The 45,877-nt window shown below is 70.5% G+C and carries 46 protein-coding genes; 25 read left to right on the forward strand and 21 right to left on the reverse strand.

Annotated elements, in window-relative coordinates; genetic code table 11:
* Positions 1-55 precede the first annotated feature (55 nt).
* The 7 genes from SSP08S_RS03875 to SSP08S_RS03905 all read left to right on the forward strand — a co-directional run bounded on the left by SSP08S_RS03875 (position 56) and on the right by SSP08S_RS03905 (position 9,370).
* On the forward strand, positions 56-904 hold the full coding sequence (locus SSP08S_RS03875) for a TrmH family RNA methyltransferase (RefSeq protein ID WP_026178156.1): 849 nt from the start codon (positions 56-58) through the stop codon (positions 902-904).
* 56 nt (positions 905-960) lie between these two features.
* Positions 961-2,097: a sensor histidine kinase gene (locus SSP08S_RS03880; RefSeq protein WP_026178157.1), complete on the forward strand. Its 1,137-nt coding sequence runs from the start codon at positions 961-963 to the stop codon at positions 2,095-2,097.
* Positions 2,098-2,252: 155 nt separating this feature from the next.
* The gene (gene pheS, locus SSP08S_RS03885) at positions 2,253-3,380 is read left to right on the forward strand and encodes a phenylalanine--tRNA ligase subunit alpha (protein ID WP_019066264.1); all 1,128 of its coding nucleotides are present in this window, start codon (positions 2,253-2,255) and stop codon (positions 3,378-3,380) included.
* Positions 3,380-5,884 carry a phenylalanine--tRNA ligase subunit beta gene (pheT, locus tag SSP08S_RS03890; RefSeq protein WP_019066265.1) on the forward strand — a complete coding sequence of 835 codons (2,505 nt, stop codon included), beginning with the start codon at positions 3,380-3,382 and terminating at the stop codon, positions 5,882-5,884. The genes pheS and pheT overlap by 1 nt, the downstream gene beginning before the upstream one ends.
* A 192-nt stretch (positions 5,885-6,076) precedes the next feature.
* Entirely contained in the window at positions 6,077-7,192 is a 1,116-nt protein-coding gene (locus tag SSP08S_RS03895; protein WP_078532331.1) for a PP2C family protein-serine/threonine phosphatase, read from the forward strand.
* A gap of 198 nt (positions 7,193-7,390) precedes the next feature.
* Positions 7,391-8,731, forward strand: a complete 1,341-nt coding sequence (locus SSP08S_RS03900; RefSeq protein WP_019066267.1) for an NsdA family TPR-like regulatory protein — start codon at positions 7,391-7,393, stop codon at positions 8,729-8,731.
* 69 nt (positions 8,732-8,800) lie between these two features.
* Positions 8,801-9,370 carry an NUDIX hydrolase gene (locus SSP08S_RS03905; RefSeq protein WP_026178159.1) on the forward strand — a complete coding sequence of 190 codons (570 nt, stop codon included), beginning with the start codon at positions 8,801-8,803 and terminating at the stop codon, positions 9,368-9,370.
* Here SSP08S_RS03905 and SSP08S_RS03910 read toward each other — a convergent pair.
* Both SSP08S_RS03910 and SSP08S_RS03915 read right to left on the reverse strand, forming a co-directional pair.
* Positions 9,367-9,624 carry a hypothetical protein gene (locus SSP08S_RS03910; RefSeq protein ID WP_019066269.1) on the reverse strand — a complete coding sequence of 86 codons (258 nt, stop codon included), beginning with the start codon at positions 9,622-9,624 and terminating at the stop codon, positions 9,367-9,369. The genes SSP08S_RS03905 and SSP08S_RS03910 overlap by 4 nt on opposite strands.
* Before the next feature lie 206 nt (positions 9,625-9,830).
* A complete protein-coding gene (locus tag SSP08S_RS03915; protein WP_019066270.1) occupies positions 9,831-10,691 on the reverse strand; it encodes a 3-hydroxybutyryl-CoA dehydrogenase in 861 nt (286 codons plus the stop codon).
* Between the two features lie 169 nt (positions 10,692-10,860).
* Here SSP08S_RS03915 and SSP08S_RS03920 point away from each other — a divergent pair, with 169 nt between their 5' ends.
* Positions 10,861-12,105: a glycoside hydrolase family 10-like protein gene (locus SSP08S_RS03920; protein WP_026178160.1), complete on the forward strand. Its 1,245-nt coding sequence runs from the start codon at positions 10,861-10,863 to the stop codon at positions 12,103-12,105.
* 1 nt (position 12,106) lies between these two features.
* On the opposite strand, the gene SSP08S_RS03925 is transcribed toward SSP08S_RS03920, so the two are convergent.
* Both SSP08S_RS03925 and SSP08S_RS03930 read right to left on the reverse strand, forming a co-directional pair.
* Positions 12,107-12,301: a DUF1918 domain-containing protein gene (locus tag SSP08S_RS03925; RefSeq protein ID WP_026178161.1), complete on the reverse strand. Its 195-nt coding sequence runs from the start codon at positions 12,299-12,301 to the stop codon at positions 12,107-12,109.
* 92 nt (positions 12,302-12,393) lie between these two features.
* Positions 12,394-13,335: a DMT family transporter gene (locus SSP08S_RS03930; protein WP_078532332.1), complete on the reverse strand. Its 942-nt coding sequence runs from the start codon at positions 13,333-13,335 to the stop codon at positions 12,394-12,396.
* On the opposite strand from SSP08S_RS03930, the gene SSP08S_RS03935 reads away from it, so the two are divergent.
* From SSP08S_RS03935 to SSP08S_RS03945, 3 genes are all read left to right on the forward strand, one after another.
* On the forward strand, positions 13,334-14,764 hold the full coding sequence (locus tag SSP08S_RS03935; RefSeq protein ID WP_026178162.1) for an aminotransferase-like domain-containing protein: 1,431 nt from the start codon (positions 13,334-13,336) through the stop codon (positions 14,762-14,764). The genes SSP08S_RS03930 and SSP08S_RS03935 overlap by 2 nt on opposite strands.
* Before the next feature lie 125 nt (positions 14,765-14,889).
* The gene (locus tag SSP08S_RS03940) at positions 14,890-15,327 is read left to right on the forward strand and encodes a GNAT family N-acetyltransferase (RefSeq protein WP_019066275.1); all 438 of its coding nucleotides are present in this window, start codon (positions 14,890-14,892) and stop codon (positions 15,325-15,327) included.
* A gap of 105 nt (positions 15,328-15,432) precedes the next feature.
* Positions 15,433-16,026: a histidine phosphatase family protein gene (locus SSP08S_RS03945; protein WP_019066276.1), complete on the forward strand. Its 594-nt coding sequence runs from the start codon at positions 15,433-15,435 to the stop codon at positions 16,024-16,026.
* Between the two features lie 21 nt (positions 16,027-16,047).
* On the opposite strand, the gene SSP08S_RS03950 is transcribed toward SSP08S_RS03945, so the two are convergent.
* Both SSP08S_RS03950 and SSP08S_RS03955 read right to left on the reverse strand, forming a co-directional pair.
* Positions 16,048-16,491, reverse strand: a complete 444-nt coding sequence (locus tag SSP08S_RS03950) for a DUF6314 family protein (protein WP_019066277.1) — start codon at positions 16,489-16,491, stop codon at positions 16,048-16,050.
* Between the two features lie 2 nt (positions 16,492-16,493).
* The gene (locus SSP08S_RS03955; protein ID WP_019066278.1) at positions 16,494-16,745 is read right to left on the reverse strand and encodes a hypothetical protein; all 252 of its coding nucleotides are present in this window, start codon (positions 16,743-16,745) and stop codon (positions 16,494-16,496) included.
* Positions 16,746-16,896: 151 nt separating this feature from the next.
* On the opposite strand from SSP08S_RS03955, the gene SSP08S_RS03960 reads away from it, so the two are divergent.
* Positions 16,897-19,383 carry an alpha-L-arabinofuranosidase family protein gene (locus tag SSP08S_RS03960; protein ID WP_019066279.1) on the forward strand — a complete coding sequence of 829 codons (2,487 nt, stop codon included), beginning with the start codon at positions 16,897-16,899 and terminating at the stop codon, positions 19,381-19,383.
* Here the strand turns inward: SSP08S_RS03960 and SSP08S_RS03965 are convergent.
* Genes SSP08S_RS03965 through SSP08S_RS03975 form a run of 3 tightly spaced genes read right to left on the reverse strand, consistent with a single transcriptional unit; the run spans position 19,370 to position 21,543 of the window.
* Positions 19,370-19,810 carry a carboxymuconolactone decarboxylase family protein gene (locus SSP08S_RS03965; protein ID WP_019066280.1) on the reverse strand — a complete coding sequence of 147 codons (441 nt, stop codon included), beginning with the start codon at positions 19,808-19,810 and terminating at the stop codon, positions 19,370-19,372. The two genes, SSP08S_RS03960 and SSP08S_RS03965, sit on opposite strands and share 14 nt — an antisense overlap.
* A complete protein-coding gene (locus SSP08S_RS03970; protein ID WP_019066281.1) occupies positions 19,807-20,259 on the reverse strand; it encodes a MerR family transcriptional regulator in 453 nt (150 codons plus the stop codon). Before SSP08S_RS03970 ends, SSP08S_RS03965 begins: the two co-directional genes overlap by 4 nt.
* Before the next feature lie 51 nt (positions 20,260-20,310).
* Positions 20,311-21,543, reverse strand: coding sequence for a cysteine desulfurase (locus tag SSP08S_RS03975; protein ID WP_019066282.1), 1,233 nt, complete (start codon positions 21,541-21,543; stop codon positions 20,311-20,313).
* An 89-nt stretch (positions 21,544-21,632) separates the two neighbouring features.
* Here SSP08S_RS03975 and SSP08S_RS03980 point away from each other — a divergent pair, with 89 nt between their 5' ends.
* Positions 21,633-22,244: a CGNR zinc finger domain-containing protein gene (locus SSP08S_RS03980; protein WP_019066283.1), complete on the forward strand. Its 612-nt coding sequence runs from the start codon at positions 21,633-21,635 to the stop codon at positions 22,242-22,244.
* 217 nt (positions 22,245-22,461) lie between these two features.
* On the opposite strand, the gene SSP08S_RS03985 is transcribed toward SSP08S_RS03980, so the two are convergent.
* From SSP08S_RS03985 to SSP08S_RS04000, 4 genes are all read right to left on the reverse strand, one after another.
* Positions 22,462-23,100 carry a TMEM175 family protein gene (locus SSP08S_RS03985; protein ID WP_019066284.1) on the reverse strand — a complete coding sequence of 213 codons (639 nt, stop codon included), beginning with the start codon at positions 23,098-23,100 and terminating at the stop codon, positions 22,462-22,464.
* Between the two features lie 115 nt (positions 23,101-23,215).
* Positions 23,216-23,959: a VOC family protein gene (locus tag SSP08S_RS03990; protein WP_019066285.1), complete on the reverse strand. Its 744-nt coding sequence runs from the start codon at positions 23,957-23,959 to the stop codon at positions 23,216-23,218.
* Between the two features lie 85 nt (positions 23,960-24,044).
* Entirely contained in the window at positions 24,045-24,446 is a 402-nt protein-coding gene (locus tag SSP08S_RS03995) for a PPOX class F420-dependent oxidoreductase (RefSeq protein ID WP_019066286.1), read from the reverse strand.
* A gap of 14 nt (positions 24,447-24,460) precedes the next feature.
* Complete coding sequence (locus tag SSP08S_RS04000; RefSeq protein ID WP_019066287.1) at positions 24,461-25,063, reverse strand: TetR/AcrR family transcriptional regulator; 603 nt, start codon at positions 25,061-25,063, stop codon at positions 24,461-24,463.
* Between the two features lie 99 nt (positions 25,064-25,162).
* Between SSP08S_RS04000 and SSP08S_RS04005 the strand changes: the two genes are divergently transcribed.
* The gene (locus SSP08S_RS04005) at positions 25,163-26,101 is read left to right on the forward strand and encodes an oxidoreductase (protein WP_019066288.1); all 939 of its coding nucleotides are present in this window, start codon (positions 25,163-25,165) and stop codon (positions 26,099-26,101) included.
* A 7-nt stretch (positions 26,102-26,108) separates the two neighbouring features.
* Here SSP08S_RS04005 and SSP08S_RS04010 read toward each other — a convergent pair whose 3' ends face one another.
* On the reverse strand, positions 26,109-26,789 hold the full coding sequence (locus SSP08S_RS04010) for an SMI1/KNR4 family protein (RefSeq protein WP_026178164.1): 681 nt from the start codon (positions 26,787-26,789) through the stop codon (positions 26,109-26,111).
* A 108-nt stretch (positions 26,790-26,897) separates the two neighbouring features.
* Between SSP08S_RS04010 and argC the strand changes: the two genes are divergently transcribed.
* From argC to SSP08S_RS04035, 5 genes are read left to right on the forward strand one after another with little or no spacing between them, the layout of a single operon-like run.
* Complete coding sequence (gene argC, locus SSP08S_RS04015) at positions 26,898-27,926, forward strand: N-acetyl-gamma-glutamyl-phosphate reductase (RefSeq protein WP_019066290.1); 1,029 nt, start codon at positions 26,898-26,900, stop codon at positions 27,924-27,926.
* The gene (gene argJ / locus SSP08S_RS04020) at positions 27,923-29,074 is read left to right on the forward strand and encodes a bifunctional glutamate N-acetyltransferase/amino-acid acetyltransferase ArgJ (protein ID WP_019066291.1); all 1,152 of its coding nucleotides are present in this window, start codon (positions 27,923-27,925) and stop codon (positions 29,072-29,074) included. The genes argC and argJ overlap by 4 nt, the downstream gene beginning before the upstream one ends.
* Positions 29,071-29,991, forward strand: a complete 921-nt coding sequence (gene argB, locus SSP08S_RS04025) for an acetylglutamate kinase (RefSeq protein ID WP_019066292.1) — start codon at positions 29,071-29,073, stop codon at positions 29,989-29,991. The genes argJ and argB overlap by 4 nt, the downstream gene beginning before the upstream one ends.
* The gene (locus tag SSP08S_RS04030) at positions 29,988-31,187 is read left to right on the forward strand and encodes an acetylornithine transaminase (RefSeq protein WP_019066293.1); all 1,200 of its coding nucleotides are present in this window, start codon (positions 29,988-29,990) and stop codon (positions 31,185-31,187) included. The genes argB and SSP08S_RS04030 overlap by 4 nt, the downstream gene beginning before the upstream one ends.
* A 19-nt stretch (positions 31,188-31,206) precedes the next feature.
* A complete protein-coding gene (locus SSP08S_RS04035) occupies positions 31,207-31,746 on the forward strand; it encodes an arginine repressor (protein WP_019066294.1) in 540 nt (179 codons plus the stop codon).
* 72 nt (positions 31,747-31,818) lie between these two features.
* Here SSP08S_RS04035 and SSP08S_RS04040 read toward each other — a convergent pair whose 3' ends face one another.
* From SSP08S_RS04040 to SSP08S_RS04060, 5 genes are all read right to left on the reverse strand, one after another.
* On the reverse strand, positions 31,819-32,559 hold the full coding sequence (locus SSP08S_RS04040; RefSeq protein WP_245607826.1) for an FAD:protein FMN transferase: 741 nt from the start codon (positions 32,557-32,559) through the stop codon (positions 31,819-31,821).
* Positions 32,560-32,614: 55 nt separating this feature from the next.
* Positions 32,615-33,391 (reverse strand): FMN-binding protein, encoded by a 777-nt coding sequence (locus tag SSP08S_RS04045; RefSeq protein ID WP_019066296.1) that lies wholly within the window; start codon positions 33,389-33,391, stop codon positions 32,615-32,617.
* A 19-nt stretch (positions 33,392-33,410) separates the two neighbouring features.
* Entirely contained in the window at positions 33,411-34,793 is a 1,383-nt protein-coding gene (locus tag SSP08S_RS04050) for a ferredoxin reductase family protein (protein WP_019066297.1), read from the reverse strand.
* A 77-nt stretch (positions 34,794-34,870) separates the two neighbouring features.
* On the reverse strand, positions 34,871-35,329 hold the full coding sequence (locus SSP08S_RS04055) for an FMN-binding protein (protein WP_019066298.1): 459 nt from the start codon (positions 35,327-35,329) through the stop codon (positions 34,871-34,873).
* Between the two features lie 7 nt (positions 35,330-35,336).
* Complete coding sequence (locus SSP08S_RS04060) at positions 35,337-36,689, reverse strand: ferredoxin reductase family protein (protein ID WP_019066299.1); 1,353 nt, start codon at positions 36,687-36,689, stop codon at positions 35,337-35,339.
* Between the two features lie 151 nt (positions 36,690-36,840).
* On the opposite strand from SSP08S_RS04060, the gene SSP08S_RS04065 reads away from it, so the two are divergent.
* Both SSP08S_RS04065 and SSP08S_RS04070 read left to right on the forward strand, forming a co-directional pair.
* The gene (locus SSP08S_RS04065) at positions 36,841-37,578 is read left to right on the forward strand and encodes a response regulator transcription factor (protein WP_019066300.1); all 738 of its coding nucleotides are present in this window, start codon (positions 36,841-36,843) and stop codon (positions 37,576-37,578) included.
* A complete protein-coding gene (locus SSP08S_RS04070; RefSeq protein ID WP_019066301.1) occupies positions 37,578-39,086 on the forward strand; it encodes a sensor histidine kinase in 1,509 nt (502 codons plus the stop codon). Before SSP08S_RS04065 ends, SSP08S_RS04070 begins: the two co-directional genes overlap by 1 nt.
* A gap of 104 nt (positions 39,087-39,190) precedes the next feature.
* On the opposite strand, the gene SSP08S_RS63205 is transcribed toward SSP08S_RS04070, so the two are convergent.
* Positions 39,191-39,889: a L,D-transpeptidase family protein gene (locus SSP08S_RS63205; RefSeq protein ID WP_019066302.1), complete on the reverse strand. Its 699-nt coding sequence runs from the start codon at positions 39,887-39,889 to the stop codon at positions 39,191-39,193.
* Positions 39,890-40,018: 129 nt separating this feature from the next.
* On the reverse strand, positions 40,019-40,885 hold the full coding sequence (locus SSP08S_RS04080; protein WP_019066303.1) for a hypothetical protein: 867 nt from the start codon (positions 40,883-40,885) through the stop codon (positions 40,019-40,021).
* A gap of 258 nt (positions 40,886-41,143) precedes the next feature.
* Here SSP08S_RS04080 and argH point away from each other — a divergent pair, with 258 nt between their 5' ends.
* From argH to SSP08S_RS04100, 4 genes are all read left to right on the forward strand, one after another.
* The gene (gene argH / locus SSP08S_RS04085) at positions 41,144-42,577 is read left to right on the forward strand and encodes an argininosuccinate lyase (RefSeq protein ID WP_019066304.1); all 1,434 of its coding nucleotides are present in this window, start codon (positions 41,144-41,146) and stop codon (positions 42,575-42,577) included.
* Positions 42,578-42,755: 178 nt separating this feature from the next.
* The gene (locus tag SSP08S_RS04090; protein ID WP_019066305.1) at positions 42,756-43,727 is read left to right on the forward strand and encodes an aldo/keto reductase; all 972 of its coding nucleotides are present in this window, start codon (positions 42,756-42,758) and stop codon (positions 43,725-43,727) included.
* Positions 43,728-43,809: 82 nt separating this feature from the next.
* Entirely contained in the window at positions 43,810-44,376 is a 567-nt protein-coding gene (locus tag SSP08S_RS04095; protein WP_019066306.1) for a TetR/AcrR family transcriptional regulator, read from the forward strand.
* Positions 44,373-45,877, forward strand: a 1,505-nt coding sequence (locus SSP08S_RS04100; RefSeq protein ID WP_019066307.1) for an MFS transporter, incomplete at its 3' end; no start/stop codon positions are given. The genes SSP08S_RS04095 and SSP08S_RS04100, both read left to right, overlap by 4 nt.

The following is a 45,877-nucleotide window of genomic DNA, read 5'->3' on the forward strand; positions in this document are numbered from 1 at the left end:
AGCCCCGCGCCCCTAGGGGAATCCCCGCGTCCTGAGATTGAAGTTGGAGCAGAGAATGTCCCCGAACGGTCCCGAGCTCATTTCTCCCCGTTCCTCTCGTGTCGCCGCCGCTCGGCGGCTCGCTCGGCGGAATTTTCGGAGCAAGGAGCGGCTGTTCCTGGCCGAGGGGCCGCAGGCTGTGCGCGAGGCGGCCGGGTTCAAGGACACGCTCGTCGAGTTGTTCGCGACCGTCGAAGCCGCGGAGCGGTATGCCGACATCGTCGGCGAGGCCCGTGACGCCGGGGCTCGGGTGCATCTCGCTGACGAGCAGGTCATCGCCGACATCTCCACGACAGTGACCCCGCAGGGGCTCGTCGGGATCTGTCGATTCCTCGACACCCCCTTCGAGGAGATCCTGAAGGGGCGGCCCAAGCTCGTTGCCGTTCTCGCCAACGTGCGCGACCCCGGGAACGCCGGCACCGTCCTGCGGTGCGCCGATGCCGCTGGTGCCGAGGCCGTCGTACTGACTGACGCTTCCGTCGATCTCTACAACCCGAAGGCCGTACGGGCCTCCGTGGGTTCCCTCTTTCATCTCCCCGTCGCCGTGGGCGTGCCCGTCGAGCAGGCCGTGGCCGGGCTCAAGGAGATCGGGGTGCGGATCCTCGCCGCCGACGGGGCCGGGACCGACGACCTCGACGACGAGCTGGACCAGGGGACCATGGGCGGGCCCACCGCCTGGGTGTTCGGGAACGAGGCGTGGGGGCTTCCGGAGGAGACCCGCGCACTCGCGGACGCCGTTGTGCGGGTTCCGATCCACGGGAAGGCCGAGAGCCTGAACCTGGCCACCGCCGCCGCCGTATGTCTGTATGCGTCTGCCCGTGCACAGCGCGGCTCCGGAGGGTGCCGCTCCGTCACCGACAGCTAGTAGGGTGACCAGCTCGGGGGCCACCTGCGCCGTATGAGAAGAGGTGGGGTACGGGGATGACTGTCGGCACGAGCAGCGCGCCGGGAGCACGGGGCGTGCCCCGGCCGTCCGCGGCCCGGCACGACGACCTCACCGGCCTCGGCATCGACCCCGACGAACTGGCCGACGGCCTGGTCGTCGCCGACGAGCACGGCCGGGTTATCTGCTTCAACGCCGCCGCGGAGCGCATCACCTCTGTCCGCGCCGCCGACGCCCTCGGCCAGCGGCTGGAGAAGGCCCTCCCCTTAGAGGACCTGGAGGGCCGCCGCTGGTGGCAACTGACCGATCCCTATGGGGGGTTGGCCATCCGGGTGCGGCAGCCGGAGCGGAATCTGCTGCTGCCGGGCGGGCACGAGGTTCTCGTCACCGCGCGCTATGTCCGTGCGGAGCCCCTCGGTCCGGTCCGTCGCGTCGTCGTCTCGCTGCGGGACACCGAGGCACGGCGCCGCACCGAGCGCAGTCACGCCGAGCTGATCGCCACCGTCGCCCACGAACTGCGGTCCCCGCTGACCTCCGTCAAGGGCTTCACCGCGACCCTGCTGGCCAAGTGGGAACGGTTCACCGACGACCAGAAGCGGCTGATGCTGGAGACCGTCGACGCCGACGCCAACCGCGTCACCCGGCTCATCGCCGAGCTGCTCGACATCTCCCGCATCGACTCCGGGCGGCTCGAACTGCGCCGCCAGCCCGTCGACATCGGTGCGGCCGTCGGCCGCCACATCCAGGCGTACGTCGCTGCAGGGCAGCCCGCCGACCGGTTCATGCTCCGCGTCGAACAGCCGCTGCCCGACCTGTGGGCCGACCCCGACAAGGTCGACCAGGTGCTGAGCAACCTGCTGGAAAATGCGGTGCGCCACGGCGAGGGAACCGTCACCATCGACGTCACGGCCTCGGCCTCTCCGCGCGAAGGGGAGGAGACCGGCACCTCGGTGACGGTCAGCGACGAGGGCCCAGGCATCCCGGAGGAGTCCATGAACCGCGTCTTCACCCGCTTCTGGCGGGGCAGCAAGCGCGGTGGCACGGGCCTCGGGCTGTACATCGTCAAGGGCATCGTCGAAGCCCACGGCGGCACCATCACGGTCGGCCGGGCTCCCGGCGGCGGCGCCGAGTTCCGATTTATGTTGCCCGTGGGCACCCCGGCGTATCTCCAGTAGCCGCCGACGAGGCCCCACGGGCGCGGTCACCTGCCTCACCCCCGTTAGACTCGGCCTTTGGCACCTTTGCGTCCCCGTTTCAGGGACGACGACGCGTCCCCCGAGTCGAGTCGGGACGGGGACCATCCGCCAGCCAACCGGAAGCACGGGAAGAGATGTCGGCACCGAATAAGTCGTACGACCCTGTAGAGGTCGAGGCCTTGAAACCGGAAGAGATCGAGCGCATGCGGGACGAGGCGCTCGCCGCCTTCGCCGCCGCCGGTGACCTCGACGCGCTCCAGGAGGCCAAGGTCGCCCACACCGGCGGCACCTCCCCGCTCGCCCTCGCCAACCGCGAGATCGGCGCGCTGCCCCCGCAGGCCAAGGCCGCCGCGGGCAAGCTCGTCGGGCAGGCCCGGGGCGCGGTCAACAAGGCCCTCGCCGCCCGCCAGGCCGAGCTGGAGGCCGACCGCGACGCCCGCGTCCTGGTCGAGGAGGCGGTGGACGTCACGCTGCCGTACGACCGCGTACCGGCCGGCGCCCGGCACCCGCTGACCACGTTCATGGAGCGGGTCGCGGACGTCTTCGTGTCCATGGGATACGAGATCGCCGAGGGCCCCGAGGTCGAGGCGGAGTGGTTCAACTTCGACGCCCTGAACTTCACCCCGGACCACCCGGCCCGGCAGATGCAGGACACCTTCTTCGTCCAGGGCCCCAAGGGCACCGAGGGCGACGAGTCCGGTGTCGTCCTGCGCACGCACACCTCGCCCGTGCAGGCCCGCGCCATGCTGGACCGCGAGCCGCCGGTCTACATCGTGTGCCCCGGCCGCGTGTACCGCACGGACGAGCTGGACGCCACGCACACCCCGGTCTTCCACCAGATCGAGCTCCTCGCCATCGACGAGGGCCTCACCATGGCCGACCTCAAGGGCACCCTCGACCACATGGTCCAGTCGCTCTTCGGCGCGGAGATGAAGACCCGGCTGCGGCCGAACTACTTCCCCTTCACCGAGCCGTCCGCCGAGATGGACATGCTCTGCTACGTCTGCAAGGGCGAGTCGGTCGGCAACCCCGACCGCCCCTGCCGCACCTGCTCCTCCGAGGGCTGGATCGAGCTGGGCGGCTGCGGCATGGTCAACCCCCGTGTCCTGGTGGCCTGCGGGGTGGACCCGGAGAAGTACAGCGGATTCGCCTTCGGGTTCGGCATCGAGCGGATGCTGATGTTCCGCCACAACGTCGAAGACATGCGAGACATGGTCGAGGGTGACGTCCGGTTCACCCGGCCGTTCGGGATGGAGATCTGATGCGGGTCCCGCTTTCTTGGCTGCGGGAGTACGTCGACCTGCCGGCGACGGAGACCGGCCGCGACGTCCAGGCCAAGCTCATTTCCGTCGGCCTCGAGGTGGAGACTGTCGAGCAGCTCGGCGACGGCCTCAAGGGCCCCCTCGTCGTCGGCAAGGTCCTCACCATCGAGGAGCTGACGGAGTTCAAGAAGCCCATCCGCTTCTGCACCGTCGACGTCGGCCAGGCCAACGGCACCGGCGAGCCCCAGGAGATCGTCTGCGGCGCCCGCAACTTCGCCGTCGGCGACAAGGTCGTCGTGGTCCTCCCCGGCGCGGTCCTGCCCGGCGGCTTCGCGATCGCCGCGCGCAAGACGTACGGCAAGACCTCGCACGGCATGATCTGCTCCAGCGACGAGCTGGGCATGGGCGACGACGGCACCAAGGGCATCATCGTCCTGCCGCCCGAGCACGAGGTCGGCACCGACGCCATCGAGCTGCTCCAGCTCGTCGACGAGGTCCTCGACATCGCCGTCACGCCCGACCGCGGCTACGCCCTGTCGATCCGCGGCGTCGCCCGCGAGACCGCCACCGCCTACGGCCTCCCGCTCAGCGACCCGGCCCTGCTCGACGTACCCGGCCCGAACGCGTTCGGCTACCCGGTGCAGGTCTCCGAGCCGCTCGGCTGCGACCGCTTCACCGCCCGCACGGTGACCGGCCTCGACCCCGAGGCCCGCTCCCCGCTCTGGCTGACCCGCCGTCTCCAGAAGGCGGGCATGCGCCCGATCTCGCTCGCCGTCGACATCACCAACTACGTGATGCTGGAGCTGGGCCAGCCCCTGCACGCCTACGACCGCACCCGCGTCCAGGGTCCGATCGGTGTGCGCCGGGCCACGCAGGGCGAGAAGCTCACCACCCTCGACGGCGTCACGCGCACGCTGGACGCCGAGGACCTGGTGATCACCGACGACCGCGGCCCCATCGGCCTCGCGGGTGTCATGGGCGGCGCCAACACCGAGATCGACGACACGGAGGGCACCACCACCGAGGTCGTCGTCGAGGCCGCCCACTTCGACGCGCTCTCCATCTCGCGCACGGCCCGCCGCCACAAGCTGGCCTCCGAGGCGTCCAAGCGCTTTGAGCGCGGCGTCGACCCGCAGGCCGCGTCGGCCGCCGCCCAGCGCACGGTCGACCTCCTGGTCCTCCTCGCGGGCGGCACCGCAGACGCCGGCGTCACCGAGGTCATCGCGCCTTCGGCCCCGCACACCATCACCATTCCGGCCAACCACCCGGACAAGGTGGCGGGCGTCGACTACGGCCGCGAGACCGTCGTACGGCGTCTCCAGGAAGTCGGCTGCGACGTGTACGGGCAGGACGAGCTGATCGTCACCGTCCCGTCCTGGCGCCCCGACCTCACCGACCCGAACGACCTGGCCGAAGAGGTCATCCGCCTGGAGGGCTACGAGAACCTGCCCTCCACGCTCCCCAAGCCCCCCGCGGGCCGGGGCCTCACCGACCGCCAGCGCCTGCACCGCCGCGTCGGCCGCGCACTCGCGGGCGCCGGTTACGTGGAGGCGCCGAACTACCCCTTCGTCGGCGAGCACGTCTTCGACCAGTTCGGCCTGGCCGCCGACGACCCGAACCGCAAGGTCGTCAAGCTGGTCAACCCGCTCTCGGACGAGGAGCCCGCACTCCGTACGACGCTGCTGCCGGGCCTGCTCGGTGCCCTGCGGCGCAACGACGGCCGCGGCTCGCACGACCTGGCACTCTTCGAGACGGGTCTGGTCTTCCACCCCCGCGAGGAACTGAAGATCGCCGTCCGACTCCCCGTCGACCGGCGTCCGACCGACGAGGAGATCGCCTCCCTCACCGAGGCGCTCCCGCTCCAGCCCCGGCATGCGGCCGTCGTCCTCACGGGCGCCCGCGAGCAGGCCGGCTGGTGGGGCAAGGGCCGCCCGTCCGACTGGGCCGACGCGGTCGAGTCGGCGCGGGTGCTGGCGCGTGAGGCCGGCACTGAACTCCTCGTGCGCAAGGGCCAGTACGGTCCCTGGCACCCCGGCCGCTGCGCCGAACTCGCGGTCGTCGTCGAGGGTGTTGAGCAAGTCATCGGGTACGCCGGGGAGTTGCACCCCGGTGTGCTGAAGACCCTGGGTCTGCCCGCGCGCACCAGTGCGATGGAACTGGACCTGGACGTCCTGGAGTCGGCGTCGTCGGGTGTTCCCAAGGGCCCGAAGATCTCCACGTTCCCGGTCGCCACTCAGGATGTCGCGCTGGTCGTGGATGTCTCGGTCCCGCACGCGTCCGTCGAGGCGGCGCTGCGTGAGGGTGCCGGTGAACTGCTGGAGTCCATCCGGCTGTTCGACGTCTACGACAACGCCGCGCAGCTGGGCGAGGGCAAGAAGTCGCTGGCGTATGCGCTGCGGTTCCGTGCGGCCGACCGGACGCTGACCGTCGATGAGGCGTCGGCGGCTCGGGACGCGGCGGTGGCGTTGGCGGCGGAGCGCACAGGAGCCGTACTGAGGGGCTGATCGCTGGAGGGGCCGATTCCGCAGCGGAACGGCCCCCACCTGCATAAATGCACCTGTCTCATGTCACCTCACTCGTTCGGGTGAGAAGTTCGGGCGATCTGGCCCGATCGGGGCATGCGGTCGACAGAATCGGACCGGCCTTTCGGGGCCGGTCCGATTGCGCTGTCGGGGCCTATTTGGGGGGCCACAGGCATGATCCGCATCAAGGCTGGGCCCCGCAGGCCGCGTCCGAGGCCGCGCGCCCGCCGTCCACTGCGCCGGGCGCTCGCTCTGGGACTGCCCACGATGTGGGGCGCCATAGCGATCACCTACAAACTCACCTGCCCGCTCGCCCAGCAGACCGGCCTGGGCGCCCGCATCGTCACCAGCGCGGTGTTCTTCGCGGTCGGCACCGGTCTCATCGTCCAGGTCCGCCGCTCCCTGCTGCGCGAACTCCGCCAGATCCGCCAGATCGCGGGCGCCGCCCAGAACGCGCTGCTCCGCCCGCTGCCACCCCGCCTCGACGGCCTGAACATCGCCGCCGCCCAACTCTCCGCCGAGCGCGGCGCGGTGGTGGGCGGCGACCTCTACGAGGTGATCGCCACCGAGCACGGTGTCCGGGTCGTGATGGGGGACGTACGCGGCCACGGCATCGCCGCGATCGGCACGGTCGCCGCGGTCCTCGGCAGCTTCCGCGAGGCCGCCCACGACGAGCCCGACCTGGAGGGCGTCCTACGCCGCCTCGACCGCGCCCTCGCCCGCCACCTCCGCGAACGCGCCCGCGCGGAACACCCCGCGTCCGGAGCGCCGGACCCCGACAGCCCCGTGGCCGAGGAGTTCGTCACGGTACTGCTCCTGGAGATCGGCGCGGACGGCGAACTCCGGGCTCTCAACTGCGGGCATCCGTGGCCGTATCTGCTGAGCGGGGGAGGTGTGCGGTCCGTGTCCCGTGCGGACCCGCTTCCGCCGCTGGGCCCGTTCCCGCTGCCGACGGAACTGCCGTTCGTCCGCTGCGGCCAACTGCTCCCGGGCGAGGCGCTGTTCCTCTACACGGACGGCGCGGAGGACGCGCGTGACGGGCGGGGCGGTTTCTTCCCGCTGGCCGATGTACTGGCGGAGGTGACGGCCCAACACCCGCCCCCCGTACCGCAGTCGATCCTTGGCGCTGTCTTCACGGCGTTACTGCGTCACACGGGCGGCACACCCACGGACGACGTCGCCATGCTCGTCCTGCGCAATGACCGCAGGCCCGCACCAACTCCTTCAGGGGCGCGACCAGCCACAACGCACCCGCAGCCGACGAACTACCCACAACACAACGGCGTTTGATGGTCACCGCAAAGCCAGGCCGCCGCACTTACGAGGGGGAGCCGGCGGCCCGGCCGGCCTCTTGCGAGGCAATCCAGTCAACCGGTTGGAAACTCTCCGCAACAGCGCGCACACACCCCGGATCCACGCACTCCGTTCACACCCCGTGTGAACCAACCCGCACTACTCTGTCCGCACCGAGTCACCGGGGGGCCATCCATGCAGCCCAACACACTTCTCGACGCCATCCTGGACGAGGCGGGCATCTCGCACGCGGGACTCGCCGCACATGTGAACCAGGCCGGCCGGGCCCGAGGCCTCGCACTCCGGTACGAACACACCGCCGTGGCACGGTGGTTGAAGGGCCAGCGACCGCGAGGTCAGGTCCCCGACCTGATCTGCGAGGTGCTCGCGACCCGCCTGCACCGGCCCGTCACGCTCGACGACATCGGCCTGGGCGTACCCGGCGAACCCTCCACCCCGCACGGCACCTCCCTCTCCGGCTTCGTCGAGCGGGCCACCGCCCTGTGGCGCTCCGACGAACAGCAGCGCCCGCACATCCTCGGCGCGCCCGCGGTCACCGGAACCCCCGCCGTGATGCCGGTGTGGGAGTGGGAGAACCCACCGGACGACGTGGACGTCTCGCGCGGCGGCCGGCACCGGGTGAGCATGGCGGACATCGAGATGCTGCGCGCGGCCCGCGCCCACTACGAGCAGATGTACCGCAAGGCAGGCGGCGTGGCGACCCGGTCCCGCATCGTCGGCTTCCTCAACTCCGAGACGGCGCCCCTGCTGCGCGGCAGCTACACCGACGCCACCGGACGCCAACTGCACCGGGCGACCGGCGGGTTGGTGGCGATCGCGGGCATCTGCGCCTACGACTCCGACGCGCACGGACTCGCCCAGCGCTACTTCCACCAGGCGCTCAGGCTCGCGAAGGCCAGCAACGACAGGGGACTTGGCGCGTACGTCATCGCGCTGCTCGTCAACCAGTCGCTGTTCATGCGGGAGTTCCGCCAGGCCGTCGCCTTCGCGGAGGCCGCGCTGCGGGCGGCGGGGCGGCAGATCACCCCGGCGCTCGCCTCCGACCTGTACGCGATGCAGGCGAAGGCGTACGCGCACCTCGGCGACGGCACGAGCGCGCTGTCCTGCATCCGTCGTGCCGAGCAGGCCGCCGAACGCATCCGGCGCGGATACGAACCCGACGAGACCGGCTATGTCCAGCCGGGCCTGGTCAATGTCCAGGTGGCGGAGGCGCTGCTCAGCCTCGGCGATCTGACGGCGGCGGGGGAGCACGCCACCGCGGCCGTGGACACTCCGGCGCACGACCGGGGCCGGGTGCACCGGCTCGCCATGCTCAGCCAGATCGAACTCCGCCAGGGAAACGCCGACAAAGCGGTGGCCACGGCGGTGCAGATGGCCGAGCAGGCCAGAGGGATGGAGTCCCAGCGGCTGCGCGACAGACTCCGCGCGGTGCGCGAGTACCTGGTGCGCAGCGACTGCGCGGGTACGGCCGAGGCGGCCGAACTCATCGACGGGGCACTGCGCGTACCGCTGTAAAGGAGCCGTGGACCACAACACAGTCCCTGCTGCGATATTGCCACTTACTCGACGGAAGGTGGCAGAACCGTGCAGTGGACGAAACAGAACGAACAAACTGTGTACTCAAACCGCTGGTTCAGCGTCAATCTCGCGGATGTCGAACTACCCGACGGCCAGCACCTCGACCACTTCCTCATACGGCTGAGGCCGGTGGCGGTGGCGACGGTCGTGAACGAGGCGAACGAAGTTCTCCTCCTGTGGCGCCACCGCTTCATCACCGACAGCTGGGGGTGGGAGCTCGCGGCGGGCGTCGTCGAGGACGGCGAGGACATCGCGCGGGCCGCCGCCAGGGAACTGGAGGAAGAGACCGGCTGGCGGCCGGGGCCCCTGCACCACCTGATGAGCGTGGAACCGTCCAACGGGCTCACGGACGCCCGGCACCACATCTACTGGGCCGACGAGGGCGAGTACACCGGACACCCCGTGGACGACTTCGAATCGGACCGCCGGGAATGGGTACCGCTCAAACTCGTACCCGACATGGTCGCCCGCGGGGAGGTCCCGGCCGCCAACATGGCGGCCGCGTTACTGCTGTTGCACCATTTGAGGCTGGGTCAGGACGCCCCTCGAAGTCCCGCCAGGCGTCCCGGCGTCTAGCGTCCCAGGGCCTGCCAGACCGTAACGGCAAGTGCACCCACGGCGGTCAACGCGGCAATGGCCGGCAGCGGCCACCGCGTGTGCTCAAGGGCGACGATTCGTGCGCTCAAGTCATCCACTTCCTTGTCCGTCTCCTCGGTGCGATGGCTGAGCAGCGCCAGCCCTCCCTCGACCCGCGCGTAGGCGACGTCGAGGCGGCGGCGTAACTCTGCGAGTTCTCCATGTACCACGGGATGCTCGGGGTCGGCGGTCACGTGTCCGCTCCTTTCCGTAGTCGGAACATCCCTTGCATGCGCATGAAGAGTCAACTCGCCAGGTGGACACCGGGGGAGAGTGTGCGAGCGGCATATGCGGGCCCGGCGCGCACACGGTGTGTGAATGCCGCGGGCCCGGTGCTCCGAAGAGCGCCGGGCCCGTAACGGCCGCGATGTCACCGTGAGTTGCCGAGAACGGCGAGCGCTCAGCCGTAGGTGTAGAACCCCGAGCCGGACTTACGGCCGAGCCTTCCCGCGTCGACCATGCGCTGGAGCAGCGGGGGAGCGGCGTAGAGCGGCTCCTTGTACTCCTCGTACATCGAGTACGCGACCGACGCGACCGTGTCCAGGCCGATCAGGTCGGACAGCTTCAGCGGGCCCATCGGGTGGGCGCAGCCCAGCTCCATGCCGTTGTCGATGTCCTCGCGGCTGGCGATGCCCGACTCGAACATCCGGATCGCGGACAGGAGATAGGGGATCAGCAGCGCGTTGACCACGAAGCCGGAGCGGTCCTGGGCGCGGATCGCGTGCTTGCCGAGGACCTTCTCGGTGAACAGCTGGGCGCGGCTGAGTGTGCCCTCGGAGGTGGTCAACGCCGGGATCAGCTCGACGAGTTGCTGCACCGGAGCCGGGTTGAAGAAGTGGATGCCGATGACCTGGTCGGGGCGCGAGGTGGTGACCGCGAGCCGCACCAGCGGGATCGAGGAGGTGTTGGAGGCGAGGATCGCGTCGGGGCGGGTCACGACCTGGTCGAGCACCTGGAAGATCTCGGTCTTCACCTGCTCGTTCTCGACGACGGCCTCGATGACGAGGTCGCGGTCGGCGAACTCGCCGAGGTCGGTGGTGAAGCTGAGCCGCGCCTGGGTCTCGGCCAGCTCCTCGGCGGAGATCTTGCCGCGTTCGGCCGCCTTGGTCAGGGAGTTGAACAGCCGGGTCCGGCCGATCTCCAGGGCCTCGCCGGTGGTCTCGGCGACCTTCACGTCCAGGCCCGCGCGGGCGCACACCTCGGCGATACCGGCGCCCATCTGGCCGCAGCCGACCACTCCGACGCGCTCGATGTCGGTCACATCGTCCCCTTCGCTGCTGATGCGGGCTCTGGTAGAACCCCGTTGTCCGGAGTCTGCTCCGATCGTGCACGTTACCCGCAAGTATCGATGATCGATCGCCGGGGTCGGGCATCCTGGGCGCGGAGACGATCCGTGACCGCGCGGATCCACAGCGTATGGGGGTGTACGGATGGGGCGATTGTCTCGTCGGACGTTCGCGATGGCGGCGCTGTCCACGCTGGCCACGACGGGCAGTGCGGCGGCGGACACCGGGCGCGCTCAGGCACCGGCCGGGCGTCCGCGCGCGGTCACCGAGATGCGGGGCGTGTGGCTGGCGACCGTGGCCAACCGCGACTGGCCCTCCCGCCCGGGCCTGACCGCCGCGCAGCAGCGCACCGAACTGATCGCCCACCTCGACACGGCGGTCCGCGACCGCCTCAACACGGTGATCTTCCAAGTCCGGCCCACCGCCGACGCGTTGTGGCCCTCGCCGTACGAACCCTGGTCCCAGTACCTGACCGGCACCCAGGGCGTCGCCCCCGGCTGGGACCCGCTGAAGACCGCCGTAGAAGAGGCGCATGTGCGCGGGCTGCAGCTGCACGCCTGGTTCAACCCGTACCGCATCGCCAACACCACCGACCTGACGAAGCTCGTCGCCTCGCACCCCGCGCGCAAGCACCCCGACTGGGTCGTGACGTACGGAGGGAAGCTCTACTACAACCCCGGGCTGCCGCAGGTCCGGCTCTTCGTCGAGAACGCGATCCTCGACGCGGTGCGCAAGTACCCCGTGGACGCGGTCCACTTCGACGACTACTTCTATCCGTACCCGGTCGCCGGCCAGACCTTCGACGACGACGCGGCCTACGACAAGTACGGCGGCGCCTTCAGCGACCGGGCCGCCTGGCGCCGCGACAACATCGACAAGCTGATCCGCGAGACCGCCGCCCGCATCAAGCGGACCCGCCCGGGCACGCGCTTCGGCATCAGCCCCTTCGGAGTGTGGCGCAACGCCGCGACCGACCCGCGCGGCTCCGACACCACGGCGGGCGTGCAGACGTACGACGATCTCTGCGCGGACACCCGGAAGTGGGTGCGCGAGGGCTGGATCGACTACATCGTCCCGCAGCTGTACTGGAACATCGGCTTCGCCCCCGCCGACTACGCGAAGCTGCTGCCCTGGTGGGCGGCGGTCGCACGCGGCTCGAAGACGCGGCTGTACGCGGGGGAGGCGCTGTACAAGGCGGGTGACCCGGCGCAGCCCGCAGCCTGGCAGGACCCGGCCGAACTCTCCCGCCACCTCACCCTCGCCGACCGCTACCCGGAGGTCGGCGGGCATGTCTTCTTCGCCGCCCGGGACGTCGCGGTGGACCCGGTCGGAGCCATGGCGCGGGTGGTCGCCGACCACTACGGGCAGCCGGCGAGACCCCCGCGCTGATCTACCGTTCCGTGTCCTGGTGCCTGACCTCGCAGTCGGGGCCGGGTGACATCACGGCCTCGTGCCCGTCGGGGAAGCGGACGCGGTAGGGCGGGTTGCCCTCCGTGCCCATCACCTCGACGACCTCCGAGACCTGGTCGTGCAGGCCGACCACCCTGCCGTGCTGGACGAGCCTGTCGCCAACGGTCGCACGCATCTGCAGCGCCTCCTCACCGAGTCCGGGAGCAGCGGTCCATCCCTTCGAGTCTACGGCGGCCCGCCCGGCCGGGACCGGGTCGCGCACGTCCCTCAACTCCGGGCGCGCTGGGTGACGGCGATGCACACCAGCACGGCCGCCGCGGTCAGCGGAGCGGCCAAGGGCAGGTGCTCACCCAGCAGGAACATCGACCACACCAGCGTGAGCAGCGGCTGCGCCAACTGCAACTGGCTGGCCTTCGGGACCCCGATGATCGCCATGCCCCGGTACCAGACGACCAGCCCCAGAAACTGCGAACCGGCGGCGACCCACAGCAGTCCGGTCACACTGTGCGCGGTGAGCTGCGGGGTGTCGTAGGACAGCGCGACCGCGGCGGCGGGCACGCTCAGCGGGAGGCAGAGGATCAGCGCCCAGGCGATGACCTGCCAGCCGGGCATCACCCGCGCCAGCCGGCCCCCCTCGGTGTAGCCGGCCGCGCAGACCAGCAGGGCGGCGAGGAGATACAGGTCGGCGCTGGTCAGCGCGCCGCCGCTCTGCTGGATCGTGAAGGCGAGCACCGCGCCGGCGCCCGCGAGGGCGGCCGTCCAGAAGGTGCGCGAGGGGCGGACGCCGGTGCGCAGCGCGGACAGGGCGGCGGTGGTCAGCGGCAGTAGGCCTACGACGACCGCGGCGTGCGCGGTGGTGGACGTCTCCAGCGCGAGCGTGGTCAGCATCGGGAATCCGACCACCACTCCGGCCGCGACGACGGCCAGCCCGGCCCAGTGCCGGCGGGCGGGCATCGGCACGCGCAGCGCCAGCAGACAGCCGCCCGCCATCAATGCGGCCAGGACGCAGCGCACGGCCACCAACGACCAGGGACCGAAGCCTTCCAGCCCCCAGGCGGTGGCGGGAAAGGTGAGGGAGAAGGCGATCACACCGAGCGCGGCGAGGACCGTACCGGGGGAGGTCTTCGCCGCCCTGTCCGTCCCGGTGGTTGCGGGGGCGGTGCTGACCGCTATCGGGCTCGGCGCAGTAGCGCTATCATGTGCTCTCATGCAAGAGCGTAGCAGTGTGGGCGAACTGGCGAATCACCTGCGGAGTGAACTCGACCGCTACTCTCCAGGTGGAAAGCTGCCGTCGAGCCGGGCGCTGGTCGAGCGGTTCCGGGTGAGCCCGGTGACCGTCACGCGCGCCCTCGCGCAGCTGACCGCCGAGGGACTGGTGGTCACCCGCCCCGGCGCGGGCGCGTTCCGGGCCGCGCCACGCGCCACGACCGCCGCCACGGGAGACACCTCCTGGCAGGAAGTCGCACTCAGCGCGGACGGTGCCGCCGACGTCGTACCGCGCACGGTCGACGCGTCCGCGGTCCTGGCCACGCTCGCCGCCCCGCCGCCCGGGGTGATCGAGTTCAACGGCGGCTATCTGCACCCCTCCCTCCAGCCCGAGCGCGCGATGACCGCGGCCCTGTCCCGGGCCGGGCGGCGCCCCGGCGCGTGGAGCCGGCCGCCGATGGAGGGCCTGCCGGAACTGCGCGAGTGGTTCGCGCGCGGCATCGGCGGAGCCGTCACCGCCGCCGACGTCCTCGTCAGCGCGGGCGGCCAGACCGCACTGACGACGGCATTGCGCGCCTTGGCGCCTCCCGGTGCACCGGTCCTCGTCGAATCCCCCACGTATCCAGGCATGTTGGCGATCGCGAGGGCAGCGGGCCTGCGCCCGGTCCCCGTCCCGGTCGACGCGGACGGCGTACGTCCCGCCCTGCTCGCCGACGCCTTCCACGCGACCGGCGCCCGGGTCTTCGTCTGCCAGCCCCTCTTCCAGAACCCGACCGGCGCCGTCCTGGCCCCCGCCCGCCGCCCGGAGGTTCTGCGCATCGCCCGCGACGCCGGCGCGTTCGTCATCGAGGACGACTTCGTACGACGGCTGGTGCACGAGGACGCGGGCCCGCTGCCGCCCCCGCTGGCCGCCGACGACCCCGACGGAGTCGTCGTCCACGTCGGCTCCCTCACCAAGGCCACCTCACCCAGCTTCCGGGTGAGCGCACTCGCCGCGCACGGACCGGTACTGCAACGCCTGCGCGCCATCCAGGTCGTCGACACCTTCTTCGTCCCCCGCCCGCTCCAGGAAGCGGCCCTCGAACTCGTCGGCTCACCGGCCTGGCCCCGCCATCTCCGCGCCGTCTCCGCCGAGTTGAAGACCCGCCGGGACACCATGACGGCGGCCCTGCGCCTGGAACTCCCCGACTTCTCCCTCCCGCACATCCCCTCCGGCGGCTACCACCTCTGGCTCCGCCTCCCCGCCGGCACGGAGGAGCAGTCCCTCACGACCGCCGCCCTCCGCGAGGGCGTCGCCCTCACCCCCGGCCGCCCCTACTTCAGCGCCGAACCCCCGGCCGCCCACATCAGGCTGAGCTTCGCGGCGGTCGCGGGAACGGGGGAGATCGTGGAGGGGGTACGACGGCTACGGGCGGCCTACGGCACCGGGTGAGCGCCTCGCAAGGGGCGCGGGGCGGTGACATTCTGCGGCTCCGCCGCGTGGGCGCGCCCAGCCCCCACCGGCCCGCAGTCGAAAACCACTCGACGCCCACGTTCCTGGCCTGCAAGTCTCCCGCCATGAACGACACCCCGAGCCTCCCCGACGGCTACGAGTTCTCGGCCGACACCGCCCGAGTCGACCGCGACCGCACCTACAACTGGCTGTCCACCGACGCCTATTGGGCAAAGGGCCGCCCCCGCGAACAGCACGAGCGCGCGGTCGAGTCCTCACTGAACTTCGGGGTGTACGACACCGCTTCGGGCGACCAGGTCGCGTACGCACGCGTCGTGACCGACGGCGCGCTGTTCGCCTGGCTGTGTGACGTCTACGTGGACCCGTCCGCCCGCGGCAAGGGCATCGGGACGGCATTCATCGCCGCAGTCCGCGAGGAACTGCGGCCCTTCGGCGTGCGCCGGATCCTGCTCGCCACGCACGACGCCCACGGGGTGTACGAGAAGGTCGGATTCAAGCCACTGGAGCGGCCCGACCAGTGGATGGCCCTGTATTTCGCGTGACTTGTCCGGCCTGGTCCTGACTTCGAAGTAAGGTTTCGCCCACCCTGGGTAACTCTCATCCGGCCCCCCTTGACCTGCGTACTTCGGCGGGATCACGATCGCCGCATGCAACTTCGGGTCACGTTCGTCGCAGCCGCGCGCAGCTCCCCGCTGCTCGCGGAGCGCTTCGAGGACGACCGGCCGCTGGACCAGGCGGGCTGGGACGAGGTGCAGCGCGCCGCTCCGGTACTGCTGCCGCTGGCGGCGGCGGAGCTGCGCTACTGTTCGCCGACCCCGCGCAGCCGCACCACCGGCGACGGCCTCGGCTACACCCCGCTGGTGCAACTCGCTCTGCGGGACTGCGACATGGGCCGCTGGCGCGGGCTGACGCTGGGCGAGGCGATGGCCCGCGAACCGGCCCTGGTGGACGCCTGGCTCGCCGACCCGCGCTCCACCCCGCACGGCGGTGAGTCGCTGCTCTCCTTCATCGCCCGGGTGGGCGGCTGGCTGGACACCCGGCCCATCGAGGACGGCGACCGGATAGTCGCCGTCGCCGAACCCTCCGTCATCCGGGCCGCGTTGGTCTACGCCCTCAAGGCCCCGCCCTCCACCTACTGGAACCTCGACGTGCGCCCTCTGTCGACGACCACGGTCACCGGCAGCGCGGGCCGCTGGAACCTGCGCTTCGACGGAGCGGCGGTTCAGTCGAGGCGGGTCTAGCCGGGGGAGCGGGGCGCGCGTTCAGCCCACGCGCACGTAGTCCGTGCTGAGTACCAGGTCCTTCGCGGGGCCGCCCACCCGCCACACGGTCCGCCACCGGTCCGCGTCCAGGACCGTGAACTCGCCCCGGTACAGGTCCGCCGCGCAGGGATGGTCGGCGACATACCGTCCCGACGTCAGATCCAGCGCGTGGAAGGGCCGCCCGTCGCCGAAGCGCACATCGGCCGTGCCGGGTGCCGTGCCCGGCAGGAACCGCAGCGTCCGCTCGGCGGGACGGGCCACGCCCCGCCAGATGAAGGTCCCCGACTCGGCGTGCAGCAGCCCCCCTTCGGCCAGCGCGCCGAACACGGTCGTACCCGAGAACTCGCCCTCGTCCCCGCTCGCCAGATCCCGCACCGACCGCCGCACCCGCCAACTCCCGGACAGATACGCCAGAACATCGGGAACCGGCCAGAACTCGCCCACTGTCACCCCTTCCTGCGCCACCGGCGCCACCCGTCCGGCGAGTCGGCGGGCGCCTTGCGCTCCGCCTGGGCCCGGATCTCGTAGTGCGACGCGTGACTCGTGGTCCGGAAGGCCTCCTCGTACGCGGCCAGAGCACCGCCGATCCCGCCCCCGGCGGTGCCACGGCGGCGGATCCGCCGGGCGAGCAGGGTGAAGAACCCCAGCGTGACGGCGAGAAAGCCGAGCAGGGCGAGGTACGGCAACAACGCGGACATGCCCTCGACCCTACGTCCCCCTCCGCACCCACCCCATTGACGTGCTCACGACCCTTGCCTATCTTGCCGTTCGAAGTGCTGACCGACGTCCGATATCTCGAACTGGACATTCGAGCATCGCGCACGATCCGATACGAGCCGCGGAGTATCCATGTCACGCACCAGCCGCACCCGCCTGAGACTTGCCCTAGGGGCAAGCGCTTTCCTGCTGGCGACGGCCGTCGTCCCCGCCCCCGCCCACGCCGAGGACGTCACCGACTACGCGATCACCGTCGACCCGGGCACACGGGGCGCAACGATCGACAAGACGATGTACGGCGTCTTCTTCGAGGACATCAACCGCGCGGCCGACGGCGGCCTGTACGCCGAACTCGTCCAGAACCGGTCCTTCGAGTACTCCACCGACGACAACAAGTCGTACACCCCGCTGACCGGTTGGACGGTCGCCGGCACGGCCCAGGTGGTGAACGACGCCGGCCGCCTCAACGAGACCAACCGCAACTACCTTTCCCTGGCTGCCGGTTCGTCCGTCACCGACGCCGGCTACAACACCGGCATCGCGGTCGAGGACGGCAAGAAGTACGACTTCTCGGTGTGGGCCCGCGCCGAGGGCGGCACCACGCTCACGGTGAGCCTCCAGGACACCGGCGGCACCCTGGCGACCGCCTACCAGGTCGCCGTGCGGAAGAGCGGCTGGGCCAAGTACAGGGCCACGTTCACCGCGACCCGCACCAGCGCCACGGGCCGCCTCACCGTCGCATCCTCCGCCGCGACCGCCCTCGACATGGTCTCCCTCTTTCCCCGCGACACCTACAGGCACGAGCCCAACGGCCTGCGCAAGGACCTCGCCGAGAAGATCGCCGCCCTGCACCCGGGCTTCGTGCGCTTCCCCGGCGGCTGCCTGGTCAACACCGGTTCCATGGACGACTACAGCGCGGCCTCCGGCTACCAGCGCAAGCGCTCGTACCAGTGGAAGGACACCGTCGGCCCGGTCGAGCAGCGCGCCACCAATTCCAACTTCTGGGGCTACAACCAGAGTTACGGCCTCGGCTACTACGAGTACTTCCGCCTCGCCGAGGACATCGGCGCGATGCCGCTGCCCGTCGTACCTGCCCTGGTGACCGGCTGCGGCCAGAACAAGGCCGTGGACGACCCCGCGCTGTTGAAGCGGCACATCCAGGACACCCTGGATCTCATCGAGTTCGCCAACGGCCCGGTCACCTCGAAGTGGGGCAAGCTGCGCGCCCAGATGGGCCACCCCAAGCCCTTCCACCTCACCCACATCGAGGTCGGCAACGAGGAGAACCTCCCCACCGAGTTCTTCGCCCGCTTCACGCAGTTCCGTACGGCGATCCAGGCCGCGTACCCGTACATGACCGTGATCTCCAACGCGGGCCCGGACGACAGCGGTTCGACCTTCGACACGGCTTGGCAGCTCAACAAGGACGCCAAGGTCGACATGGTCGACGAGCACTACTACAACAGCCCGCAGTGGTTCCTGCAGAACAACAGCCGCTACGACTCCTACGACCGCACCGGCCCGAAGGTCTTCCTCGGCGAATACGCCTCCGGCGGCAACGCGTTCAAGAACGGCCTCGCCGAAGCGGCCTACATGACCGGCCTGGAACGCAACGCCGATGTCGTCAAACTCGCCTCCTACGCACCGCTGTTCGCCAACGAGGACTACGTCCAGTGGCGCCCGGACCTGGTCTGGTTCAACAACCACGCCTCCTGGGGCTCCGCCAACTACGAGGTCCAGAAGCTGTTCATGAACAACGTCGGCAGCCGGGTCGTGCCCTCAACTGCCACCGGCACTCCGTCACTTGTTGCCCCGATCTCCGGCGCGGTCGGCCTGTCGACCTGGGCGACGAGCGCGGCCTACGACGATGTGAAGGTGACGGCGGCGGACGGTACGGCCCTGCTCTCCGACGATTTCTCCGGTGACGCGACGCAGTGGACCCATACGGGAGGCGGGAGTTGGAGCCTCCAGGACGGGCAGTACGTCCAGACCGACACCGCCGCCGAGAACACCATGGTGTCGGCGGGCGACCCGGCCTGGCACGACTACGACCTGCATGTGAAGGCGACGAAGAAGGCAGGAAAGGAAGGCTTCCTGGTCGCGTTCGGCGTCAAGGACACCGGCAACTACTACTGGTGGAACCTGGGCGGCTGGAACAACACCCAGACCGCCGTCGAACAGGCCGTGGACGGCGGCAAGTCGACGCTGATCGCCAAGCCGGGGACCATCGAGACGGGCCGCTCCTACGACGTCGACATCAAGGTGAGGGGCCGTCAGGTCACCCTGTACCTCGACGGGCAGGAGTGGGGAAGCTTCACCGACGACCAGCCGGCCGAGCCGTTCCGCCAGGTCGTCACCAAGGACGCCAAGACCGGTGACCTGATCGTCAAGGTCGTCAACGCCCAGCCCTCGGCGGCCCGTACGGCGATCGACCTGGGCGGCGCCAAGGTCGCGTCCAGGGCGAAGGTGACCACGCTCGCCGCCGCACCCGACGCGGTGAACAGCGAGACGGCCACGGCGGTCGCCCCGGTCGCATCCACCTTCAACGGCGTTGCCGACAGGTTCAGTTACACCTTCCCGGCCAACTCGATCACCTTCCTGAGGATCAGGCAGAAGTAGCCGCTGCCTCCGGCGTGGGCCGCTGTCCCAGCGGCAGCAGCCCACGCTCGGCGAAGACCTTCTTCGCCGCGAAGGTCGCGTTGAGGGCCTTCGGCATCCCGCAGTACACGGCCGAGTGCGTCAGGGCCTCGACGATCTCCTCCGGGGTGAGGCCCACGTTCAGCGCGGCGTTCACATGTACGTCGAGCTGGGCCTCGCAGCCGCCGAGCGCGGTGAGCATGCCCAGCGTCACCAACTGGCGGTCGCGCGGGGCGAGTCCGGGGCGGTCGTAGATCTCGCCGAAGGCCCAGGCGACGACCTGGTGGCCCAGTTCGGGGTTGATGTCGGCGAGCGAGTCGACGACCCGCTGCCCGGCCTCGCCGTCGACCCGCTTCAGGACCTCAAGGCCGTGGGTGAACCGCTCTTCTCGGGTGGTGCTCGCGCTCATGTCAGTTCTTCCGATCCCGGCTGCTCGTATTCGTATTCGTGTTCGTCGAGGAGCAGCTGTTCGTAGTGGTCGATCTTGTGGTCCAGCACAGTCGCGTTGCGGCGCAACACCCTTATGCGGTCGGCCAGTTCGGCGCGGTGCTCGCGGAGCATCGCCAGCCGGTCGGGGACCGTGGCGTTCCCCGCCGCCCGCAGCGCGGCGAACCGCTGCATGTCGGCGATCGACATGCCCGTCTCGCGCAGCCGCAGCAGAAACTCCAGCCAGGCCAGGTCCGCTGCCTGATATCGCCGTTGGTTGCCGGTGCTCCGGCCGACCCGCTCGATCAGGCCGGCCTTCTCGTAGTAGCGCAGGGTGTCGTGCGAGAGTCCCGTGCGCTCGGCGACCTGGGCGATGGTCAGGGTGGGTTCCCGGTCCCCGGGGAGGGGGTTCAGGGGCTGTCCGCTGCTCATGAACACAACCGTAGAACCTGGAGCGCGCTCCAGGTCAAGCCCTGTCGGGGATCAGCTTCCGAAGTAGGCCTGAGCTGCGCGGACGCCCTCGACCAGGGCATCGACCTCGGCCGGGGTGTTGTAGACGTAGAAGCTCGCCCGGGTCGTCGCCGGGATGCCGTACCGGCGCACGATCGGGCGGGCGCAGTGGTGGCCGACGCGGACGGCCACGCCCCGCTCGTCCAGGATCTGGCCGACGTCGTGCGGGTGGATGCCGTCGACGGTGAAGGAGACGGCCGAGCCGCGGTCGGTGAGGTCGCGGGGGCCGACGATCCGTACGCCGGGCACCTCCTGGAGCAGTCGCAGCGCACGGGCGGTGAGCCGGTCCTCGTGGGCCGCGACCTCGTCCATGCCCAGCTCCTCCAGATACTCCACGGCCGCGGCGAGTCCCACCGCCTGGGAGGTCATCGGGACGCCCGCCTCGAAGCGCTGCGGCGGCGGCAGGAAGGTCGTGCGGTCCATCTCGACGAGCTCGATCATCGAACCGCCGGTGAGGAACGGCGGTAGTCCGGCGAGGAGTTCGCGCCGTCCCCACAGCACACCGATGCCGTTCGGGCCGAGCATCTTGTGCCCGGAGAAGGCGAGGAAGTCCGCGCCCAAGTCCCGTACGTCGACCGGGCGGTGGGGCACCGACTGGGCACCGTCGACCACCACCAGGGTGCCGAACTCGTGTGCGCGGTCGGCGAGTTGCCGTACCGGATTGATGGTGCCGAGGACGTTCGACTGGTGGGCGACGGCGAGGACCTTGGTGCGCTCGTCGAGCAGTTCGTCGATCCGGGTGAGGTCGAGGCGCCCCTCGTCGGTCAGGCCGAACCAGTCCAGGGTCGCGCCGGTGCGCTCCGCGAGCTGCTGCCAGGGCACGAGGTTGGCGTGGTGCTCCATCTCCGTGACCACGATCCGGTCGCCGGGGCCGATCCGGCCGGCGTTGCCCAGCGCGTAGGCGACGAGGTTGATGCCCTCGGTGGTGTTCTTGGTGAAGACGATCTCGTCGTCGTGGGCCCCGACGAACCGGGCGACGGTGTGCCGGGCGCTCTCGTACGCCTCCGTCGCCTCACCGGCCAGCTGGTGCGCGCCGCGGTGCACGGCCGCGTTGTGCGTGAGGTAGAAGTCCCGTTCGGCGTCCAGGACTTGGAGGGGTTTCTGGGTGGTCGCGCCGGAGTCGAGGTAGACGAGCCGGGCGCCGCTGTCCATCGTCCGCTCCAGGATCGGGAAGTCCTTGCGCAGCGCGTCCACGTCGAAGCCCACGGCATCTCACCTCTCACGGTTTTGCTTTCGATTCTCCGTGAGGAAAGCTAGAACTCCTCACGGAGAATCGCAAGCATTACCATGAGGCCGTGGATCACGACGCGCCCGTCTACCTGCACCAGCTCCCGGTCCCCGGCGAGGAGCGCTACCTCTCCCTGGCCCTGGTCAACACGCGCTTCGCGCTCAGCCACGGCACGGTCGACCTGCTCGACGGCGTCGAGGCCGCCCACCTCTGGCTCGTACGCCATCAACTGCTGCCCGACCGCGTGGTGTTGAACGGCCGGCAGTCCGGCCGGCTCCGCGCCCTGCGCGAGGCCCTGCGCGCCCTCTTCGAGGCCTACGGCGACGGTCGCGTCCCGTCCGCCGAGAACCTCGACACCCTCAACTCCGCGCTGGCGGCGGCCCCTTCGACCCCTCGGCTGCTCTGGCCCGCCGACGGCCCGCGCCGCGCCGACGAACCCGACACCGGCAACCCGGCGGCGGCAGCCCTCTCCCTCCTCGCCGAGGACACCACCGACCTCCTCACCGGCCCCGAGGCCGAACAGCTCACCGCATGCGCCGCCCAGGGCTGCACCCGCTGGTTCCTCCGCTCGCACGGGGCCCGGCGCTGGTGCACGACCAGATGCGGGAACCGGGTGCGGGCGGCTCGGGCCTATGCGGCCAAGCGCGAGCCCACCGTGTCGCGTCGCCCCGACGGCTGAGCTGCGAATGGCGAGCGCGCGGTTTGGCGGCGCGTCCCGCCGACCGGCCCGCGGCCGTAGCCGCCCTGTGCGGACTGATCGACGCCCGGGCCCCCGAGCCGGTGTGGGCGCCCTCGCCCGCCACGTCGTACGACGACAGCGCGAGCGCGACGCCGAGGGCGTCGGCCGGTTCGGGAACCCGGGCGGCCGATGATCGCCGACCGAGACCGCGTGGGCCTCACGCTCGCGCGAGGCGCCGTCGGTAGTGGCCGATGACGTAGTGCATGGGGACGACGGTGGCCCAGAAGCACATGGCCGCCGTCGTGTTGACATAGGCCAGCGGGATGGACAGGGCGAAGATCAGTGCGCTGGCGCTGAGTTGTGTGGTGAAGCGGCGGCGGGCCACCGCGGCCGGTGACTCGGGCGAGGGGTGCACCTGGCGTTGCGTGAGCAGCAGCAGGGCCACATGCACCCCGTGGATCGCGGTCATGGCCCCCGCGTAGAGGGCGACGGCCTCCGGATGGGAGGCGTACTCGGCCAGCAGCGCGGTCGGGAAGGGCAGCAGTGCGACCAGCCCGAGCCCGACGAGTATCAGGTGGGTGACCGTGGTCGTCTCGGTGCGCAGTGAGGTGAGGATGCGCCGGTGGTCCCGCCAGAACCCGGAAATCAGCGAGAAGCTCAGGGCGAAGGCCCCGATGCTGGGCAGGGCCTCGCCGAGCGCCTTGTGGAATCCGGCGTCGTCCAGATGCGCGGGGACGGCCACGTCGATCACGAGCAGTGTCATCGCGATGGCATAGATACCGTCGGACAGGGCGATCAGGCGGGTCGGGCCGGGGTCGTTCTCGTGCGGGCGGGTCTCTGCCAGGGGCTCCGTCATGGCGACGAGGGTAGGGCGTCGTGGTACGCCTGCGACGCGTCGGGCGGGGTGGGCGTCCGTCGTGTGACGTCACCAACCGGGCGTGCCCGAGCCGAGCGGTCGCCGGGTATCGGCGTCAGGAGGAGCGGGCCAGGACGCAGAACTCGTGGCCCTCCGGGTCGGACAGGCACCGCCACGGGACATCGCCCTGGCCGACGTCGAGGTCGGTGGCGCCGAGGGCCCGCAGCCGGGCCGCCTCCGCCTCCTGATCGTCACTCGGATACCGCAGCAGGTCGAGATGGACGCGGTCCGGCACGGTCTTCAGGCCGGGGGTGCGGAGGAACTCGAAGTACGGTCCGTCGCCCTTGGGGGAGCGGAACGTCGCGTGGTCGTCGCTCACCTCGTGCAGTGTCCAGTCCGTCGCCGCACCCCAGAACCGGGCCATGGCCCGCGGATCCACGCAGTCGATCACGACGGCGGCGATCGGCCCGGTGTCCCGGTAGACCTCCCTAGGCTCCAGCACGCAGAACTCGTTGCCCTCCGGATCCGCGAGCACCGTCCACGGCACCTCGCCCTGGCCCACGTCGACGGGTGTCGCGCCGAGCGAGCGGAGGCGCGCGATCAGCTCCGACTGGTGGGCGGCGGAGGCGGTGGCGAGATCGAGGTGTACGCGGTTCTTCGTCGCAGTCCTGGGTTCCGGTACGGCGATGACGTCGACGCAGACACCCACCGGGTCGAGCCAGTCGAAGCCGGCGGGTTTGACGGCCGTCGCGCCGGGCTCCGCGCTGGAGACGCTCCAGCCGAGAGCTTCCGCCCAGAACCGTCCGACCGCTGTGTCGTCGACGGCCTTGATGTTCACCAGGACAGGTCGCAGCGTCATGCCGGCGATCCTATGCGCCCGTGTGACGGAGCGCCGTGGAGCCGATGCCCGGAGAGGTACGCCCCGGGCGTGAAGTGCGCGTCCGTCACGGGGTGATCGCGATGGCGACGAGTCGACGCTCGCGGCCGAGGGCCCGGTCGAGGAGGCGCACCACGCGGTACATCAGGAATCGCTGCTTCATCAGCTCCTGGACACGAGCGGTCTCCGCAGCGTCCAGGAGCCGGGCGGTGGCCGGGACGGTGGGGGCCTCGGCGGGAACGGTGCCCCTCATGTCGCACGGGGCGACGGTCACTTGCGGGGTGTGGCGGATCCGCTTGACCTTTCCGGTGTCCGGTGGGGTCAGCGCGTAGAGGGTCCCGTCGTGCACGAGGCCGCCGACCGGGGTGGCGACCGGCCGTCCGTCGCGACGGAAGGTGGTCAGGCGGACGTGCTTGCCCTTGCCGATGCGGTCGAGAGCCTGGTGGAAGTCGCTGCGCGGGGTGGACATGTGCGTCTCCGGAACTAGTGGGCGTGCTGACCGGCGAGGGCGCGGGCCGTGCGCGCGGCCTGCTCCTCGACCGACGAGCGGGTGTTCCAGGTGCCGGGCAGCATGTCCTGCTGCTGGAACAGGGCCAGTCCGTGGGCTGCCGCGGCGACCTGGACGAGCAACTCGAAGGCATCGTCGGGATCGGGGGCGATCTCGCCGGTGACGGGCATCAGGTCGTCGTACAACGCGCTTCCGGCCCGGGCCAGTTCGGGATGTCGGCTCTTGTCGAGTCCTGCCAGAAAGGTGATGTCGAAGAGGGCGCGCTCTTCGGCGGCGAACCGTACGTAGGCGACCGCGAAGGCCGACAACCGCTCGATGGGAGCCGTGTGCGCGGCCAGCGCGGCGCGGTAGCGGCGTCGCTGCTCCTCGTAGCCCTTCAGGGCCAGCGCGGCCAGCAGGGCCTCCCGGTCGGTGAAGTGCTTGTACGGCGCGGACACACTCACTCCGGCCCGGCGGCACGCCTCGGCGAGGGTGAATCCGTGTGGACCCCGCTCGCCGACCAGGGCGAGCGCGGCCTCCTCCAGTGCGTTGCGCAGGTCTCCGTGGTGGGTGCCGGTGGGACGCCGTTTGACTGCCATGCCTCGAAGGTTAACACTATTCACCATAGGTAAATACCATTCACCACAGCCCGGGATCAGACTCGGCCCCGGGTTCGCATACGACACCGGGAGCAACAGATGACCGCGTCGAAATCCGCGCGCTGGACGGTTCGCGACATCCCCGACCAGCACGGCCGCACCGCCGTGATCACCGGCGCCAACACCGGCATCGGCTTCGAGACGGCCAAGGCGCTGGCCCTGCGCGGCGCGTCCGTGGTTCTGGCGGTACGGGACGCGGGCAAGGGCAAGCGTGCAGCGGAGGACATCACCCTCGCCGATCCGGCGGCGTGCGTGCGTGTCCAGCGGCTCGACCTCGGTTCGCTGGCGTCGATCCGGGCCGCGGCGGGAGAACTGCGCGACTCCTGCGCCCGGATCGACCTGCTGATCAACAACGCGGGCGTGATGTACACCCCGTACCGCACGACCGCGGACGGCCGCGAGCTCCAGTTCGGCACCAATCACCTGGGGCACTTCGCCCTGACCGGGCTGCTCCTGGACCTGCTGCCCGCTTCCCCCGCGGCCCGTGTGGTGACTGTCGGCAGCGCGGGGCACCGCATGGGCGGCCCGATCGATCTCGACGATCTCGACTGGCGCAGGCGTCCCTACGACCGGACCGCCGCCTACGGGCACTCCAAACTGGCCAACCTGATGTTCACCTACGAACTCCAGCGCAGACTGCCCGCGAGCGGCCCGCTCGCCGTCGCAGCCCACCCCGGCGGCGCCGACACCGGCGGCTCCCGGAGCGCGATGTCCCACGCCTCCCCGCTCACCCGGGCGGCCTTCGCGGCGATCCGGCCGCTGCTCCTGCAGTCGCCCGAAAGGGGGGCCCTGCCCGTGCTGCGCGCCGCGACCGACCCGGACGTCCATGGAGGCGAGTACTACGGTCCGCGCGGTTTCCAGCAGAGCAAGGGCCTTCCGAAGGTGGTCCGCTCCAGCCCCCAGTCCTACGACGCATCCCTCCAGCGCCGCTTGTGGTCCCTCTCCGAGGAACTGACCGGCATCACGTTCCGGTTGTAGGGCCGGCCTACGGTGCCGACAGGGCTGTGTGCTCGGCCTTCTCCAGCCAGTCGGTGTACCAGCGGGCGAACCGCACGGGCGTACCGTCCTCGTGGAGGAGCGGGGCGAGGTCGACGTCGTCCACCCGGCAGTCGGACCAGATCGTGCCGCGGTGGCTGCCGCTGATGATCAGCCACTCCCTCTGGGCGCAACCCAGGTGGGAGATCACGATCGCGCCTGCGGTGCGCTCCGGGGCGAACATGGCCGCCCCCCACCGCTCGTCCCACGCCTCCATGGCGTCGTCGAAGTCTTCGATGTCATCGAAGTCCTCTTCCTCGGGGCACTGGGCAAGGAGTTCCTCGAGCAGCGTCGGGTCCGGACCCTGGTCGGGAAACGGCTCGGCAAGCCTCGACAGGTCGACCATCTCCGCGCCGTCGCCTTCCCAACTCCAGCGGCCCTGCGCGCGTCGAACGGGGAACAGGCCGTATGCGGGGCCGGCGCCACCTGCGCCGACGTGAAGCAGGAAGGCTCGGTACTCCTCCGGCAGCCGCACGCCTGTCTGAGCCTCGAGTTCGGCGAGCTCGCCCTGGGTGAGGGGGTCCTCCATGACCCACTTGTGCCCCAACGCCCCGAACACCTTGCTGCCCGCAGGCCCTGCGGCCGCCGCCTCGACCCGTTGACGTACTCCCACCCACTGCTGATCAGTCATGAGCCCAGACCGTACGTGCCGGTGCTGACATCGAGGTTGCCGGACCTTCCGTGGATTGCATAAACCTGCAGCGAAACGTATAGTCATGCCATCGATGAGGAGGGTTCCATGGCGGTACGTGCGGCAGTGGCCGGAGCGAGTGGGTACGCGGGCGGCGAGCTCCTGCGTCTGCTCCTGGCCCACCCCGGGGTGGAGATCGGCGCCCTGACCGGCAACTCCAACGCCGGTCAGAAGCTCGGCGCGCTCCAACCGCATCTGCTGCCGCTGGCCGACCGGGTCCTGGAGGAAACCACCCCCGAAGTCCTCGCCGGACACGACGTCGTCTTCCTCGCCCTGCCGCACGGCCAGTCCGCCGCCGTCGCCGAGCAGCTCGGCCCCGACGTCCTCGTCGTCGACATGGGCGCCGACTTCCGGCTGAAGGACGCGGCCGACTGGGAGAAGTTCTACGGCTCCGCACACGCCGGCACCTGGCCCTACGGCCTTCCCGAACTGCCGGGCGCCCGCGCCGCGTTGGAGGGGTCCAAGCGCATCGCGGTGCCCGGTTGCTATCCGACGGCCGCCTCCCTCGCGCTCTTCCCGGCCTACGCCGCCGGGCTCGCCGAGAACGAGGCCGTGATCGTCGCCGCCTCCGGGACCTCGGGTGCCGGCAAGGCGCCCAAGGCCCACCTCCTCGGCTCCGAGGTCATGGGCTCCATGTCGCCGTACGGCGTCGGCGGCGGGCACCGGCACACCCCCGAGATCATCCAGAACCTCGGCGAGGCGGCCGGCGAGCCCGTCACCGTCTCCTTCACGCCCACCCTCGCGCCGATGCCCCGCGGCATCCTCGCCACCTGCAGCGCCAAGGCCAAGCCCGGCGTGACCGCTGAGTCCGTCCGCGCCGCCTACGAGAAGGCCTTCGCCGACGAGCCCTTCGTGTACCTCCTCCCCGAGGGACAGTGGCCGGCGACGGCGTCCGTCTACGGTTCCAACGCCGTTCAGGTGCAGGTCGCGTACGACGAGGCCGCGGGACGGATCATCGCGATCAGCGCCATCGACAACCTGACCAAGGGCACCGCGGGCGGTGCCGTCCAGAGCATGAACCTCGCCCTCGGACTCGACGAGACCACCGGGCTTTCTACGATCGGAGTCGCGCCGTGAGTGTGACGGCAGCACAGGGATTCACGGCCGCGGGCATCGCCGCCGGGATCAAGGAGAACGGCAACCCGGACCTGGCCCTCGTGGTCAACAACGGGCCCCGCCTCGCCGCCGCGGGCGTCTTCACCTCCAACCGCGTCAAAGCCGCGCCGGTGCTGTGGTCCGAGCAGGTGCTCAAGGGCGGCCAGGTCTCCGCCGTGATCCTCAACTCCGGTGGCGCCAACGCCTGTACGGGACCGAAGGGCTTCCAGGACACGCACGCCACCGCAGAGAAGGTCGCGGACGTGCTGGGCCTCAACGCCGCCGAGGTCGCCGTCGCCTCCACCGGGCTCATCGGGCTGCTGCTGCCGATGGACAAGCTGCTCCCGGGAGTTGAGACAGCCGTCACCCAACTCTCCCCGCACGGCGGCGAGAAGGCCGCCATCGCCATCAAGACCACGGACTCCGTGCACAAGACCGCCGTCGTGACGAAGGCCGGCTGGACCGTCGGCGGTATGGCCAAGGGTGCCGGCATGCTCGCCCCGGGCCTCGCCACCATGCTCGTCGTCCTCACCACCGACGCCGACGTCGAAACCGACGTACTGGACAAGGCACTTCGGGCCGCCACCCGTACGACCTTCGACCGGGTCGACTCCGACGGCTGCATGTCCACCAACGACACCGTGCTGCTGCTCGCCTCCGGCGCCTCCCGAGTCACCCCGGGATACGAGGAGTTCGCGGAGGCCGTGCGTGCCGTCTGCGACGACCTCGGGCAGCAGCTGATCCGGGACGCCGAGGGCGCCAGCAAGGACATCAAGATCGAGATCGTCAACGCCGCCAGCGAGGACGACGCCGTCGAGGTGGGCCGCTCCATCGCCCGCAACAACCTCCTCAAGTGCGCGATCCACGGCGAAGACCCCAACTGGGGACGGGTGTTGTCCGCGATCGGCACGACCAAGGCCGCCTTCGAGCCCGATCAGCTCAACGTCGCCATCAACGGCGTCTGGGTCTGCAAGAACGGCGGTGTCGGCGAGGACCGCGACAAGGTCGACATGCGCTACCGCGAGGTGCACATCGTCGCCGACCTGGCCGCGGGCAGTGAGACGGCCACCATCTGGACCAACGACCTCACCGCCGACTACGTCCACGAGAACAGCGCATACTCCTCATGAGCACTACCCGCAAGCACACCGCGCTGCCCAAGGCGCAGATCCTCATCGAGGCGCTGCCCTGGCTGACCCGGCACAACGGCAAGACCGTCGTCATCAAGTTCGGCGGCAACGCCATGATCGACGAGGACCTGAAGGCCGCGTTCGCCCAGGACGTCGTGTTCCTGCACCACGCGGGCCTCAAGCCCGTCGTCGTGCACGGCGGCGGCCCGCAGATCAGCGCCGCCCTCGACAAGCACGGCATTGTTAGCGAGTTCAAGGCCGGCCTGCGCGTCACCACCGAGGACGCCATGGACGTCGTACGGATGGTGCTCGCCGGGCAGGTCCAGCGCGAGCTGGTCGGACTGCTCAATCAACACGGGCCGCTGGCCGTCGGGTTGACCGGTGAGGACGCGCACACCATCACCGCCACCAAGCATCTGCCCGAGATCGACGGGGAGTTGGTCGACATCGGGCGGGTGGGCGAGATCACCGCGATCGACACCGGCGCGATCGAGGCACTGCTCGCCGACGGCCGTATCCCGGTCGTCTCGTCGATCGCGAGGAGCGAGGACGACGGACATGTCTACAACGTCAATGCTGATACGGCGGCTGCGGCACTCGCTGCTGCTCTGGGGGCCGAAACCCTCATGGTCCTCACGGACGTCGAGGGTCTCTACGAGGACTGGCCCAACAGCGACGAGGTGATCAGCCGCCTCACCGCCTCCCAACTGGAGAAGCTTCTCCCGGAGTTGAGCTCCGGGATGGTGCCGAAGATGGAGGGCTGTCTGCACGCCGTCCGCAACGGCGTGACCACCGCCCGGGTCATCGACGGCCGGGTCCAGCACTCGATCCTGCTGGAGATCTTCACCGACGAGGGCATCGGCACGATGGTCGTGCCCGACCAGAAGCCCGACGAGAATCAGGGGGACGCCGTATGACCGCGAACGAGGAGCTGACCCAGCGGTGGCAGGGGTCGCTCATGAACAACTACGGCACCCCGAAGCTCCCCCTCGTCCGCGGCGCCGGCGCCAGGCTCTGGGACGCCGAGGGCAACGAGTACACCGACTTCGTCGGCGGTATCGCGGTCAACGCGCTCGGCCACGCCCACCCGGCGATCGTCGAGGCGGTCAGCAAGCAGATCGCCCAACTCGGCCATGTCTCCAACCTGTTCATCGCCGAACCGCCCGTCGCCCTCGCCGAACGGCTCCTTGAGCGCTTCGGCCGGGACGGCAAGGTGTTCTTCTGCAACTCGGGCGCCGAGGCCAACGAAGGCGCCTTCAAGATCGGCCGGTTGACGGGCCGTCAGCACATGGTCGCCACCCAAGGCGCCTTCCACGGGCGGACGATGGGCTCCCTGGCCCTCACCGGCCAGCCCGGCAAGCAGGAGCCCTTCCTGCCGCTGCCCGGTGATGTCACGCACGTCCCGTACGGCGACGCGCAGGCCCTCGCCGCCGCCGTCACCGACGAGACCGCGCTCGTCATCATCGAGCCCATCCAGGGCGAGAACGGCGTCGTCGTACCGCCCGCCGGATACCTGAAGGCGGCCCGCGCGATCACCGCCGCGCACGGCGCGCTGCTGGTCCTGGACGAGGTGCAGACCGGGGTCGGCCGGACCGGGCACTGGTTCGAGTACCAGGCCCACGAAGGCGTGCTCCCCGATGTCGTGACCCTCGCGAAGGGGCTCGGCGGCGGGCTGCCGCTCGGCGCCACCGTCGCCTTCGGACGCGCCGCCGACCTGCTCCAGCCGGGCCAGCACGGCACGACGTTCGGCGGCAACCCGGTCGCCTGCGCCGCCGGTCTCGCCGTACTCGACACGATCCAGGCCGAGGGCCTGCTCGACAACGTGAAGCGGCAGAGCGAGAAGCTGCGGGACGGAATCGAGGGCGCCGACGGCAGTTCTCGTCACCCGTTGATCGATTATGTCCGGGGCGCGGGCCTCCTCCTGGGTATCGTGCTCACCGAGCCGCTCGCGCCCCAGGTGCAACAGGCGGCTCAGGACGCCGGTTTCCTGGTCAACGCGCCCGCTCCCGATGTCGTACGGCTGATGCCGCCGCTGAACCTCGGCGACGACGAAGTGGACGCGTTCCTCCGGGCGCTGCCCGGTGTCCTGGACGTGGCCAAGGGGGACGGATGATCCGGAGAATGAGTCGACGATGAGTCAGGCGCAGGAGCACGAACAGTCGGCGGGGCCGGCCGTGCCGCAGACCCGCACCGCCCGCCACCGCCGGATCGTGGACATCCTCAACCGGCAACCGGTGCGCTCCCAGAGCCAGTTGGCGAAACTGCTGTCCGACGACGGGCTGAGCGTCACCCAGGCGACGCTCTCCCGGGACCTGGACGAGCTGAACGCGGTGAAGATCCGCAACAACGACGGCGACCTCATCTACGCGGTACCGAGCGAGGGCGGCTTCCGCACCCCGCGCGTGCCGCTGGGGGAGTCGGCGAAGGAGGAGCGGATGCGGCGGCTCTCGTCGGAGCTGCTGATCTCCGCGGAGGCCTCCGCCAACCTCGTGGTCCTGCGCACCCCGCCGGGTGCCGCCCAGTTCCTCGCCTCGGCGATCGACCAGGCGGAACTGCAGGACATCCTCGGCACCATCGCCGGCGACGACACGCTGCTGCTGATCAGCCGGGACCCGCTCGGCGGACAGGCTCTCGCGGACCATCTGCTGCGGCTGGCGCAGAACGACCACTGACCACTCGTACGGCCAACGAGTCGGGGGCGCACCGGAGTTGTCCGGTGCGCCCCCGACTCGCATGGGGGATCCCTACCCGAGGCGGGCCGCCAGCCCGCCGGTGCAGCGGACTTCGTCGCCTGCCGTGATGAGCAGGGCTTCCACGTCCGGGAGTGATTCGAGCCAGGCCAGGCCCTCCCGTGAGCCCATCGCGAACGCGGCCGTGGCCCAGCAGTCGGCCCAGGTCAGCCGGGGTGCCACCACGGTGACGGCGACCAGGTCGGTCACCGCGGACTTGCCGGTGGACGGGTCCACGATGTGCGCCCCGCGCTCCGCCGTACCGGAGGTGGCGACCGCCAGTTCGTCGGCGCCCGCCGCGGAGATCACCGCCGCGAGACCGCCCGGGCGCAGCGGGTCGGAGACGCCGACCCGCCAGGGCCGGTGCGGTCCCGGGGCGCCGAACATCTGGACGTCGCCGCCGCCGTTCACACTGACGCCGCTCACCCCGGCCGCCGTCGCGATCAGCTCGGCGGCCCGCTCGGCCGCCCAGCCCTTCACGATGCCGGTCGGGTCGAGGCGGCCCTCGTAGTTCGTGCTGAACCAGCCGGAGCTGACCCGCTCCGCCTCGGCGCCCAGCTCCAGCACCTCGGCGACCTCGGCGTCGCACTCGGCGACGGTCAGCTCGCCGCGGGCCAGCCGGGAGACCTGGCTGTCGTCGCGGTAGGTGCTGAACACCTCGTTGACCCGGTGCAGTTGGGCGACCGCCTGCTCCAGTACCGCCTGGACGGCCTCGGGCTCCCCGCCGCGGATGTCGAAGGAGAACACCGTCCCCATGACCTCCTCGGCGTGCCGCAGCGCGGCGGGCGCCTCCGCGGGATCGGTCACCGTGTCAGACACCGGCCTTGTCCAGCGCCGACTGCAGGGACTTCTTGTAACCGCCGCTCGTGTACGTGGCACTCGACACGGAGTCGATGTTCGCGTTCCCGGCGGCCACGGCCTCCTGGTTGAGCTTGGGGATCGCCAGCGCCGTCTTCTGGTCGCTGGTCCCGCCGCTCGGCGCCTGCACCGCCTCGGCCTTGGTGATCTTGCCGTTCGCGACGGTGATCCGGACCTGGACCGGCCCGTACATGGTCGTCGCGACATCGCCGATGACGGTCTTGGCCTGCGCGGCGGGCGCCGCGGCGGCCGAACTCTGGGACGGGGCAGCAGAGTTCGCGGCCTTCATCTTGTCGATGGCCGACTGCAGGGACTTCTTGTAGCCGCCGCTGGTGTACGTCGCCCCGGTCACGGAGGTGATGTCCGCGCTCTGCGTGGCGACCACCTCCTGGTTCAGCTTGGGGACGGACAGTGCGGTCTTCTGGTCGCTGGTGCCGCCGTGCGGCGCCTGGACGGCCTCCGCCTTGGTGATCTTCCCGTTGGCGACCGTCAGGCGCACCTGGACGACCCCGTACTCGGTCTGGGTGGCGGCGCCGGTGACCGTCGAGGTCCCGGCCGCCGCGGCACCGCCCTGGGGCGATTCCTGCGCGGCGGCGGCCCCCTGGGCCGCACCCTGCGCGGACGCCGAGGAGGAGTCGGTCGCCGGCTTCAGGGAGAGCAGCAGAACGATCCCGGACACGGTGGCGGCGCTCGCGAGCAGAACACGCCGGATGGGGTGGCTCTTCTTCATTGCTCCTGACTCCCGTCGCTCACATCTCGAACGACTCGTGATGGATACGGCGGGCGGGGACCCCCGCGCCGCGCAGTGCTTCGTAGACCGACTGCGCGAAGCCGGGCGGCCCGCACATGAAGACGTCGTGGTTGTCGATGTCGGGCAGCTTCCGGCGCAGGGAGTCCGCCGAGATGTCGGGGCGCTCCCCGTCGGGGCTGTTGACCGCGTACATCAGACGGGCGCCGCGCTCGTCGGCGATCTTCGCCAACTCGTCCCACAGCGCCAGGTCCTGGGTGGTGTTGGCCCGGTAGAGCAGCGTGATGTCGCCGGCCGCGCCGGGCAGCGTCTCGAACAGCGCCCGCATCGGCGTGATGCCGACGCCGCCCGCTACCAGCAGCACCTTGCCGCGGGTGCGCCGCTGCGAGGTCAGCGCGCCGTACGGGCCCTCGGCCCACACCTTCATGCCGGGGCGCAGTTCGCGCAGCCGGGCGCTGTGGTCGCCGATCGCCTTGACCGTGATCCGCAGCATGTTCGGGCGGGGCGCCGCCGACAGCGAGTACGGGTGCGAGCTGAACCGCATCCCCGGCGCGAGGAACCGCCACCGGAAGAACTGCCCGGCCTCCGCGCCCATCCGGTGCAGCTTGCGCCCGCCGATCAGCACGGACACGATGCCCGGTGTCTCCTCGATGACCGCCTCGACGTACATCCGGTGGCGCAGGTTGAGCCGGATCGGGGTGAGGATCCGGTACCAGACCACCAGCGCGGTCACCGTGCCGTAGAGCCCGTACCAGACGGTCTTGGCGAGCGGCGTCAGCGCGAAGTCGTTGCCGGTGGTGATCTGGTGCCAGAAGGTCAGGAACACCGCGCCGTACGTCAGCAGGTGGACGTGGTACCAGGTGTCGTACGGGATCCTGCGGCGGACGGCGCCGATCGAGGACAGGCCGATCAGCAGGAACAGGCCCGTGCCGATGGCGGCCTTGCCCATGTCGGGCAGCTGGTTCACCGAGTCGATGGTCTGCTGGACGATGTCGCTCAGCGTCTTGCCCGCCTGGAGGGCGTAGCCCCACATGATGAGGAAGACGTGCGCGAAGACCAGGCAGAGCGTGTACCGGCCGCTCATCGCGTGCCAGCGGGCGACCCGGTCGGAGCCGACCCGCCGCTCCAGAGCGGGCACGCGGGCCATCTGGAGCACGACGAGTGCCATCAGATAACCGGCCAACAGACCGGTGATACGGCCCGCGTTGAGGATCTTGCCGTTCTGGTCGGCGATGGACGGCGTGTTGTGCCACCACAGCCACAGCACCCCGGCGGCGCCCGCCCAGACGGCGAGCAGCAGCAGGGTCGCTGGGGAGCGGCGCGGGCGGATGCGGCGCATCGTCTGTCGGCGGGCGGCACGTCCGCCTGCGAGCGTGGTGGTCACGGTTCCTCCGTGGACGGGGCACAAGGGGGGTGGCGTGGCCCCTTGGCCCTGAAGTACGTGCCGTTGCGCCCGTGCGTTCAGAGTCCGGCGGAGTCCAGTGCGGACTGGAGTGACTGGCGGTAACCGTCACTTGTGTACGTGGCTCCCGACACCGTGTCGATCTTCGCGCTCTGCGCGGCCAGCGCCTCGCTCTTCAACTGCGGCAGGGCATAGGAGTTGATCTCCTGGTCGCGCGGATTGTCCGACGGCGACTGGACCGCGGTGACATCGGTGATCTTGCCGTTCGTCACGGTGATCTTCACCTGGACGGGACCCCAACGGGTCTGCGCGGTCTCGCCGGTGACCGTCTTCGTCCCGGCTACGGCCTTGCCGCTCGCACTGCCGGAGGGAGCGGGCGACGAGACGACCTGGGGTGCCGAGGCCACCGCGGGCGTCGTGTGCGGCTTCAGCGCCAGCAGCATCACCAGGCCCGAAGCGGTGACCGCGCTCGCCAGCACGATCCGGCGCAGCGGACGGTTCTTCTTCAACGGATGCACGACGGCCTCACAGCTCGAACGACTCGTGGTGGATACGGCGGTCCGGCACACCGGCGGCGGACAGCGCCCCGTACAGCTCCTGGGCGAAGGCGTGCGGACCGCAGATGTACACGTCGTGCCCGGCGAGACCGGGCACGGCCTCGCGCAGATACGCCGGGCTGAGCGAAGGCCGTTGCCCCTGCGGCCCGTTGAGCGCGTACAGCACCTTCGCCCCGCGCCACCGCGCGATCGCGTCCAACTCCGCGCCCAACGCCAGGTCTTGAGCCGAGCGCGCCCGGTACAGCAGCGTCACTTCACCCGGAATCGTTTCGAAGAGCGCCCGCAGCGGAGTGATCCCGACCCCGGCCGCGATCAGCAACGACCGCTGCCCGGTGCGCCGTTCGGCGGTCATCGAGCCGTACGGTCCCTCCGCCCACACCCGCGCGCCCGGCCGCAGCAGCGGTACGGCCGCGCTGTGGTCGCCGAGCGCCTTCACCGTGATCCGCAGCAGGTCCCCGCGCGGCGGCGCCGACAGCGAGTACGGCGTCGACGTCCAGCCCATGCCCTCGCCGAAGAACCGCCAGCGGAAGAACTGCCCCGCCTCCGCGCCGAGTCGGTCGATGTGCCGCCCGCGTACGACGACCGAGTACACCCCCGGCGCCTCCCGGTGCACCGACTCCACGCGCAGCCGGTGCCGCAGATTGAGCCGCACCGGCGCGAGCACCCGGTACCACAACACCAGTGCCGCGACGCCGAGATACAGCGCGTACCAGGCGGCCGTGGCACCGGCCCGCCCGTTGAACTGCTCGCCCAGGGACAGCTGGTGGAAGAAGGCGAGGAACACGGCGGCGTACGTGAGGAGATGGACGTAGTACCAGAACTCGTAACTCACCCTGCGCCGCGCGGCCCGCGCCGAGGTGATGCCGACCGCGAAGAGGATGAGCCCGCCGAAGGTCGCCTTCAGCATGTCCGGGTAGTCCAGGACGACGGTGACCGTCTCGTGCACGACCGAGGCGCGGTCCTGGGCGGCGTACCCGAGCAGGATCAGCACCACGTGCACGACGAGCAGACAGACCGTGTACCGGCCGGCCATCGCGTGCCAGCGCGCCACCCGGTCCGAGCCGATCCGCCGCTCCAGCAGCGGCACCCGCGCCATGAGACCCACCAGCACCGCGCAGGCGTACCCGCACAGCAGCCCGGCGATCCGCCCGGCCCCGGTCAGCCAGCCCGCGGCCCCGACCACCGACCCGGTGTCCGCCCACCACAGCGCGACGACGGCCGCCGCACCGGCCCACAGCAGCGCCAGCACCGGGCCCGCCGGCGAGCGCCGGGGAACCCGCGGCACGGGCGGCGCCTTCCGCTGCTCGTACACGGTGGTCATGTGTGCGTCCTTTCACCTGTCCTGCACACAACTGTGCGGGCCCAACCTCTGAGGGATCTCTGAGCCGACGCCTTTCTCAGCTTTCTCAGAGGAAACTCAGAGGCCCTCGCGGCGGCCGGGGACGCCGTGAGGGGTGATGCTGGTAAGTGCCATGAACACGACCCGCTCCGGCCGACCGGCCCTCACCCGCCCCGACGGCACCCCCGTCCGCGTCCTCGTCGTCGACGACGACCCCGACCTGGCCGAGGTGCTCTCCGGCGCCCTGCGCTACGAGGGCTGGGAGGTCCGCACGGCCGGCGACGGAGCCGCAGCGCTCACCGGGGCCCGCGAACTGCGGCCGGACGCCGTCGTCCTCGACGTGATGCTCCCGGACACCGACGGCTTCGCCGTACTGCGCTCCCTGCACGAGGTGAAGCCCGACGTCTGCGTGCTCTTCCTCACCGCCCGGGACACGGTCGAGGACCGCATCGCCGGCATCACCGCGGGTGGCGACGACTACGTCACGAAACCCTTCAGCCTGGAGGAGGTCGTCGCCCGGCTGCGCGGACTGCTGCGCCGCGCCGGCATGGCCCGTCAGGCGGAGGAGGGCCCCCGGATCACCGTCGGGGACCTGGTCATGGACGAGGAGGCCCGCGAGGTCAGCCGCGCCGGCCGGATCGTCGAACTCTCCCCGACCGAGTTCGAACTGCTCCGCTTCCTCATGCGCAACCCGCGCCGCGTCCTCAGCAAGGCCCAGATCCTCGACCGCGTCTGGTCCTACGACTTCGGCGGCCAGGCCCACGTCGTCGAGCTGTACATCTCGTACCTGCGCAAGAAGGTGGACGCCGGCCGCCAGCCCATGATCCACACCGTGCGCGGCGCCGGATACGTGCTCAAGCCGGTCCTCTGATGGCCGGGGCACTGCGGACCGTCGGACGTCGGCTACGACGACTGCCCTGGCCGCACACCCTGCGGGCGCGCCTGACGGCGGGCCTGGTGGTACTGCTCGCGGTCAGCTGCGCGGCCGTAGGCGTGGCCGCCGTCGTCGAACTGGACGGCTTCCTCACCGGCCGCCTCGACCAGCAGCTCACCGAGGTCGGAACACAGTTCCCGGCCAGCCTGGAGCACAAGGGCCAGACGCTCACCGACCACGACGCCGACGACCGGGAGCGCGGCGACACCCGCCGGCAGGCACCGCACACCTTCGGCGCGCGCCTGGTCAATGGCGTCGTCACCAACTCGGGGGTCGTGCCCGCGGACAAGGACGACACCACGACCGACCTCAAGGTCCCGCTGACCGCACGGGACCGCAGGGAACTCGCCGAGGTCCCGGTGGGCGGCACGGCCCGCACCATCCACCTCTCCGCCCTGGGCAAGTACCGCGTCCTCGCCGCCAAGGGCCGGGACGGCGACGTGATGATCACCGGGCTCCCGCTGGAGTCGGTGGACGCCGCCGTCCACCGGCTGGAGACGGTCGCCGCGATCGTCTTCGGCGCCGCCCTCCTGATCACCGGTTTCGCGGGCGCGCTCTGGGTGCGCTGGTCGCTGCGGCCGCTCAGCCGGGTCGCCGCCACCGCCACCCGGGTCAGCGAACTCCCGCTGGCCAGCGGCGAGGTGGCACTGCCGCCCAGGGCGCCCGAGTCCGACCCGCGCAGCGAGGTGGGCCAGGTCGCCGGCGCCTTCAACCGCATGCTCGGCCATGTCGAGGACGCGCTCACCCACCGGCACGCCAGCGAGGAACGCCTCCGCAGCTTCGCCGCCGACGCCAGCCACGAGCTGCGCACCCCGGTCGCGTCGATCAGGGGCCACGCCGAACTGGCCCTCCTCCACCCGGACCCCGTCCCGCCCAAGGTGACCCGGGCACTGGAACGCATCGAGGCCGAGTCCGCCCGCATGGGCGTGATGGTCGACGAGATGCTCCTTCTCGCCCGCCTCGACGCGGGCCGCCCCCTCGAACGCCGCCCCGTCGACCTCACCCGCCTGGTTCTCGACGCCATCGCCGACGCGCGCGCCGCAGGCCCCGACCACCGCTGGGCCCTCCAACTCCCCGAGGAACCGGTCACCGTCACCGGCGACGCCCACCGCCTCCAACAGGTGCTGGCCAACCTGCTGGCCAACGCACGTCTGCACACACCTGCCGGCACGAAGGTCACGGTGTCGGTGGAGACGGGCGCCGAGGCGACCTCCCTGGTGGTCCACGACGACGGCCCCGGCGTCCCGACGGAGGTCCAGCCGGGCGTCTTCGAACGCTTCACGAGGGCGGACCGCCGCCGGACGGAGGGCAGGGGCGGGGGAGCGGGCCTGGGCCTGTCGATCGTGGCGGCGGTGACGGAGGCGCACGGAGGAAGCGTGGGCTTGGAAAGCCGCCCAGGCTCAACGACGTTCACGGTCCAACTCCCGTCCAGGGGAGTTCTTTAGGGGCGCGGGGCTGTGTCGATTTGCGGCTCCGCCGCGTGCGCGCGACCAGCCACAACGCACCTGTACTCGCCACACAACCGAATCTCGAACGGCGCTACGGCGAATCAGTACCGAGTAACAGCCGTAGCCCCACTCACCGTCCCGATAGCAATATGCGGTGCCCGCCCAGGATCGACCCACCCCAAAATCCTCCGCATCGCACCCACCGGCACAGACACACAACCGGCGGTAGCCCCACGCCCGTTGACATGCAAAAAGATCCCGGCCCCACGCCCCTTCACAGGCTTGGCGTAGTTGTACCCGATGACAACCCCGTACGCGTACTGCGTCGCATAAGAGATCAACCGCTCCGACTCGGACGTCCGACAGTCACGGGCCAGCGGCTCACTCCACCGGTTGTAGACGCGAGACCGAGTGTCCTCACACCACCAAGAACTCCCGTTCACCCGCCGGTACTTGACCCGAGTCCCACCTGGCGCCGCCTTGATCCCGAAGGCATACGGCAGGTCGTACAACCCGGTGGGAGTCGTGTAGGACCCCTGCTTACGAGCCCGCCCCTCGACCAGCCCCTTCGCCCCGAAGCGAGCGACGGTGGAACCGACCTTCACCCACTTCCCACCCCACCGCTCCCACCAACTGAGCGTCCCGGACGTGGACTTGACCCCCGGCGCCTGAGCCAGGATCAGTTGACTCCCGCCCCCGGTGTCCGCGAGCGACGAGGGCACCGGAGACGACACGGCACGCGCGGGCACCGCACCGAGCAGGAGAAGAAGGGAGGCGAGGGCAACGACACCAGGACGCATGCCCAAGACGCTAGAGCGCGCACACCCTGACGGCACCTCAGACGGGCCGAACAGGGAACGCCCCGCTCCGGACATCACCGTGGCCGCCCCGGCCGGCGTTCATCGGGGCGGCCACGGCTGCCTGTCACGTCACTTGGTGAGCGTGCAGGCGGCCAGGGAATCCAGTCCGGTCGGCTTGGTGCCCTGGCGCCCGATGGCGATCGCGATGCGGTCGATCGTCGAGACGCGCTTGTCCTCCAGCGGGCCGAGGATGGCGTTCTGGACGAAGTTGGCGCCGCCCTGTCCGACGGTGTCGACGAGTCGCTTGTTGGCCTCGGCGATCTGCGTGTCGAGGAGAGCGAGGTTGCGGTCGACCTCGGCCTGCGCGGAGGCCGGAATCGCCGGGAGCTGCGACTTCACGTCCGGGCAGGAAATGGTCCCGACCGCACTCGACCCGGCGGCCGTGTCGTCCGTTCCTCCGGCCGCCTCCGTGGCGGCAGCCGTAGCGCTCGGGGTGGCGGTCGCGGTGTCCTCCGCACCGGTCGACCCCGTAGTACCCGTAGCACCGGCCGCGTTCAGGGTGCACGTGGCGAGCGCGTCGAGGCCCGTCGGCTTGGTGCCCTGGCGCCCGATGGCGATGGCGATGCGGTCGATGGTGGAGACGCGCTTGTCCTTCAGGGGGCCGAGGATGGCGTTCTGGACGAAGTTGGCGCCGCCCTGTCCGACGGTGTCGACGAGTCGCTTGTTGGCCTCGGCGATCTGGGTGTCGAGAAGGGTGAGGTTCCGGTCGACCTCGGCCTGCGCCGACGCCGGCACGGCGGGGAGCTGCGACTTCACATCGGGGCAGGTGATCGTCCCGGGGTCGGACAACGTGCGGGCGCTCTGCGTGGTGCTGCTCTTGTCCGGCGTCCCGGCAAGGGCGGTACCGGCGATGACGGCACCGGTGAGCGCCACGGCGGCGGCACCGCCGATGAACACGACGCGACGCTTGTTGTACTTGGGGAGAGCCCTGGACATGCGAATGCCTCACTCGGGTCAGGGGTGAACTGAAGGTGACTCGTGGGGGGAAACGCGGCGCCTGCGTTCGGCGAGAGGTACGGGAAAGCGGTTGCTGGTGTTCAAGGTTGTTCAAGGGTCTTTCAAAATTGACGAACCATGCAGAGCTCTGCATAATCATGCATGCGAGACGGTGTCATGCGAGACAATGCAGAGACACCACGGCAGGAACCCACGGAACGACGACCCTCGGTCCACGGCCTATGAGGAGCAGCGCAAGTGAGCAGCAACAGCGGTGACGTACGGCTCTGGGGCGGTCGTTTCGCCGACGGTCCCGCCGAGGCCCTGGCGAAGCTGTCCGCGTCCGTCCACTTCGACTGGCGGCTCGCGCCCTACGACATCGCCGGCTCCCGCGCCCACGCACGCGTGCTGCACAAGGCGAACCTCCTCACGGACGAAGAGCTGACCCGCATGCTCGCGGGCCTCGACCAGCTCGCGGCGAACGTCGCCGACGGCACCCTGGTCGGCACGATCGCCGACGAGGACGTCCATACGGCCCTGGAACGCGGCCTGTTGGAGATCCTCGGCCCCGACCTCGGCGGCAAGCTCCGGGCCGGCCGCTCGCGCAACGACCAGGTCGCCACCCTCTTCCGCATGTACCTGCGGGACCACGCCCGGACGATCGGCGGCCTCATCGCCGAACTCCAGGACGCGCTGATCGGCCTCGCGGAGGCCCACCCCGACGTGGCGATGCCCGGCCGCACCCACCTCCAGCACGCCCAGCCGGTCCTGTTCGCCCACCATGTCCTGGCCCACGTCCAGCCCCTGTCCCGGGACGCGGAGCGGCTGCGCCAGTGGGACGAGCGCACGGCGGTGTCCCCGTACGGCTCGGGCGCGCTGGCCGGCTCCTCCCTCGGTCTGGACCCGGAGTCGGTGGCGAAGGACCTGGGCTTCGAGCACGGCTCGGTCGCGAACTCGATCGACGGCACGGCGTCCCGCGACTTCGTCGCCGAGTTCGCGTTCATCACCGCGATGATCGGCGTGAACCTCTCCCGGATCGCCGAGGAGATCATCATCTGGAACACGAAGGAGTTCTCCTTCGTGACCCTGCACGACGCGTTCTCCACGGGCTCGTCGATCATGCCGCAGAAGAAGAACCCGGACATCGCGGAGCTGGCGCGCGGCAAGTCGGGCCGCCTGATCGGCAACCTGACGGGCCTGATGGCCACGCTCAAGGCGCTCCCCCTCGCGTACAACCGCGACCTCCAGGAGGACAAGGAGCCGGTCTTCGACTCCATCGACCAACTCGAGGTCCTGCTCCCGGCGTTCACCGGCATGATGGCCACCCTGACGATCCACCGCGACCGCATGGAGGAACTGGCCCCGGCCGGCTTCTCCCTCGCCACGGACATCGCCGAGTGGCTGGTCAAGCAGGGCGTCCCGTTCCGCGTCGCCCACGAGGTCGCCGGCGAGTGCGTCAAGGTCGCCGAGTCCGAGGGCGTCGAGCTGGACGGCCTGACGGACGAACAGTTCGCGAAGATCTCCGCCCACCTGACCCCCGAGGTCCGCACGGTCCTGAACGTGCCGGGCGCCCTGGCCTCCCGCAACGGCAGGGGCGGCACGGCCCCGAGTGCGGTGGCGATCCAACTGGCAGAGGTGAAGCGGGACTTGGCGGTACAGCACGAATGGGCGACTGCCAAGAACAAGCGGTAGGGGCAGGCTTTCAGGGGCGCGGGGCTGTATCGATTTGCGGCTCCGCCGCGTGGGCGCGACCAGCCACGACGCACCCGCACCCGCCAAACAATCCCAAACCCCCCGAGCTCTGAAGCGAAGGTCATCGCGGGTTACGTTGGTCGAGAGCCGTAATGGAGCCGACCAAACGGAGCCCGCGATGCCCTTCGCCCGACTGGCCACAGCAACAACCCCCACCAGCCACCTCGGACTCGGCCTCGCCGCAGTAGGCCGCCCCGGCTACATCAACCTCGGCCGCGAAAAAGACCTCGGAGAGACCCGCACCGTAGAAACCCTCCGGACCCGCACCCACGAACTCCTCGACGCCGCCTACGCGCAGGGCGTCCGCTACTTCGACGCGGCCCGCTCCTACGGCCGCTCGGAGGAGTTCCTCGCGGCCTGGCTCACCGCACGCCCCGACATCGACGACGTGGTCATCGGCAGCAAGTGGGGCTACACCTACACCGCCGACTGGACCACGGACGCCGAGAAGCACGAGGTCAAGGACCACAGCGTCCAGACCTACGACCGCCAGCGCGGCGAAACCGCCGAACTGCTCGGCGACCGCCTCGACCTCTACCAGATCCACTCGGTGACCCCCGACAGCCCGGCCCTCACCGACAAGGAACTCCACGCGAGGCTCGCGGAGTTGGCGGCGACAGGCGTGACGATCGGCTTCTCGACGAGCGGGCCGGCCCAGGCGGACGCCATCCGCGCCGCGCTCACCGTGACGGTCGACGGCGAGCCCCTCTTCCGTACCGTCCAGTCGACGTACAACGCCCTGGAGACCTCGGCCGGCCCCGCCCTCGCCGAGGCCCACGACGCCGGACTCACGGTGATCGTCAAGGAGGGCATGGCCAACGGCCGGCTCGCGGGGCCGTACGCGCCGGACGCCCTGAAGGCCGTGGCGGAAGAGACGTCGTTGGGCGCCGACGCGATCGCCCTGGCCCTGATCCTGCGCGAGCCGTGGGCAGGGGTGGCCCTGTCCGGCGCGGCGACGGTCGGCCAGCTCGCCTCCAACCTGCACGCGGCGGTCGTGGACCTGAACGACGACCAGCTCGCCCGCCTCGCCGCACTCGCCGAGGACCCGCACACGTACTGGGAGAAGCGCGGGCAGCTGCCCTGGCACTGAGGTCCCGCTGATCGACGCCTCCCCGTGAGGCAGTCATGCCCGTGATGAGACATCAATGTCTCACATGGGTTATGGTTGTCTCATGGCTCTCGACCGCGACCACGTACTCCGCGCTGCCGCCGCCCTGCTGACCCGCAAGTCCACCGCGACGATGGACGAGGTCGCCAAGGCGGCCGGGATCAGCCGGGCCACCCTGCACCGCCAGTTCGCGGGGCGCGACGCGCTCGTACGGGCGCTGGAGGCGCTCGGCATCGCCGAGTGCGAGACCGCCCTGGACGCGGCACGGCTGGACGACGGCCGTGCCGAGGACGCCGTACGGCGACTCGTCCGCGAGGCCGAACCGGCCGCGGGCCTGCTCGCCTTCCTCTACACCGAGAACCAGCTGTTCGAGGGCGAGGAGCAGCACGCCGGCTGGGCCAGGATCGACGACCGGATCACCGCCCTGTTCCGGCGCGGCCAGCAGAGCGGCGAGTTCCGCATCGATCTGACGCCCGCCTGGCTCACCGAGGCGCTGTTCGGCCTGCTGGCCTCCGCGGTGTGGCTGGTGCAGAGCGGCAAGGGCGCCCCCAAGGACTTCAGGCACATGACCGTCGAGCTGCTGCTCGGCGGCGCACTACGCAGAGACGAAACACGGAGAGAGGAATCATGACCAGCACCCTGCAGCCGGCGGCTGTGACGGAGACGGAGAAGCGCCCGGGCCGTTGGCTCGCGCTCTCCGTCCTCGTGCTCGCCGTGCTGCTGGTGGCCGTGGACGCGACGGTCCTCGGCCTCGCGACCCCTTACATCAGCGAGGACTTGAAGCCGTCCGGCACCCAGCTCCTCTGGATCGGCGACGTCTACTCCTTCGTCATCGCGGGCCTGCTCGTGTCGATGGGCAGCCTCGGCGACCGAATAGGCCGCAAGCGCATCCTGCTCGTCGGGGCCACTGCCTTCGGCGCGATCTCGGTCCTCAACGCCTATGCCACGACACCGGAGTTGATGATCCTGGCCCGGGCGCTGCTCGGTGTCGCGGGCGCGACCCTGATGCCCGCCACCCTCGCCCTGATCCGCAACCTCTTCCACGACCCGCGCGAACGCAGCCTCGCCGTCGGCATCTGGGGCGCAACCGCCTCCGCCGGTACGGCAGTTGGTCCGGTCGCCGGTGGCTTCCTGCTCGAACACTTCTGGTGGGGCTCGGTGTTCCTCATCAACCTGCCCGTGATGGCGGTCCTCGTCCTGGTCGGCATCAAGATGCTCCCGGAGTCGAAGAACCCCAACCCCGGGCCCTGGGACATGATCAGCGTCGCGCTGTCCCTGGTGGGTGTGATCGGCGTCGTCTACGCGGTCAAGGAGGCCGCGACCCACGGCTTCGAGTGGCCCGCACTCGCGGTGGGCGCGCTGGGCGCGGCGGCCCTGTACTGGTTCGTCCGCCGCCAACTCACGCTCCCCGCACCGCTGTTGGACATGCGCCTGTTCCGCAACCGGGGCTTCAGCGCGGCCGTCCTGGCCGACCTGCTGACCATCCTCGGCCTGTCCGGGCTGGTGTTCTTCCTCTCCCAGTACCTGCAACTGGTCCAGGGCAGAGGCCCGTTCGAGGCGGGCCTGGCCGAAATCCCCGCCGCCGTAGGCGCGGTGGCGGCCGGCCTGATCGCCGGCCGGACGGCCCGCCGCTTCTCGGTCCGCGCGGTGGTGGCGGGCGGCCTCGCCGCCGTAGGCCTGGCCCTGGCCGTACTGACAACCCTCGGCCAGTCCACCGGCTACCCGCTCCTCGGCGCCGCCCTGCTGGTGGTCGGCGTAGGCGCCGGCTTCTCCTTCACGGTGACAGCCGACGTCATCCTCTCCTCCGTACCGAAGGAGCAGGCGGGCGCGGCATCGGCGGTCTCGGAAACGGCCTACGAACTCGGCGCGGCCCTCGGCATCGCCGTACTCGGCTCGATCGTGACGGGCGTGTACCGGGGCTTCGCATCTCCGGCGGGCACACCGAGCGCCGCCCACGAGTCACTGGGGGGCGCGGTGGAAGCGGCGGGAAGCATGCCCACACAGGCGGCCCAGGAAATGCTGACCTCGGCGAGAGAGGCCTTCGTGAGCGGCCTCAGCGTGGCGTCTGGCGTGGGCGCCGCAGTGCTCCTCGCAACAGCGGCGGCAGCTTGGTTCCTACTGCGAGACCAACG

The organism is Streptomyces hokutonensis, assembly GCF_000376565.1.
GTDB classification, from domain to species: Bacteria; Actinomycetota; Actinomycetes; order Streptomycetales; family Streptomycetaceae; genus Streptomyces; species Streptomyces hokutonensis.

Excerpts from the sequence above, each read along its gene's own strand:
- SSP08S_RS03875 (WP_026178156.1), top strand. The coding sequence starts at position 56 with ATGTCCCCGAACGGTCCCGAGCTCATTTCTCCCCGTTCCTCTCGTGTC.
- SSP08S_RS03880 (WP_026178157.1), top strand. The coding sequence starts at position 961 with ATGACTGTCGGCACGAGCAGCGCGCCGGGAGCACGGGGCGTGCCCCGG.
- pheS (WP_019066264.1), top strand. The coding sequence starts at position 2,253 with ATGTCGGCACCGAATAAGTCGTACGACCCTGTAGAGGTCGAGGCCTTG.
- pheT (WP_019066265.1), top strand. The coding sequence starts at position 3,380 with ATGCGGGTCCCGCTTTCTTGGCTGCGGGAGTACGTCGACCTGCCGGCG.
- SSP08S_RS03895 (WP_078532331.1), top strand. The coding sequence starts at position 6,077 with ATGATCCGCATCAAGGCTGGGCCCCGCAGGCCGCGTCCGAGGCCGCGC.
- SSP08S_RS03900 (WP_019066267.1), top strand. The coding sequence starts at position 7,391 with ATGCAGCCCAACACACTTCTCGACGCCATCCTGGACGAGGCGGGCATC.
- SSP08S_RS03920 (WP_026178160.1), top strand. The coding sequence starts at position 10,861 with ATGGGGCGATTGTCTCGTCGGACGTTCGCGATGGCGGCGCTGTCCACG.
- SSP08S_RS03925 (WP_026178161.1), bottom strand. The coding sequence starts at position 12,301 with ATGCGTGCGACCGTTGGCGACAGGCTCGTCCAGCACGGCAGGGTGGTC.
- SSP08S_RS03935 (WP_026178162.1), top strand. The coding sequence starts at position 13,334 with ATGCAAGAGCGTAGCAGTGTGGGCGAACTGGCGAATCACCTGCGGAGT.
- SSP08S_RS03930 (WP_078532332.1), bottom strand. The coding sequence starts at position 13,335 with ATGAGAGCACATGATAGCGCTACTGCGCCGAGCCCGATAGCGGTCAGC.
- SSP08S_RS03940 (WP_019066275.1), top strand. The coding sequence starts at position 14,890 with ATGAACGACACCCCGAGCCTCCCCGACGGCTACGAGTTCTCGGCCGAC.
- SSP08S_RS03945 (WP_019066276.1), top strand. The coding sequence starts at position 15,433 with ATGCAACTTCGGGTCACGTTCGTCGCAGCCGCGCGCAGCTCCCCGCTG.
- SSP08S_RS03955 (WP_019066278.1), bottom strand. The coding sequence starts at position 16,745 with ATGTCCGCGTTGTTGCCGTACCTCGCCCTGCTCGGCTTTCTCGCCGTC.
- SSP08S_RS03960 (WP_019066279.1), top strand. The coding sequence starts at position 16,897 with ATGTCACGCACCAGCCGCACCCGCCTGAGACTTGCCCTAGGGGCAAGC.
- SSP08S_RS03965 (WP_019066280.1), bottom strand. The coding sequence starts at position 19,810 with ATGAGCGCGAGCACCACCCGAGAAGAGCGGTTCACCCACGGCCTTGAG.
- SSP08S_RS03970 (WP_019066281.1), bottom strand. The coding sequence starts at position 20,259 with ATGAGCAGCGGACAGCCCCTGAACCCCCTCCCCGGGGACCGGGAACCC.
- SSP08S_RS03985 (WP_019066284.1), bottom strand. The coding sequence starts at position 23,100 with ATGACGGAGCCCCTGGCAGAGACCCGCCCGCACGAGAACGACCCCGGC.
- SSP08S_RS03990 (WP_019066285.1), bottom strand. The coding sequence starts at position 23,959 with ATGACGCTGCGACCTGTCCTGGTGAACATCAAGGCCGTCGACGACACA.
- SSP08S_RS03995 (WP_019066286.1), bottom strand. The coding sequence starts at position 24,446 with ATGTCCACCCCGCGCAGCGACTTCCACCAGGCTCTCGACCGCATCGGC.
- SSP08S_RS04000 (WP_019066287.1), bottom strand. The coding sequence starts at position 25,063 with ATGGCAGTCAAACGGCGTCCCACCGGCACCCACCACGGAGACCTGCGC.
- SSP08S_RS04005 (WP_019066288.1), top strand. The coding sequence starts at position 25,163 with ATGACCGCGTCGAAATCCGCGCGCTGGACGGTTCGCGACATCCCCGAC.
- SSP08S_RS04010 (WP_026178164.1), bottom strand. The coding sequence starts at position 26,789 with ATGACTGATCAGCAGTGGGTGGGAGTACGTCAACGGGTCGAGGCGGCG.
- argC (WP_019066290.1), top strand. The coding sequence starts at position 26,898 with ATGGCGGTACGTGCGGCAGTGGCCGGAGCGAGTGGGTACGCGGGCGGC.
- argB (WP_019066292.1), top strand. The coding sequence starts at position 29,071 with ATGAGCACTACCCGCAAGCACACCGCGCTGCCCAAGGCGCAGATCCTC.
- SSP08S_RS04030 (WP_019066293.1), top strand. The coding sequence starts at position 29,988 with ATGACCGCGAACGAGGAGCTGACCCAGCGGTGGCAGGGGTCGCTCATG.
- SSP08S_RS04035 (WP_019066294.1), top strand. The coding sequence starts at position 31,207 with ATGAGTCAGGCGCAGGAGCACGAACAGTCGGCGGGGCCGGCCGTGCCG.
- SSP08S_RS04040 (WP_245607826.1), bottom strand. The coding sequence starts at position 32,559 with ATGGGGACGGTGTTCTCCTTCGACATCCGCGGCGGGGAGCCCGAGGCC.
- SSP08S_RS04045 (WP_019066296.1), bottom strand. The coding sequence starts at position 33,391 with ATGAAGAAGAGCCACCCCATCCGGCGTGTTCTGCTCGCGAGCGCCGCC.
- SSP08S_RS04060 (WP_019066299.1), bottom strand. The coding sequence starts at position 36,689 with ATGACCACCGTGTACGAGCAGCGGAAGGCGCCGCCCGTGCCGCGGGTT.
- SSP08S_RS04065 (WP_019066300.1), top strand. The coding sequence starts at position 36,841 with ATGAACACGACCCGCTCCGGCCGACCGGCCCTCACCCGCCCCGACGGC.
- SSP08S_RS04070 (WP_019066301.1), top strand. The coding sequence starts at position 37,578 with ATGGCCGGGGCACTGCGGACCGTCGGACGTCGGCTACGACGACTGCCC.
- SSP08S_RS63205 (WP_019066302.1), bottom strand. The coding sequence starts at position 39,889 with ATGCGTCCTGGTGTCGTTGCCCTCGCCTCCCTTCTTCTCCTGCTCGGT.
- SSP08S_RS04080 (WP_019066303.1), bottom strand. The coding sequence starts at position 40,885 with ATGTCCAGGGCTCTCCCCAAGTACAACAAGCGTCGCGTCGTGTTCATC.
- SSP08S_RS04090 (WP_019066305.1), top strand. The coding sequence starts at position 42,756 with ATGCCCTTCGCCCGACTGGCCACAGCAACAACCCCCACCAGCCACCTC.
- SSP08S_RS04095 (WP_019066306.1), top strand. The coding sequence starts at position 43,810 with ATGGCTCTCGACCGCGACCACGTACTCCGCGCTGCCGCCGCCCTGCTG.